The organism is Pimelobacter sp. 30-1 (assembly GCF_018831735.1).
Lineage (GTDB): Bacteria > Actinomycetota > Actinomycetes > Propionibacteriales > Nocardioidaceae > Nocardioides.
In genome coordinates, this window is sequence record NZ_NHTS01000003.1 from 225726 (window position 1) to 280285 (window position 54560).

Annotated in this window: 59 protein-coding genes and 1 pseudogene (2 of these 60 cut by a window edge); 17 read left to right on the forward strand and 43 right to left on the reverse strand. The window is 72.9% G+C overall.

The features are described 5' to 3' along the window. The 4 genes in view from CCO04_RS06365 to hflX are tightly spaced (at most 60 nt apart) and all read right to left on the reverse strand, a layout consistent with a single transcriptional unit that may run on beyond the window. A protein-coding gene (locus CCO04_RS06365; protein ID WP_374196972.1) for an ATP-dependent DNA helicase crosses the window boundary here: on the reverse strand, window positions 1-650 show its 5' end (the start). 1363 nt of this gene lie to the left of the window's left edge; only the first 650 of its 2013 coding nucleotides appear in the window; its start codon is at window positions 648-650; the stop codon falls past the left edge of the window. Window positions 651-710: 60 nt separating this feature from the next. Continuing rightward, the gene (locus CCO04_RS06370; protein WP_215813280.1) at window positions 711-1523 is read right to left on the reverse strand and encodes an LLM class flavin-dependent oxidoreductase; all 813 of its coding nucleotides are present in this window, start codon (window positions 1521-1523) and stop codon (window positions 711-713) included. 9 nt (window positions 1524-1532) lie between these two features. Next, window positions 1533-2222 (reverse strand): SGNH/GDSL hydrolase family protein, encoded by a 690-nt coding sequence (locus CCO04_RS06375; protein ID WP_215813281.1) that lies wholly within the window; start codon window positions 2220-2222, stop codon window positions 1533-1535. A 4-nt stretch (window positions 2223-2226) separates the two neighbouring features. Continuing rightward, a complete protein-coding gene (gene hflX, locus CCO04_RS06380) occupies window positions 2227-3765 on the reverse strand; it encodes a GTPase HflX (protein WP_215813282.1) in 1539 nt (512 codons plus the stop codon). Window positions 3766-3896: 131 nt separating this feature from the next. On the opposite strand from hflX, the gene CCO04_RS06385 reads away from it, so the two are divergent. Beyond that, on the forward strand, window positions 3897-4328 hold the full coding sequence (locus CCO04_RS06385) for a hypothetical protein (RefSeq protein ID WP_215813283.1): 432 nt from the start codon (window positions 3897-3899) through the stop codon (window positions 4326-4328). Here the strand turns inward: CCO04_RS06385 and CCO04_RS06390 are convergent. Next, a complete protein-coding gene (locus CCO04_RS06390) occupies window positions 4303-5940 on the reverse strand; it encodes an alkaline phosphatase (protein ID WP_215813284.1) in 1638 nt (545 codons plus the stop codon). The genes CCO04_RS06385 and CCO04_RS06390 overlap by 26 nt on opposite strands. Before the next feature lie 155 nt (window positions 5941-6095). Here CCO04_RS06390 and CCO04_RS06395 point away from each other — a divergent pair, with 155 nt between their 5' ends. Beyond that, window positions 6096-6644 (forward strand): hypothetical protein, encoded by a 549-nt coding sequence (locus tag CCO04_RS06395; protein ID WP_215813285.1) that lies wholly within the window; start codon window positions 6096-6098, stop codon window positions 6642-6644. A 142-nt stretch (window positions 6645-6786) separates the two neighbouring features. Here the strand turns inward: CCO04_RS06395 and CCO04_RS06400 are convergent, their stop codons facing one another. The 3 genes from CCO04_RS06400 to CCO04_RS06410 all read right to left on the reverse strand — a co-directional run bounded on the left by CCO04_RS06400 (window position 6787) and on the right by CCO04_RS06410 (window position 9885). Beyond that, entirely contained in the window at window positions 6787-7563 is a 777-nt protein-coding gene (locus CCO04_RS06400; protein WP_215813286.1) for an SDR family NAD(P)-dependent oxidoreductase, read from the reverse strand. Window positions 7564-7634: 71 nt separating this feature from the next. Further along, the gene (gene dapF, locus CCO04_RS06405; protein ID WP_215813287.1) at window positions 7635-8465 is read right to left on the reverse strand and encodes a diaminopimelate epimerase; all 831 of its coding nucleotides are present in this window, start codon (window positions 8463-8465) and stop codon (window positions 7635-7637) included. A gap of 31 nt (window positions 8466-8496) precedes the next feature. Beyond that, a complete protein-coding gene (locus CCO04_RS06410; protein WP_215813288.1) occupies window positions 8497-9885 on the reverse strand; it encodes a phospholipase D-like domain-containing protein in 1389 nt (462 codons plus the stop codon). A gap of 197 nt (window positions 9886-10082) precedes the next feature. On the opposite strand from CCO04_RS06410, the gene CCO04_RS06415 reads away from it, so the two are divergent. Beyond that, the gene (locus tag CCO04_RS06415; protein ID WP_215813289.1) at window positions 10083-10772 is read left to right on the forward strand and encodes a hypothetical protein; all 690 of its coding nucleotides are present in this window, start codon (window positions 10083-10085) and stop codon (window positions 10770-10772) included. Window positions 10773-10787: 15 nt separating this feature from the next. Here CCO04_RS06415 and CCO04_RS06420 read toward each other — a convergent pair whose 3' ends face one another. The 4 genes from CCO04_RS06420 to CCO04_RS06435 all read right to left on the reverse strand — a co-directional run bounded on the left by CCO04_RS06420 (window position 10788) and on the right by CCO04_RS06435 (window position 14228). Continuing rightward, window positions 10788-11435 carry an MSMEG_1061 family FMN-dependent PPOX-type flavoprotein gene (locus CCO04_RS06420; RefSeq protein ID WP_215813290.1) on the reverse strand — a complete coding sequence of 216 codons (648 nt, stop codon included), beginning with the start codon at window positions 11433-11435 and terminating at the stop codon, window positions 10788-10790. Beyond that, window positions 11432-12001, reverse strand: a complete 570-nt coding sequence (locus CCO04_RS06425) for a dihydrofolate reductase family protein (protein WP_215813291.1) — start codon at window positions 11999-12001, stop codon at window positions 11432-11434. Before CCO04_RS06425 ends, CCO04_RS06420 begins: the two co-directional genes overlap by 4 nt. Next, the gene (locus CCO04_RS06430) at window positions 11998-12738 is read right to left on the reverse strand and encodes a DinB family protein (RefSeq protein WP_215813292.1); all 741 of its coding nucleotides are present in this window, start codon (window positions 12736-12738) and stop codon (window positions 11998-12000) included. Before CCO04_RS06430 ends, CCO04_RS06425 begins: the two co-directional genes overlap by 4 nt. A 245-nt stretch (window positions 12739-12983) precedes the next feature. Then, window positions 12984-14228, reverse strand: coding sequence for a CdaR family transcriptional regulator (locus CCO04_RS06435; protein WP_215813293.1), 1245 nt, complete (start codon window positions 14226-14228; stop codon window positions 12984-12986). 168 nt (window positions 14229-14396) lie between these two features. On the opposite strand from CCO04_RS06435, the gene CCO04_RS06440 reads away from it, so the two are divergent. From CCO04_RS06440 to CCO04_RS06450, 3 genes are read left to right on the forward strand one after another with little or no spacing between them, the layout of a single operon-like run. After that, entirely contained in the window at window positions 14397-15836 is a 1440-nt protein-coding gene (locus tag CCO04_RS06440; protein ID WP_215813294.1) for a class I adenylate-forming enzyme family protein, read from the forward strand. Between the two features lies 1 nt (window position 15837). Continuing rightward, window positions 15838-17694: a DUF3556 domain-containing protein gene (locus CCO04_RS06445; protein WP_215813295.1), complete on the forward strand. Its 1857-nt coding sequence runs from the start codon at window positions 15838-15840 to the stop codon at window positions 17692-17694. Further along, window positions 17691-19124 (forward strand): NAD(P)/FAD-dependent oxidoreductase, encoded by a 1434-nt coding sequence (locus CCO04_RS06450; protein WP_215813296.1) that lies wholly within the window; start codon window positions 17691-17693, stop codon window positions 19122-19124. Before CCO04_RS06445 ends, CCO04_RS06450 begins: the two co-directional genes overlap by 4 nt. Window positions 19125-19130: 6 nt before the next feature. Here the strand turns inward: CCO04_RS06450 and miaA are convergent, their stop codons facing one another. After that, entirely contained in the window at window positions 19131-20054 is a 924-nt protein-coding gene (gene miaA, locus CCO04_RS06455) for a tRNA (adenosine(37)-N6)-dimethylallyltransferase MiaA (RefSeq protein WP_215813878.1), read from the reverse strand. 68 nt (window positions 20055-20122) lie between these two features. Between miaA and CCO04_RS06460 the strand changes: the two genes are divergently transcribed. From CCO04_RS06460 to CCO04_RS06475, 4 genes are all read left to right on the forward strand, one after another. Next, complete coding sequence (locus CCO04_RS06460) at window positions 20123-20344, forward strand: antitoxin (RefSeq protein ID WP_215813297.1); 222 nt, start codon at window positions 20123-20125, stop codon at window positions 20342-20344. A gap of 69 nt (window positions 20345-20413) precedes the next feature. Further along, window positions 20414-20617, forward strand: a complete 204-nt coding sequence (locus CCO04_RS06465) for an antitoxin (RefSeq protein WP_215813298.1) — start codon at window positions 20414-20416, stop codon at window positions 20615-20617. A 34-nt stretch (window positions 20618-20651) separates the two neighbouring features. Continuing rightward, window positions 20652-21149 (forward strand): NUDIX domain-containing protein, encoded by a 498-nt coding sequence (locus CCO04_RS06470; RefSeq protein WP_215813299.1) that lies wholly within the window; start codon window positions 20652-20654, stop codon window positions 21147-21149. A gap of 69 nt (window positions 21150-21218) precedes the next feature. Then, window positions 21219-21470: a hypothetical protein gene (locus CCO04_RS06475; RefSeq protein ID WP_215813300.1), complete on the forward strand. Its 252-nt coding sequence runs from the start codon at window positions 21219-21221 to the stop codon at window positions 21468-21470. Here CCO04_RS06475 and CCO04_RS06480 read toward each other — a convergent pair. After that, window positions 21459-22193 (reverse strand): peptidase E, encoded by a 735-nt coding sequence (locus CCO04_RS06480; RefSeq protein WP_215813301.1) that lies wholly within the window; start codon window positions 22191-22193, stop codon window positions 21459-21461. The two genes, CCO04_RS06475 and CCO04_RS06480, sit on opposite strands and share 12 nt — an antisense overlap. 11 nt (window positions 22194-22204) lie before the next feature. After that, window positions 22205-23701 carry a tRNA (N6-isopentenyl adenosine(37)-C2)-methylthiotransferase MiaB gene (miaB, locus tag CCO04_RS06485; RefSeq protein WP_215813302.1) on the reverse strand — a complete coding sequence of 499 codons (1497 nt, stop codon included), beginning with the start codon at window positions 23699-23701 and terminating at the stop codon, window positions 22205-22207. An 86-nt stretch (window positions 23702-23787) separates the two neighbouring features. Here miaB and CCO04_RS06490 point away from each other — a divergent pair, with 86 nt between their 5' ends. Then, window positions 23788-24183 (forward strand): hypothetical protein, encoded by a 396-nt coding sequence (locus CCO04_RS06490; RefSeq protein WP_215813303.1) that lies wholly within the window; start codon window positions 23788-23790, stop codon window positions 24181-24183. Window positions 24184-24249: 66 nt separating this feature from the next. After that, window positions 24250-24636 carry a hypothetical protein gene (locus CCO04_RS06495; protein ID WP_215813304.1) on the forward strand — a complete coding sequence of 129 codons (387 nt, stop codon included), beginning with the start codon at window positions 24250-24252 and terminating at the stop codon, window positions 24634-24636. Between the two features lie 33 nt (window positions 24637-24669). Here the strand turns inward: CCO04_RS06495 and CCO04_RS06500 are convergent, their stop codons facing one another. The 4 genes from CCO04_RS06500 to CCO04_RS06515 are packed head-to-tail and all read right to left on the reverse strand — an operon-like array spanning window position 24670 to window position 27306. After that, window positions 24670-25149, reverse strand: coding sequence for a hotdog fold domain-containing protein (locus CCO04_RS06500; RefSeq protein ID WP_215813305.1), 480 nt, complete (start codon window positions 25147-25149; stop codon window positions 24670-24672). A 56-nt stretch (window positions 25150-25205) separates the two neighbouring features. After that, entirely contained in the window at window positions 25206-25604 is a 399-nt protein-coding gene (locus CCO04_RS06505; RefSeq protein ID WP_215813306.1) for a VOC family protein, read from the reverse strand. After that, entirely contained in the window at window positions 25601-26398 is a 798-nt protein-coding gene (locus CCO04_RS06510) for a methyltransferase domain-containing protein (protein WP_215813307.1), read from the reverse strand. Before CCO04_RS06510 ends, CCO04_RS06505 begins: the two co-directional genes overlap by 4 nt. Then, window positions 26395-27306, reverse strand: a complete 912-nt coding sequence (locus CCO04_RS06515; RefSeq protein WP_215813308.1) for an alpha/beta fold hydrolase — start codon at window positions 27304-27306, stop codon at window positions 26395-26397. The genes CCO04_RS06510 and CCO04_RS06515 overlap by 4 nt, the downstream gene beginning before the upstream one ends. Window positions 27307-27371: 65 nt before the next feature. Between CCO04_RS06515 and CCO04_RS06520 the strand changes: the two genes are divergently transcribed. Beyond that, window positions 27372-27866: a MarR family winged helix-turn-helix transcriptional regulator gene (locus CCO04_RS06520; RefSeq protein WP_215813309.1), complete on the forward strand. Its 495-nt coding sequence runs from the start codon at window positions 27372-27374 to the stop codon at window positions 27864-27866. A 4-nt stretch (window positions 27867-27870) separates the two neighbouring features. Next, window positions 27871-28776, forward strand: a complete 906-nt coding sequence (locus CCO04_RS06525; RefSeq protein WP_215813310.1) for an endonuclease/exonuclease/phosphatase family protein — start codon at window positions 27871-27873, stop codon at window positions 28774-28776. Between the two features lie 23 nt (window positions 28777-28799). Here CCO04_RS06525 and CCO04_RS06530 read toward each other — a convergent pair whose 3' ends face one another. The 7 genes from CCO04_RS06530 to rsmI all read right to left on the reverse strand — a co-directional run bounded on the left by CCO04_RS06530 (window position 28800) and on the right by rsmI (window position 36500). Next, window positions 28800-30641 (reverse strand): ABC-F family ATP-binding cassette domain-containing protein, encoded by a 1842-nt coding sequence (locus CCO04_RS06530; protein ID WP_215813311.1) that lies wholly within the window; start codon window positions 30639-30641, stop codon window positions 28800-28802. After that, window positions 30634-31533, reverse strand: a complete 900-nt coding sequence (locus CCO04_RS06535; protein WP_215813312.1) for a 4-(cytidine 5'-diphospho)-2-C-methyl-D-erythritol kinase — start codon at window positions 31531-31533, stop codon at window positions 30634-30636. The genes CCO04_RS06530 and CCO04_RS06535 overlap by 8 nt, the downstream gene beginning before the upstream one ends. After that, window positions 31530-32408 (reverse strand): 16S rRNA (adenine(1518)-N(6)/adenine(1519)-N(6))-dimethyltransferase RsmA, encoded by an 879-nt coding sequence (rsmA, locus tag CCO04_RS06540; protein WP_215813313.1) that lies wholly within the window; start codon window positions 32406-32408, stop codon window positions 31530-31532. Before rsmA ends, CCO04_RS06535 begins: the two co-directional genes overlap by 4 nt. A 127-nt stretch (window positions 32409-32535) precedes the next feature. Next, window positions 32536-33699 carry a resuscitation-promoting factor gene (locus CCO04_RS28350; RefSeq protein ID WP_215813314.1) on the reverse strand — a complete coding sequence of 388 codons (1164 nt, stop codon included), beginning with the start codon at window positions 33697-33699 and terminating at the stop codon, window positions 32536-32538. Between the two features lie 227 nt (window positions 33700-33926). Beyond that, complete coding sequence (locus CCO04_RS06550) at window positions 33927-34775, reverse strand: TatD family hydrolase (protein WP_215813315.1); 849 nt, start codon at window positions 34773-34775, stop codon at window positions 33927-33929. Beyond that, window positions 34772-35632 (reverse strand): alpha/beta fold hydrolase, encoded by an 861-nt coding sequence (locus CCO04_RS06555; RefSeq protein WP_215813316.1) that lies wholly within the window; start codon window positions 35630-35632, stop codon window positions 34772-34774. Before CCO04_RS06555 ends, CCO04_RS06550 begins: the two co-directional genes overlap by 4 nt. Next, a complete protein-coding gene (gene rsmI, locus CCO04_RS06560; protein WP_215813317.1) occupies window positions 35625-36500 on the reverse strand; it encodes a 16S rRNA (cytidine(1402)-2'-O)-methyltransferase in 876 nt (291 codons plus the stop codon). The genes CCO04_RS06555 and rsmI overlap by 8 nt, the downstream gene beginning before the upstream one ends. Window position 36501: 1 nt before the next feature. On the opposite strand from rsmI, the gene CCO04_RS06565 reads away from it, so the two are divergent. After that, window positions 36502-38238, forward strand: coding sequence for a dolichyl-phosphate-mannose--protein mannosyltransferase (locus CCO04_RS06565; RefSeq protein WP_257753855.1), 1737 nt, complete (start codon window positions 36502-36504; stop codon window positions 38236-38238). 35 nt (window positions 38239-38273) lie between these two features. On the opposite strand, the gene CCO04_RS06570 is transcribed toward CCO04_RS06565, so the two are convergent. From CCO04_RS06570 to CCO04_RS06585, 4 genes are all read right to left on the reverse strand, one after another. Next, window positions 38274-38543, reverse strand: a complete 270-nt coding sequence (locus tag CCO04_RS06570; protein WP_215813318.1) for a Rho termination factor N-terminal domain-containing protein — start codon at window positions 38541-38543, stop codon at window positions 38274-38276. A 77-nt stretch (window positions 38544-38620) separates the two neighbouring features. Continuing rightward, window positions 38621-39079 carry a DUF6328 family protein gene (locus CCO04_RS06575; RefSeq protein ID WP_215813319.1) on the reverse strand — a complete coding sequence of 153 codons (459 nt, stop codon included), beginning with the start codon at window positions 39077-39079 and terminating at the stop codon, window positions 38621-38623. Window positions 39080-39133: 54 nt separating this feature from the next. Continuing rightward, window positions 39134-39775 (reverse strand): PAS and ANTAR domain-containing protein, encoded by a 642-nt coding sequence (locus tag CCO04_RS06580; RefSeq protein WP_215813320.1) that lies wholly within the window; start codon window positions 39773-39775, stop codon window positions 39134-39136. 194 nt (window positions 39776-39969) lie between these two features. Then, window positions 39970-40776, reverse strand: coding sequence for a sigma-70 family RNA polymerase sigma factor (locus CCO04_RS06585; protein WP_215813321.1), 807 nt, complete (start codon window positions 40774-40776; stop codon window positions 39970-39972). A 245-nt stretch (window positions 40777-41021) separates the two neighbouring features. Here CCO04_RS06585 and CCO04_RS06590 point away from each other — a divergent pair, with 245 nt between their 5' ends. Together CCO04_RS06590 and CCO04_RS06595 are read left to right on the forward strand one after the other, a co-directional pair. After that, window positions 41022-41381 carry a hypothetical protein gene (locus CCO04_RS06590; protein WP_215813322.1) on the forward strand — a complete coding sequence of 120 codons (360 nt, stop codon included), beginning with the start codon at window positions 41022-41024 and terminating at the stop codon, window positions 41379-41381. A gap of 149 nt (window positions 41382-41530) precedes the next feature. Continuing rightward, window positions 41531-42247, forward strand: coding sequence for a response regulator transcription factor (locus CCO04_RS06595; protein ID WP_257753852.1), 717 nt, complete (start codon window positions 41531-41533; stop codon window positions 42245-42247). A 74-nt stretch (window positions 42248-42321) separates the two neighbouring features. Here CCO04_RS06595 and CCO04_RS06600 read toward each other — a convergent pair whose 3' ends face one another. From CCO04_RS06600 to flgN, 13 genes and pseudogenes are all read right to left on the reverse strand, one after another. Next, window positions 42322-44604, reverse strand: coding sequence for a methyl-accepting chemotaxis protein (locus CCO04_RS06600; RefSeq protein ID WP_215813324.1), 2283 nt, complete (start codon window positions 44602-44604; stop codon window positions 42322-42324). After that, window positions 44601-45056, reverse strand: coding sequence for a chemotaxis protein CheW (locus CCO04_RS06605; RefSeq protein ID WP_215813325.1), 456 nt, complete (start codon window positions 45054-45056; stop codon window positions 44601-44603). Before CCO04_RS06605 ends, CCO04_RS06600 begins: the two co-directional genes overlap by 4 nt. Continuing rightward, on the reverse strand, window positions 45053-47275 hold the full coding sequence (locus CCO04_RS06610; protein ID WP_215813326.1) for a chemotaxis protein CheA: 2223 nt from the start codon (window positions 47273-47275) through the stop codon (window positions 45053-45055). Before CCO04_RS06610 ends, CCO04_RS06605 begins: the two co-directional genes overlap by 4 nt. Before the next feature lie 77 nt (window positions 47276-47352). Further along, window positions 47353-47979, reverse strand: coding sequence for a hypothetical protein (locus tag CCO04_RS29665; protein ID WP_215813327.1), 627 nt, complete (start codon window positions 47977-47979; stop codon window positions 47353-47355). Then, a complete protein-coding gene (locus tag CCO04_RS06620) occupies window positions 47976-49220 on the reverse strand; it encodes a hypothetical protein (protein WP_215813328.1) in 1245 nt (414 codons plus the stop codon). The genes CCO04_RS29665 and CCO04_RS06620 overlap by 4 nt, the downstream gene beginning before the upstream one ends. Further along, window positions 49217-49957 carry an ATP-binding cassette domain-containing protein gene (locus tag CCO04_RS06625; RefSeq protein WP_215813329.1) on the reverse strand — a complete coding sequence of 247 codons (741 nt, stop codon included), beginning with the start codon at window positions 49955-49957 and terminating at the stop codon, window positions 49217-49219. The genes CCO04_RS06620 and CCO04_RS06625 overlap by 4 nt, the downstream gene beginning before the upstream one ends. Window positions 49958-49959: 2 nt before the next feature. Further along, a complete protein-coding gene (locus CCO04_RS06630) occupies window positions 49960-50505 on the reverse strand; it encodes a hypothetical protein (protein ID WP_215813330.1) in 546 nt (181 codons plus the stop codon). A gap of 198 nt (window positions 50506-50703) precedes the next feature. Next, a pseudogene (locus CCO04_RS28355) lies at window positions 50704-50868 on the reverse strand (carbon storage regulator); the annotation flags it as partial. Window positions 50869-50954: 86 nt separating this feature from the next. Further along, window positions 50955-51713 (reverse strand): SDR family NAD(P)-dependent oxidoreductase, encoded by a 759-nt coding sequence (locus CCO04_RS06640; protein ID WP_215813332.1) that lies wholly within the window; start codon window positions 51711-51713, stop codon window positions 50955-50957. Between the two features lie 120 nt (window positions 51714-51833). After that, complete coding sequence (fliW, locus tag CCO04_RS06645; RefSeq protein ID WP_252372833.1) at window positions 51834-52223, reverse strand: flagellar assembly protein FliW; 390 nt, start codon at window positions 52221-52223, stop codon at window positions 51834-51836. A gap of 8 nt (window positions 52224-52231) precedes the next feature. Further along, window positions 52232-53122: a flagellar hook-associated protein FlgL gene (gene flgL / locus CCO04_RS06650; RefSeq protein ID WP_215813334.1), complete on the reverse strand. Its 891-nt coding sequence runs from the start codon at window positions 53120-53122 to the stop codon at window positions 52232-52234. A gap of 13 nt (window positions 53123-53135) precedes the next feature. Continuing rightward, window positions 53136-54452 (reverse strand): flagellar hook-associated protein FlgK, encoded by a 1317-nt coding sequence (gene flgK, locus CCO04_RS06655; RefSeq protein ID WP_215813335.1) that lies wholly within the window; start codon window positions 54450-54452, stop codon window positions 53136-53138. Then, a protein-coding gene (flgN, locus tag CCO04_RS06660; RefSeq protein ID WP_215813336.1) for a flagellar export chaperone FlgN crosses the window boundary here: on the reverse strand, window positions 54452-54560 show its 3' end. 371 nt of this gene lie beyond the right edge of the window; 109 of the gene's 480 nt are visible here — the last part of the coding sequence; its start codon lies off the right edge, out of view; its stop codon occupies window positions 54452-54454. The genes flgK and flgN overlap by 1 nt, the downstream gene beginning before the upstream one ends.

A 54560-nucleotide genomic window follows, 5' to 3' on the forward strand; every position in this document is an offset into this window, starting at 1 on the left:
GTGACGATGAGGTGGGACTTGTGCGCCTTCTCCTTGGCCCGCTCGGCGAAGCACTCCTCGCCGAAGGCGCACTTGCTCGCGCCGACGCACTCGCGGGCGGTGACGCTGACCTGGCGCCACTCCTTGTCGGTGTGGCGCGGGGCGTCGTCCCGCTCGCCGGTGCGGCCCTTCTCGGAGGCCTGCTCGGCCCACTCGCGCAGCGCGAGGACCTTGCGCCCGAGGGCGCCGAGCGCGGCCTCGGCCTGGATCAGCTCGCCCTGCTCGTCGGGCGCGCCCTCGCGGACCCGGTGCAGGCAGGCGTAGTTGGAGCGCCCCTTGAGCACCGCGTACGACGCGTCGACGCCGGGTGTCGTCCCGACCGCCTTGACCAGGCGGGGCAGGTCGCGCTCGACGAGCTGGTGCTGGAGCGCCAGGGTGGCGGTGGCGATGACGACGCGCTGGTCGTGGAGGAGCGCGGGGACGAGGTAGCCGAGCGACTTTCCGGTACCGGTGCCGGCCTGGACGAGGAGGTGCTCCTTGTCTGCGAAGGACTCCGCGACCGCCTCGGCCATCGCCAGCTGACCATCGCGCTGCTGGCCGCCGAGGGCCGCCACCGCCGACGCGAGGAGCTCGCGGACGGGCGGGGTCTGCACGGCGGCGCGAGTGGTCACCGGAGAACCCTAGATGGTCCGGCGCCGCCGCTTGCGCGCCCCTCCACAGGGGCGCCCGGCTCAGCGGAACGGACCGTCCCGGATCACCCCGGCGAGCTCGTCGGCGGTGATCGTGTGCGGGTCGACGTCGGCCAGCCACCAGGTGGCACCGGCCTGGGCGAACGCCGCGAGGTCGGCCGTCCCGGGCAGCGGTACGGCGACCTCGTACGGCGTCGCAGCGGTCCCCGCCTCGGTCCGCAGCACGTCGATCCGGGCGAGGGCCGTGACGAGCTGGTCGGGCTGCTCGAGGTTGACGGGGACGAAGCCGTCGGCCCGTGCTGCCCGCTCGAGCGGGCGCCGGTAGCCGGGGAACCCGGCCGTCCAGATCGGGATCTCGCCCCGGACCGGGCGCGGGAGGAAGGTGACATCGTCGATGGTGCACCAGTCGGCGTCGTACCGGACCGGATCGCCGGACCACGCCGTGCGCAGGATCGTGATCGTGTCGTCGAGCATCGCGGCCCGGCGCCGGTCGTCGACCTCCTCGCCGAACCGGGAGAACTCCTCGCCGAACCGGTCGCTGCCGAGGCCCGCGCCGAGGACCAGGCGGCCGCCGCTGAGCAGGTCGAGCGTGACGCTCTGCCGGGCCAGGACCTGGGGCCGGCGGCGCGGCAGGGCGCTCACCATCGGGCCCAGCCGGACCGAGGTGGTCGCGGTGGCGACCGCGGCGAGGGTGGTCCACGGGTCGGCGACGGCCTGGACCGGAGTCCGCCAGCGCACGTGGTCCCAGACGAAGAAGCCGTCCCAGCCGTGCTCCTCGGCCGCTACGGCCAGCCGGACGACGACCGCAGGGTCGGCGAGCTCGTCGAACAACGGGACCCAGACGGCCGACTTCATGGACCGACGCTAGACGCCGGGGACGCCGAGCGCACGGACCCGGTCCGCGACGGCCTCGCCGAACACGCGCTGGCCCGCCGCGTCAGGGTGCAACCGGTCGCGTTGGTAGGTCAGCTCGACCCCCACCAGCGACAGGTACGGCGTCGCGTGGGCCGCCGCGAGCCGGGCCAGCTCGGCGTCGACCGCCCGCACCGTGCCGGCCGGCCGCTCGGGCGCCGGCGGTGGTCCGACGACGAGCACCGGGCGGTCCCCGAGGACCCCCATCAGCCGGTCGAAGCCGGCGGCGAGCGCGGCGATCGGCTGGTCGTAGTCGTTGAGCCCGCCCTCGACCACGACGAGCGCGGTGCCCGGGCGCAGCGCGGACCGGGCCCGCACGGCATAGGAGACGTCGCCGCAGCCGCTCGCAGCGGCGCTGAACCCGCTGCCCGAGAAGCCGTCGACCCGCACCCGGCCGGGCAGCCGTACCGGCCAGGACTGGTCGGGCCGCAGCCCGGCGCCGACCGCGTAGGAGTCGCCGATCACCAGCACCTCGGGTCCGCTGCCGGTGACGAGCGCGGCGCGGGCGTCGGCCCGCTCCCGGACCGCGCCGCAGTGGTCGCCGCGGGCACCCGCCCGGGCCCACACGGTCAGGCTGACCGCGGCGGTGAGGACCACGGCGAGCACACCGAGCGTGACCCGGCGCCGCCCCGGCCCCACCACGGCGTCAGACCGCGTAGGCGGCGAGCTCGCCGGCGAGCGCCTCGGTGGCGCGGCCGGTGACCCGGGTGCCCTCGGCGGTGTGCTCGAGCGTGCCGATCTCGCCGTCCTTGTGGATCCGGTCGATGAGGTCGCCGCGCGCGTAGGGCACGAGCGCGGTGAACTCGACCTGCGGGCGCGGGAGGTCGGCCTCGATCGCCGCGATGGCGGCGGCGATGCCCTCGCCCGTGCGCGCCGAGACGGCGACGGAGTGGGGCTCGCGGCGCAGCAGCCGGTCGACCACCAGCGGGTCGGCCGCGTCGGTCTTGTTGATGATGACGAGCTCGGGGACGTCGCCGGCCTCGATGTCGGCGAGCACCTCGCGCACCGCGGTCAGCTGGCCCTCGGGGTCGGGGTGCGAGCCGTCGACGACGTGCACGATGAGGTCGGCGTCGGCGACCTCCTCGAGCGTCGAGCGGAAGGCCTCGACGAGCTGGTGCGGCAGGTGCCGGACGAAGCCGACGGTGTCGCTCATCGTGTAGATGCGCCCGTCCCCCGTCGTCGTACGACGGGTGGTCGGGTCGAGCGTCGCGAACAGCGCGTCCTCGACGAGCACGCCCGCACCGGTGAGCCGGTTGAGCAGGGAGGACTTGCCGGCGTTGGTGTAGCCGGCGATCGCCACGGAGGGGATCTCGTTGCGACGGCGCTCCTGGCGCTTGGTGTCGCGGGTGCCCTTCATGACCTTGAGCTCGCGGCGCAGCTTGGCGATCTTGTCGTTGATCCGGCGCCGGTCGGTCTCGATCTTGGTCTCACCGGGACCACGGCCACCGATGCCGCCGCCGTCGGCGCCGACCCGGCCACCGGCCTGGCGGGACAGGTTGCCGCCCCAGCCGCGCAGCCGCTGCTTCATGTAGCTGAGCTGGGCGAGCTCGACCTGGGCCTGGCCCTCCTTGGACTTCGCGTGCTGGGCGAAGATGTCGAGGATCAGCGCAGTCCGGTCGACGACCTTGACCTTGACCTTGTCCTCGAGGTTGCGCAGCTGGCTCGGCGCGAGCTCGCCGTCGCAGATCACGGTGTCGGCGCCGGTCGCCTGCACGATCTCGCGCAGGCCCTCGACCTTGCCGCGGCCGATGTAGGTCGCCGGGTCGGGCGACTGGCGGCGCTGGTAGATCGCGTCGAGCACCTCGGAGCCGGCCGTCTCGGCGAGCAGCGCGAGCTCGGCCATGGCGTTCTCGACGTCGGCCACGGTGCCCTCGGTCCACACGCCGACGAGCACGACGCGCTCGAGGCGGAGCTGGCGGTACTCGACCTCGGTGATGTCCTCGAGCTCGGTGCGCAGGCCGGCCACGCGGCGCAGCTCGTGGCGCTCGACCAGGTCGAGGTCGCCGGTGGTCAGGTCCTCGGCCTCCTCGGGGTCGGCGTCGGCGTAGCCGGAGACCCAGCCGTCGTCGTCGCCGTCCGCCGCGTCGGCGTCGTCGATCGGGTCGGTCAGGTCGTCGGGGTCGTCCCAGCCCTCGGTGGCGCGCAGCGCGGCAGCGAGGGAGAAGTCTTCAGCATGGTTCGTCATAAGCGTCTCCAGGGTAACGACGCCGCCGAGCCGATGCTTCCCGTTTATCGGCGGTGGCCCCGGCGGCACGCGCATCATCTGCGGGGCCGCACGCTTTGCGGATCCGCACTTTGTGCGGCACCATCGGAGACATGACCGATCCGAGCGTCCCGCGCCGCGGCGACCGGCCCACCCGGGTGCCGGTGGTGCCCTCGGTCGGCGTGCTCGCCCAGATCCGGCAGGCGCTCGACGAGGCCGAGGGCAGGGACCCCGAGCTGGCCCTCCCCTACCTGCGCGAGGCGGCCGACCGGATCACCCAGCTCATCGACGAGGCGATGGCGACCGCCGTGCTCCACGGGCAGGCCTCGCTGCGCGCGGCGGGGGCCCAGGCCGGGCTCACCGAGAACGCCGTCGGCCCGCGGCTGGCGCGGACCCACTCGCTGGCGGCGTACGCCGACGAGCGCGGCCGGGTGACCGCGTCCGCGGTCGCGCGGGCCCGCTACGACCTCGAGAACGGCCAGCCCCGCCTGCCCGCCGAGCAGCTCGAGTCGCTGCGGTTCAAGTCCCGGCGCGCGCCGGGCTGACCAGGGGCTCCGGCTCGAGGGTGCGGCGCCACAGCGGCGTGGCCGCGCCGTCGTACAGCGTGACGGTGAGGGCGCCCGACGCGGCGACCTGGAGGCTGCCGATGTGCTGGTTGTCGGGGCGCGGCGCGATCTTGACGTTCAGGTCCTCCTCCTTGCCGTGCGAGAAGACCGCGCGCGGGCCGAAGGTCGCGTCGAGCTGGTCGTCCTTGGGGGTGAACGGCGAGCAGTGCAGCGGCCCCGAGACGAACTCCCAGAACGGGTCGAAGTCGGTGAACGACGCGCGCTCCGGGTGGTAGTGGTACGCCGCCGTGTAGTGCACGTCGGCCGTCACCCACACGACATTGCGGATCCGGTACCGCTTGATCGCCGCGAGCACCCGGCCGATCTCGTGCTCGCGGCCCAGCGGCGGGCCGCCGTCGCCGTTCGAGACGCCGTCGAGGTCGTAGGTCCGGCTGGCCGGCGCCGAGAGCGGCTGGTCGATCGAGACGACCTTCCAGGTGGCGGTGGAGCGGCGCAGCCCGTCGATCAGCCAGGCCTCCTGCTCGCGGCCGAGCAGACCCGCCGCCACCCGGTCCCGTACGACGGCCGGGTCGTGGTCCGGGTTCGGCCCCCGCCAGCTGCGCATGTCGAGCAGGAAGAGGTCGAGGTGCTGCCCGCGCGGGATCCGGCGGTAGAGGCGGGTCGCGACGAAGCCGTCGCCGTCGGCCGGCACCAGGCGCTTGACCGGCACCGGCTGGTACTCCTGCCAGGCCCGCCGCCCGCGCACGGCCAGCACGTCCGCGCGACGCTCGGTGTAGGCCTCGTCGTCGATGATCTCGCCGGGCCACCAGTTGTTGCACGTCTCGTGGTCGTCCCACTGCACCGCGGTCGGCACCGCGGCGTGGAACGCGCGGGCGTTGTCGTCGTGCAGGAGGTAGCGGTGCCGGCCGCGGAACTGGTCGAGCGTCTCGGCCACGCCCAGCACGTCCTCGGTGAGCTCGTTGCGCCAGGTGGTGCCGTTCTCGGGCAGCAGCACCGTGTCGGTCATCGGCTCGTCGGCGTAGATCGTGTCGCCCACGTGGATGAAGAGGTCCGGGCGCAGGTCGAGCATCGTCCGGTACGTCGTGACGCCGCCGCGCGCCAGGTCGATCCCCCAGCCCTGGCCGAAGGTGTCGCCGGACCAGAGGACCGTCTGCGCGGCCGCGTGGATCGGCGCGGTCGCGAAGGTCAGGTGCTCGGGGGCACTGCGCTCCCCCTCGGGCGTCTCGAACCAGACCTCGGCGGCGTACTCGCGGCCGGGCGCGAGCCCGGTCAGGTGCACGCGCGCGGTGAGGTCGGCGCGCGGGTCGGTCCACGGGCCGCGGACCAGGCGCCGGTGCCGGCCGTTGCTGTGCAGGCGGACCATCATCCGGCTGGGGCCGGGCGCGCGCGACCAGAGCACGGCGGACGTCGTACCGACCTCGCCGCTGCGGGCACCGGTGGTCAGGTCGACGCGGCGCTCGACGAAGGCCGGCGTACGGCCGAGCAGGCCGAGCGCCGGGACGGACACGCCGGAGAGCCCGGCGACGATGGTGGTGCGGCGGCCCACGCGGAGCTCACCGAGGCGGTTCCGGTCATCCCAGAGCAGCGTCACGCTCGTAGCGAACCGGCCGCCGACGACGCCGTCCTGAGCACTGCGCGGCGTGATGGTGAACACCCGAGGGACGCCACCCATAGCGAGTGCGCGGGTTGGCTCGTTGGCGTGGTGTGAGTGCTCTACGGCCGGGGGGCGAGAGCAGGACCTTCGCGTTGATCGCAGTCGCCTCCGTCATCGTCATCGTCGCCAGCTTCCTTTTTCTGCGGCCGGGACCGCCCGACCGCGCCATCGACTCGACACCGCGGGCGGACGACTCCTCCTCGGCGCCGACCAGCACCCCGTCACCGGCCACGCCGGTCAAGGGCACCACGGTCGACCCGTCGGCGACGGACGCCGGACCGGGCGACCTGTTCGGCGGTCACACGTCCGGGCTCGGCGTACCGCCGGGACTGCAGGGGGCAGGCGACTACTCGCAGCTGCCCAAGCACACCCTGACCGTGCGGATGTCGACCGCCGGCACGCTCGGCACGGTCGCCTGGATCATCCCGACCAGCGTGGAGAGCCACGAGGGCACCGCGGTCGTGCGCGGCAGCACCTGGTCGTTGACCACCACGGTCTACGGCAACCCGGACTACGCGGTGGTGTTCGCCCAGCAGGGGCGGGTGGACCAGCCGGTCAACTGCACGATCACGGTCGACGGCCGGGTCACGGAGCGGCGCTCGACCAAGGGCGCCTACAGCGCGATGTGGTGCGAGGGCTAGCTCTGATTTGCGCGAGCGCGTCTTCGGCGCCGGTAGGGGCAGCAAGCTGCCGGGGGGCGCCTCTCGACGCGCTGCCGCGCGCGGGCGGGGCGGGTCTCCCGCCGCGCTGCGCTGGCGCGCGGCGGGAGACGCCCGGTGCTGACTACTTCGGGGGCATCCGGATGCCGCCGTCGACGCGGATGACCTCGCCGTTCATGTACGCATTGGTCAGGCACTCGACGACCATGCTGGCCAGCTCGGCCGGCACGCCGAGGCGCTTGGGGAAGAGCACGCTCTCGCCGAGCTTGGCCTTGAATGCCTCGGCCGCCTCGCCCTCGCCGTAGATCGGGGTGTCGATCAGGCCGGGGGCGACGGTGTTGAGCCGGATGCCGGCCGCGGACAGGTCGCGGGCGACCGGGAGGGTCATGCCGACGACGCCGCCCTTGGACGCCGAGTACGACGCCTGGCCGATCTGGCCGTCGAAGGCGGCCACGCTGGCCAGGTTGACGATGGCGCCGCGGCAGCCGTCGGCGTCGGGCTCGTTCTGGCTCATCACGGTGGCGGCCTGGCGGACCATGTCGAAGGTGCCGATCAGGTTGATCGCGACGACCTTGGTGAACGCCTCGAGCGAGTGGGCCGACTCGAGCTGGCCGTCGCGGCCGATGGTGCGCTGGGCCCAGCCGATGCCGGCGGAGTTGACCACGGCGCGCAGCGGGGCGATCTCGGCGGCGGCCTTGACCGCGCCGGCGATCTGCTCGGTGTTGGTGACGTCGACCTGGGCGAAGACGCCGTTGATCTCGGCGGCGAGGGCCTCGCCCTTGTCGGCCTGGAGGTCGGCGACGACGACGGTCGCGCCCTGGGCGGCGAGCGCGCGGGCGACCGCGGCGCCGATGCCCGAGGAGGCGCCGGTGACGATGGCAGAGGATCCGGTGAGTTCCATGGTCGGGAGCATAGGGCGGAGCCCGGCACCGTGACACCGTCGGTGTCACTGTCAGAGACGTGGGCGGCTGCTCAGAGGGCGGTGGTGCCTGCGGCCACGACCACGGCGGGGCCGGTCATCAGGATCCGGTCGTCGGCGGTCCAGCTGATCCGCAGCGTGCCGCCGGGCAGGTCCACGCGGTAGTCGGTGTCGCGCGGGGCGTCGTCGGCCAGCGCCGTGGCGACCATGACCGCGCAGGCGCCGGTCCCGCACGAGCGGGTCTCGCCCGAGCCGCGCTCGTGGACCCGCATCGCGACGTGGCGCGCCCCGCGGCGGACGACGAACTCGACGTTGACACCCGCCGGGTAGACCGCCGGGTCGTGGGCCGGCGCGGCGAGCAGCGAGCCCGCGTCGGCGAGGTCGTCGACGAAGGCGACCGCGTGGGGATTGCCCATGTCGACGTGGAGCGCCGGCCAGGCGTGGTCGGCGACCGCGACCTTGGTCTCGCCCAGGACGGCGGGCGCGCCCATGTCGACGGTGATCTCACCGTCGGCCGCTCCCCCGGCGAAGGTGAGCACCTTGACCCCGGCCCGGGTGGCGACCGGGACGGGTCCAGCCGGGTCGGCCAGGCCCTGCTCGGCGAGGTAGCGGCCGAAGACCCGGACGCCGTTGCCGCACATCTCCGAGACCGAGCCGTCGGCGTTGCGGTAGTCCATGAACCACGCGGCGTCCTGGCCGGCACCGTCGGCACCGATCGCCGCCGTACGGATCACGCGGAGCACGCCGTCGCCGCCGATCCCCGCGCGCCGGTCGCACAGCGCGCGGACCCGCTCGGGGGTCAGCGCGCCGTGGACGGTGCCGTCGGGGTCGGGCAGCAGGACGAAGTCGTTCTCGGTCCCGTGGCCCTTGAGGAAGGGGTACACGCCTCCAGCGTAGGGGGTGCGACCCCGTCGCTCAGAGGCCCTGCTCCTTCATGAACGAGTACGGGTCGACCGGCATGATCCGGCCCTCGACCACCGAGGACTTGACCGGGGCGAGGTTGACCGGGCCCCAGCGCTTCGGGCGGTGCTTGAAGAGGAAGTCGGTCCAGTCGATGTAGGCCTTGGTCATCGAGATGTCGCGGAACTCGCCCACGACGTCGTCGCTGGCCAGCGGGACCGAGCTCCAGTTGGCGCTGCCGTTGTAGACCACGCGCGCGTTGGTCCGGCCCTCGTAGACGCCGCTGATCGCCATCGCCTTGGTGTGCAGGTAGATGTCGTAGACGCCGTTGCGGTCGCGGTCGTAGGCCAGCTGGAGCTTGGCGACCTTGCCGCGGGTCAGGATCTTGTGGACGTCGCCGCCCATGAGGGCGTAGACGATCCGGATGTCGCAGCCGGCCTTGCGGAGCTGGACCAGCTTGCGGGCGAGCTTCTTGCCGCGCTCGCCGTGGATCGCGGTCTGCTGGATCCGGATCTTGGTGCGGCCCTTGAAGCCCGCCCCGCCCGTCGCGCCGCGGCAGGTGATCCGGTTGAGCCGGTACATGTCGGGGTCGCCGACCTTGGTCGGGATCGCGCCCTTGTAGGGGTAGAAGTCGACCATCTGGGTCGGGCTGAACCGGGCCCGCACGAAGGCGCGGCTGCCCTGGTTCCGGTCGAGCTTCATCTGGTTGAAGATGTTCTGGAAGGTCGTGTAGATCTTCTTGTTGTTGACCCAGGTGTAGAGGTCGTTCCACTGGTCCTCGGCGGCGACGTTGGTGGCGTTGTTGGAGCCGAACATCGTCACGTAGCTGCGGTCGTTGACCCGGCTGAAGAGGTAGAACTTCGAGTGCGGGATGCCGCGCTTGCCCCGGCACGAGCTGGAGCACTTGCGCAGCCAGCTCTGGACCGGGCGGTTCTCCTTGCCCTTGAGCACCTTGGCGACCGCGGCGGCCTCGGGGTTCGGGTGACCCGGGCCCCAGTTGACCTTGTCCATGATGATCTGGACGGCGACGCCGCGCTTGTGGGCGCGGATCAGCGACTTCATCCACGAGCGGCCGCGGATGTTCCACGCCGCCATCTGGATCACGTCACCGCGCCGGGTGCTGTCGATGCTGCGCAGGATGTGGCGCCGGATCGTGTTGGCCTTCTTGCCACCCCGGTTGTAGGGCTCGTTGAAGCGCAGCCCCGGGTTGGGCCGGTAGCTGTCGGCCTTGTTGCGCGCCGCGGGCGTCAGGGGCGCCTCGGCGAGCGGTGGCGCCTCCGCCACCGACGCCGGTACGACGACCGGTGCGGGCGCCGCGGAGGCGTCGGAGAGAGCCACGCCGGGGAGCAGGCTCACGCCCAGCACCGTCGACAGAAGCGTGCAGGTCAGGAGGCCGAGTCTCATGGAAAGCACAATCTGGGTGACAACGAAGACCGTGTCACCTTACGTGACTCACCCCGCCGGATCATCGAGCCCGCGCCGTCAGCGCCCGGGAAGCGCCCCGGAAGTGCCCCGGGTGCGACCCCGGGTGGACGCCGGGAGGGCGCAGATCAGCCCGCGGTCCGACGCGGACGCAGGCCGCTCGCTCCTAGCGTCGGGGCATGACCTCCTCACGTCAGCTGACCGTGCTCGGCGCGGTCCTCGTCGCCGCCGTCGCGTTCGCCCCGAGCCTGCTCGCCACCCTCGTGGTCGGCGACTTCTCCAGCGTCGGCGCACTGCGCGACGGGCTGCCCAGCGCCTTCGCCGAGCACTGGCGCCTCGGGGACGGCACGCTGGGCCACGCGCTGAGCCGCTCGGCCGACTACTGGGCCACCTTCCACCTGGTGAAGGCGGTCGCGGCCGCGCTCCTGCTCGCCGTCGTGGTGAGCGTCCTGCGCCGCCGGCGCCGGCGTCCCCCCGTCGCGACGGCGGGCCTGGTGCTGGTGGCCGCGGCCGCGGTGGTGCTCGTGATCGCCAACGTGCAGGGCGCGATCGCTCCCGTCTCCTCGCTGCTCTCGATGCTGCCGGCCGACGCGGTGTCGGCCGCCGCCGATGCCCGGGGGACGACGGCGTTCGACGGGCTCGTGCACGACTTCGCGGTCTACCACGCCGTGGTCGCGGTCCTCGCCGGCGCGACAGCGGTCGTGCTGGCCGTCATGGGCGTGCGCTCCTGGCGCCGGCGCGGCCGGCCGACGGCCGTCGTCGCCCTGTCCGCGGCGGTGCTGCTGGGCGTCGTCGCGCTGGCCAACACCACCACGACGATGGACCCTGAGCCGGCGCTCGTCGGCTTCCTCGACGCCGGGAGCCGGTGAGGCTGTGGCTCCGGCTCAGGCCGGCGGCGCGCCGTAGAGCCCCTGCTCGTAGCGCGGGCCGTAATAGTCGTCGAGCTCCTCGAGCGGCGTGTCCGGCCGCTCCAGCCGGTGCGAGAGGACGGCGCGGCGCGGCACCCGCGACTCCGGCTCCCAGGTCTCGGGGCGCCACAGCTGGGAGCGCAGGAACGCCTTGGCGCAGTGGAAGAAGATCGTCTCGATCTCGACGACCACCGCCAGCAGGGGCCGGTGCCCCTTGACCACCATGTCGTCGAAGAACGGCGCCTCGCTCACCAGCCGGGCGCGGCCGTTGATCCGCAACGTGTCGCCGCGGCCGGGGATGAGGAAGTTCAGCCCGACCTGGGGGTTGACCAGGATGTTGCGGTAGCCGTCGGCCCGGCGGTTACCGGGCCGCTCGGCGATCGCAAGGGTCGTGTCGTCGATGACGTGGACGAGCCGCCCCGCCGGGTCGCCCTTGGGCGAGACGTCGCACCGGCCCTGGTCGTCGGCGGTGGCGACCATGCAGAACGGCGAGGAGGCGAGCCAGTCGCGGTCGACGTCGGTCAGCGCCGCGCGCTCCTTGTTGCGCACGGCGACCGTCGGCTCGCCGAGCAGGGCGGTGAGGGCGGCGTCGTCGGTGATCTCGGTCCAGGTCTCGGCGCTCACCCGTCCAGGTTAGGCCGGTCCTCCTTCAACGCGCCGAGCACCTCGTAGCGCGCGGTGACGAAGGCGCCGTTGGGGGCGGTCTCGACCAGGCGCAGGTCCATCCGGCGCGGCAACAACGGGCGTCCGGCACCGAGCACCACGGGCGCGACCGACACGATCACCTCGTCGAGCTGTCCGGCGTCCGCGACCTGGCCGGCCAGGTCGCCGCCCCCGACCACCCACACGTCCTTGCCGTCGGCGGCCGCGCGCAGCTCGTCGAGCACGGTGGTGATCTCGCCCTGGGCGAACCGCACGTCGGCGCCCTCGGGCGTCCCCAGCGTGCGGGAGGTCATCACCCAGGTGGGCTGGGGGTAGTACCAGGGCTCGCCGTTGCGCTTGATGTTCGCCAGCACCCACTCGTACGTCGTCGAGCCCATCACGAGCGCCCCGATGGTCGCGATGAACTCGCCGTAGTTCTGGGGTCCGTGCTCGTCGAGGTCCTGGCGCATCAACCAGTCGAGCGAGTCGTCCGGGTCGGCGAGGAAGCCGTCCAGGGTGGAGGCGGTGTAGTAGACGACGCGGGTCATGCGTGCTCTCCCCTCTCGGCGCGCAGCCAGGTGATCGGGTCGCCGTCGTCGGTCTCGACTCCTGCGCTGCGCAGCAGGTGACGGGCGAGCTGCCGCCGGTGGGCGGCGAAGGTCAGGACGTGGGCGACGACGCTGCCGAGCTGGAAGCTCTCCGGCGGCTCGCACAGCGCGTCGATGAGCCGGTCGTCCCACCCGGCGCGCGCCTCGACCCCGCGGACGAACGCCAGCCAGCGGGCCGCGACCTCGTCGTGGCGCTCGAGCAGGTCGGCGGCGCTCGCGTCCGCGGGCCGCTCGGGGAGGTCGTCGCCGTCGATCGCGGCGAGCCAGACCTCCTTGGTACCGACGTGGTGCTCCAGCACGACCGCGATCGACTCCTCGGGGCCCTCCCACGCGTTCACCTCGTGGCCGGGGATCCGCACTTGGCGGAAGACCTCGTCGGAGAGCCCCTTGGCGAGCTCGAGGAGCACCCGGGTGTCGTCGAGGTCGTGCCGGACGAGCTGGTCGGTCAGCGGGTTCATGGTCTGCTCCGTGCTGTGCACCCACAGGCTCGTGGGCGGGTGGAAGTGGATGCCGTTGCCGGCCGGCAGCCAGGTGCTGCCCTCGGCGCCGCCGACGCTGCTCGGCGGGTGCCCGTAGGCCCGGGTGAACGCCCGGCTGAAGCCCTCCACCGACGCGTAGCCCGCCTCCCAGGCGGCATCGGTGACCGTGCTCCCCTGGCCCCAGCCGCCAGGCCGCACGCTCGAGCATCACCCGGCGCCGCATCGCGACCGGCGCCTCGCCGGTGTCGCGCGAGAGCACCCGGCTGAAGTGGTACGGCGACGCGTACGCGCCGTCCGCCATCTGCTCCAGCGTCCGGTTGTCCTCGTCGAGCACCGCGTCGAGGAGCTCGCGGAGGCGATCACGGCCGGTCATGGGGACCAGTGTCGTCGCTCGGGCGGGTGGGCCGCTTGACCGTTCTTGCGCAGGTCCGCTCCGCACCCCGTCAGGACCGGCCGAGCACCTCGGGCCCGAGCCAGCGGCAGGCGATGAGCGCGAGCTCGAGGTCGAGACGGTCCTCGCCGAGCGGCTTGCCGCGGGCCTCGACGGCCCGGTCCACGCGGTACTTCACGGTGTTCTTGTGCAGGTGCACCCGGGCCGCGGTGGCGACATAGCTCTCCCGCTCCTCGACGAACGCCAGCAGCGTCTCGCGCAGCCGGGCCGCGCCCTCGGAGTCGTCGGCGAGGTCGCCGAGGGTCCCGCGCACCATCCGGCGGGTGCTGGGCAGGTCGCGGGCGAGGAGGGCGGCGGCGCGCACGGTCGGGTCGTCGTACCCGATGACGTGGCCGGCGGGGAGCTGCCCGAGCTGGGCGACCTCGTGGGCGGCGGCCGCGCCGACGTGGGTGATCCGGAAGCCGGGCTCACCGGCGCCGGGCTCGCCGACCGCGACCGACACCGGGGCGCCGCACTCGGCCACGACGGTGCCGACGACGCTGAGGTCGGCCTCGGCCGTGCGCCCGATCGGCACCCACGCCCAGGCGGTCTCGCGGTCGCGCGGGACGAAGAGCGGGTGCCCGGCCGCGCCGAGCCGCTCGGCGATCCGGCCGACGGTCCGCTCGACCACGGCGAGGTCGCCCGCGCCCGCCTCGGTCCACAGCACGAGGCCCAGGTGGTGCTGGCGCAGCCGGTAGCCGAGCGCGGCCTCGGTCGCGGCCAGGTCGAGCCGGTCGTCGCGCAGCAGCGCGTCGACGGTCTCGCGCTGGACGGCGCTGCGGTTGGTCAGCCACCGCTCGCGCTCGGACTGGTAGGCGCCGATGACCTCCTCGGAGACCGCGTCGACGTACACGAACGAGGTCTCGGTGAGCAGCCGGCTCGTCTCGAGCGCCAGCACCGGGTCCGGGACCCGGCGCTCGATCTCCTCGTAGGCCCAGCGCAGGATGAGCTGCTGGCCGAGCCGGTAGGCCCGCAGCAGCGCGCTGGGCAGGGTGCCGCGCTGGGCGAGCCGGCGGGCGTACTCGACCGCCGCGGACGGCGCCTGGATGTCGGTGACCGGGACGTGCCCGCGCAGCAGGTGCGAGAGCGTCTCGAGGTTGGACCCGGCGCTGCCGTTGAGCAGGTCGACGAGGACCGGGTCGCGCGGCAGCTCGGGGATCCGCTCCCCGAACTCGCGCACCAGGAAGGCGGTCAGCTCGACCCGGCGCTCGGCGAGGAGCGCAGCGACGCCCTGGAGCTCGCTCTCCGCGTCCGGCACGGTGCGCCCCCCTTGGTCGTTGGCCCCCGAGACCAACGGTGACGGCGGTCACGCCAGGATGCCAGACCGGGACGGCGACCCGCCTTGGCCCCGGCACGCCGATTCCGGCGACCGGGTTTGGTTCCGCGCACCAAGAACCGTGGATCGGTCGCGTCCTACGGTCCCAGCATGACGCTGACCTACCTCCCCTGGCGCCGCCCCACGGCGTACGACGAGCGCCCGTGTGTCCGCGACGAGCGGACCGCGCTCGACTACCGCGGGTTCGCCGCGCGTGTCGAGGCCGCGGCCGAGCACCTCGCCGCACAGGGCGTCCGCCGCGGGTCCGTGGTCGCGGTGATGCTGCCGAACCAGGTCGAGCTGCTCGTCGTGATCGTGGCCGCCTGGCGTCTCGGCGCGGCCGCGACGCCGGTCAACCCGACGTTCACCCCCACCGAGTCCGGGCACCAGATCAGCGACTCGGGCGCGGTGCTCGTGATCGACCGCGACAACGTCGCGGACCTGCCGACCGAGCCCGCCGACACGCTGCCGCCCGCCGAGACGGCGCCGGGCGACCTCGCGCTCCTCGTCTACACGAGCGGCTCGACCGGCCGGCCCAAGGGCGTGATGCTCGACCACGGCAACCTCGCCGCGATGATCTCCGGGATGGGCGAGGGCATCCGGGCCGGCGCGGACGACCACTGCCTGCTGGTGCTCCCCCTGTTCCACGTCAACGCGATCTGCGTGAGCTTCCTGACGCCGATGTCGGTCGGTGCCCAGCTGACCGTGCTGCAGCGCTTCCACCCGGTCGAGTTCCTCGGGTCGATCGAGCGCTACCGGCCGACGTACTTCTCGGCGGTGCCGACGATCTACAGCCACCTGGTCGCGCTGCCGGCCGAGTTCACCGCCGACGTGAGCTCCGTGCGCTTCGCGATCTGCGGCGCCGCCCCCGCGCCGCCGGAGCTCTTCGCGGCCGTCGAGAAGCGGTTCGGCTTCCCCCTGGTTGAGGGCTACGGCCTCTCCGAGGGCACCTGCGCGTCGACCTGCAATCCCGTCGACGGCGTCCGCAAGCCCGGCACGGTCGGTCCCGCGCTGCCGGGCCAGCTGGTCGCGATCATGGCCCCCGACGGCGCGCTGCTGCCCGCCGGCGAGCGCGGCGAGGTCGTCGTCAAGGGCGACAACGTGATGCGCGGCTACCTCAACCGGCCCGAGGCCACCGCCGAGGCGCTCGGCGACGGCTGGCTGCACACCGGCGACGTCGGGATCCTGGACGAGGACGGCTACCTGCGCATCGTGGACCGGATCAAGGACATGATCATCCGCGGGGGCGAGAACATCTATCCCAAGGAGATCGAGAACGTCCTGCACGGCGGGACCGGCGTCCTGGAGGCGTCGGTGGTCGGTGGCGCCGACTCCGTGTACGGCGAGGTACCGGTCGCGTTCGTCGCGCCGGAGCCCGGCGCGGTGATCGACGTCGACGTGCTCCTCGCCCGCTGCCGGGAGGAGCTGACCAAGATCAAGGTCCCGGTCGTGGTCCACGTCCTGGACGCGCTGCCCAAGAACCCCGTCGGCAAGATCGACAAGCCCGCCCTGCGGGCCCGTCTCGCCGCCACGACGAGCAAGGAGTCCTGAGATGGGATTCTTCAAGCCCGAGCCGGAGCCGATGCCGCCGGCCGACTTCCTCGTGCTCCCCCTGCGGGAGCGGATCCGGGTGCTGAGCACCAACTGGGTGACCGCGGGCTTCAACACCCCGCGGATGCTCCACGTGGTCTACATCCTCAAGATGCTGGGCCTCTACTTCGCCGTCGGCCTGGCCATCACCTCCGCGACGACCGACCACGTCCACTTCACCGACCCGAGCACGTGGTTCGACAATGTCGTCGTCTACCAGAAGCTCGCGATCTGGCTGATGCTCCTCGAGGTGATCGGCCTCGGCGGCGCGTTCGGCCCGCTGTGCGGCCACTTCGTGCCGATGCTCGGCAACATCCGCTACTGGCTGCGCCCCGGCACGATCCGGATGGCCCCGTGGGGCCGCCGCGTCCCGCTGACCGGCGGCGACGAGCGCACCGTCGTCGACGTTCTGCTGTACGTCGCCGTGCTGGCCAGCCTGGTCTACCCCCTGCTCGCGCACGCCGATCCCGTGCGGCTGCTGCCGTCCGGCACCGGCCCGCAGGAGCTCGTGCCCCCGCTCGCGTTCGTCCCGATCCTGGTGACGATGCCGCTGATGGGCCTGCGCGACAAGGTCGTCTTCCTGGCCGCCCGCTCCGAGCAGTACCTGCCGATCATGCTGTTCTCGGCCACCTTCGGGGCGATCGCGCTCAGCGACGGCGCCTCCGCGGCGGACTTCGTCAACCTCGTCGTCGCGTTCAAGATCATCATCTGCATCGTCTGGATCGGCGCCGGCGTCTCCAAGATCGGCGAGCACTTCATCAACGTCGTCCCGCCGATGGTGTCCAACAGCCCGGGCCAGCTCAACGTCGTCAAGCGCCTGCACTACCGCGGCGCCCCCGACGACCTCCGGCCCAGCCGGCTCGCCTGGTTCATGGCCCACGTGGGCGGCACGACCGTCGAGATCATCATCCCGGTCGTGCTGCTGCTCACCACGAACAACACGATCGCCCTGCTCGGCGCCGTCGCCATGCTGGTCTTCCACATCTACATCACCTCGACGTTCCCGCTCGCGGTGCCGCTGGAGTGGAACGTCTACTTCGGCTACATCGCCATCGTGCTGTGGGCCGGCTTCGGCGACGGCTTCGAGGCGTCGACGTACAACATCTGGAACTTCTCCGAGCCCCTGCTGCTGATCCCGGTCTTCGCGCTGCTGCTCTTCGGCCCGGTGCTCGGCAACCTGCGCCCCGACCTCGTGTCGTTCCTCCCCTCGATGCGCCAGTACGCCGGCAACTGGGCCTCCGCCGTGTGGACCATGCGCCCGGGCATCGAGGAGCGGCTCAACGAGCTACCGCTCGTGGAGAACCAGGTCGACCAGCTCCAGCGGATGCAGCCGATGCCCTACACCGCCGACGAGGCGGAGATGACCATCCAGAAGGCGCTCGCCTGGCGCTCGATGCACAGCCAGGGCCGCGGCCTGTTCTCGGTGCTCTACGAGCACCTCGACGACATCGAGACCCGTGCGGTCCGCGAGGGCGAGTTCGTCTGCAACATCATCGTCGGCTGGAACTTCGGCGACGGGCACCTGCACGACGAGCGCCTCGTCGCCGCGATCCAGAAGCGGCTCGGCCTCGCGCCGGGCGACCTCGTGGTGGCCTACTGCGAGTCCCAGGCGACGCCCTGGAAGACCTCGCGACCCCAGCAGTACCGCGTCATCGACGCCGCGCTCGGCGTCGTCGAGCGCGGCAGCTGGGACGTGCGTGACTGCGTCAAGGAGCAGCCGTGGCTGCCCAACGGCCCGGTGCCGCTCCAGGTGAGCTGGACCGCGGACGGCTACCGTCGGCAGAGCACCCTCACCGGCGGGAAGGATCCCGTGTCGTGACCACCGCCGTCGTGGTCGGCAGCGGACCCAACGGGCTGGCCGGAGCGATCCGGCTCGCCCAGGCGGGGCTGTCGGTGACCGTCCTCGAGGCGCACGAGCGCCCCGGGGGCGGGACCCGGACCAGCGAGCTCACGCTCCCCGGGCTGCTCCACGACGACTGCGCGGCCTTCCACCCGACGGGCGTCGCCTCCCCCTTCTTCCGCTCGCTCGGGCTGGAGGAGCACGGCCTGCGCTGGCGCTGGCCCGAGATCGACCTCGCCCATCCCCTGGACGACGGCCGCGCGGGCTACGCGACCCGCTCGCTCGCGGCGTCCGCCACGGCCTCGCTCGGCGTCGACGCGGCCCGCTGGCAGCGGATCTTCGGGCCGATGGTGCGCCACTTCGACGACCTCGTCGACGAGGTCTTCCAACCGGTCGCGCACCTCCCCCGCCACCCGGTCGCCCTCGGCCGGTTCGGTGTCAAGGCACTGCAGCCGGCCACCTGGACGACGGCCCGGTTCCGCGACGACCCCGCCCGGGCGCTGTTCTCGGGCGTCGCCGCCCATGTCTTCGGCCGTCTCGACACACCCCTGTCGGGCTCGGTCGGCCTGATGCTCACCGCCACCGCCCACGCGGTCGGCTGGCCGGTCGCCGAGGGCGGCACGGCCTCGATCACCCGCGCCCTGCTCTCGGTGCTCACCTCGCTCGGCGGCACCGTCCGCACGGGGGTCCGGGTGACCTCGCTCTGCCAGGTCCGCGAGCTGACCGGCGGCGCCGCACCGGACGTCGTACTGCTGGACACGGCGCCGGCCGGCGTCCTCGACATCGTCGGCGACCGCCTGCCCTCGCGCGTGCGCCGCGCGCTCACCCGCTACACCTACGGCCCCGCGGCCTTCAAGGTCGACCTCGCGATCGAGGGCGACATCCCCTGGACCAACGAGGCCTGCCGCCGGGCGGGCACCCTCCACCTCGGCGGCACCGCCGAGGAGGTCGCCGCGATCGAGGCCGCCACCGTGCGCGGCGAGATGCCCGAGCGGCCGTTCGTGCTGCTCGGCCAGCAGTACCTCGCCGATCCCTCCCGCTCCTCCGGCACCACCCACCCCGTCTACGCCTACGCGCACGTCCCCCACGGCTACGACGGCGACGCGACCGAGGCCGTCCTGCGCCAGGTCGAGCGGTTCGCGCCCGGCTTCCGCGAGCGCGTCCTCGCCGTGGCTCCCCGCGGTCCGGCCGCGCTGGAGGCCTACAACGCCAACTACGTCGGCGGCGACATCAGCGCCGGTGCCAACACCGCGCGCCAGGTCGCCTTCCGGCCGCGGATCGCGCTCTCCCCCTACGAGCTGGGCGTCCCGGGCGTCTACCTGTGCTCCGCGGCGACCCCGCCGGGCGCGGGCGTGCACGGGATGGGCGGCTTCCACGCGGCCGAGACCGCGCTGGCGCGGCTGCGCTGAGGCGGCTCAGACCGCCCGGACCACGCTCAGCGCCCGGGCGACGCGCTCCGGGTCGTCGTGCTCGAGCCAGGTGATGCGGGGGTCGTTGCGCCACCAGGCCATCTGTCTCCGGGCGAACTGGCGCGTCGCGATCACCGTCTTCTCGATGGCCTCGGCGACCGTCATCTCCCCCGCGAGCACCGCCGCCGCCTGCCGGTAGCCGATCGCGGCCGCCGCGGTCCGGCTCTCCGCCAGGCCCTCGGCCAGCAGGCGCTCGACCTCGTCGAGCAGCCCGTCGTCGAACATCGTCCGCACCCGCAGCACGATCCGCTCCTCCAGGACGTCGCGGTCGATCGCGACGCCGAGCTGGACGGTGCGCGGGTCGGCGTACTCCTGGACGGGGAGGTGGGCGCTGAACGGCTCCCCGGTGATCTCGATGACCTCCAACGCCCGGACGACCCGCCGCCCGTTCTCGACCTCGATCCGCTCCGCCGCCGGCGGGTCGAGTGTCCGCAGCCGCGCGTGCAGGGTCGCGCTGCCGACCTCGTCGAGCTCGGCCTCCAGCCGCGCCCGGACGGCCGGGTCGGTGCCGGGGAAGTCGAAGCGGTCGAGGATCGCCCGCGTGTAGAGCGCGGACCCGCCCACCAGGACGGGCGTCGCGCCCCGTGCGCGCAGCGCGGCGATCGCCGTCCGCGCCCATCTCTGGAACTCCGCGACCGTGGCCGGGTCGCGGACCTGGAGCGTGTCGAGCAGGTGGTGCGGGATGCCGCGCCGCTCGGCGGGCGGGAGCTTCGCCGTACCGATGTCCATGCCGCGGTAGACCTGCATGGCGTCGGTGTTGACGATCTCTCCCCCCAGCGCCTCAGCGAGGTCGAGCGAGAGCGCCGTCTTGCCGCTGGCCGTGGGGCCGACGATCGCCACGATGGGGGTCGCGGGCGGGGTCGGGCTCATCGGCATGGGATTAGTGTGGCAATGACCCACTCGGGAGCCACCCCGGGCCACGACGCGAGGAGACCGCCATGGGATTCATGGACAAGCTGAAGGGCGCGAAGGACACCGTCACCGACAAGGTCGGCGACGCGGTCGACAAGCACGGCGACAAGATCGAGTCCGGGCTCGACAAGGCCGCCGACTTCGTCGACGACAAGACCAAGGGCAAGTACCACGACAAGATCGAGTCGGCCACCGACAAGGCCAAGGACGCACTCGGCAAGCGGGGCGAGGACGACACCCCCGCGTGAGACCGATCCTCTAAGGTGACACCGGTGGCTCAGGTCGGGTCGCCGGACACTCACCTCTGGGGGTTTCTCGTGGGCTTTCTCGATGACGCCAAGGACAAGCTGAGCGACGCGGTCGACAGCCAGGGCGACAAGATCGGCGACGCGGTCGACAAGGCTGCCGACTTCGCCTCCGACAAGACCGGCGGCAAGTTCGACGACAAGATCGACCTCGGCGCCGACAAGGCCAAGGACGCGCTCGACAGCCTCGACGGCAAGAACGACGACATCAGCTGATCGTCCCCACCGACGACCGGCAGAGAGCACCTCGGTGACCGTTCAGGACCCCGCCACCGGCAAGACCCGATTCGTGGTGGTTCCCGCCTCCTACGTCTTCCTCCTCCGCGAGGACCCGGACGACACGGACGGCACGGGCACCGAGGTGCTCCTCCAATTGCGCCAGAACACCGGCTACATGGACGCCCACTGGGCCGCCGCCGCGGCCGGCCACGTCGAGCGCGGCGAGACCGCCGAGGCCGCCGCCCACCGCGAGGCCCTCGAAGAGGTGGGCGTCACCGGACTCGACCTCGTGTTCGCCACCGCGATGCAGCGCACGGCCCACGACCTGCCCATCGACGAGCGCATCGACTTCTTCTTCACCGCCCGCTCCTGGTCCGGCGAGCCGCGGATCGTCGAGCCGGCCAAGTGCGCGGACCTGCGCTGGTTCCCGCTCTCCGCGCTGCCCGACCCGCTCGTCCCGCACGAGGCGGTCGTGCTCGCCGGCCTGCGCCGCGGCGACCTGCCGGCGCTCTCGCACCACGGCTTCTGACGGCTCCTGCCCGACTGGGATCCGCGTGAGCGGATACCTCTCCTCCAGGTGCTCCCCAGAGAGGAAGTCATGGACGAGAAGCTGCCACCGCGCCCCGAACCCGCGACCGAGCCTCCCGAGCCTCCTCCCGGCGGGCCGAACCGGATCGAGGGCGTCGGCGGGGACGGCGCCTTCAGCACCGAGTCGCGCGACCTCGACCCCCGGAAGAACCCGGCGACCGACGGCGAGCTGCCCGCCGAGACGCTGACCGGCGAGGACACCGAGACCGAGGCCACCAAGGGCAACCCGGAGGTGCCCCCGGAGGAGGAGTCACCCGCGTAGGAGCCGGGTCTCCAGCCGGGTCTCGACCGCGCCGCCCGCCGCACCCCGCTCGACGAAGTACGCCGCCTTGCCGGCCTGCTCCGTCAGCGCCTCGACCAGCTCGGTCCCGCGGTAGTGCAGGCCGACGCCGTCGTCGGTCGCGTAGCCGGCCGGCAGCACGCCGTCGCCGATCAGCTGCTGGAACAGCGGGCGCCGCTGCTCCTCGGAGTCGTAGTGCACGCCGTTGGAGTAGGGCACCAGCCCGAGCCCGTTGGTGATCGGGCGCAGGTCGGGCCCGAACGAGTCGGTCGTGCCGCCGGTGTGCCAGCAGATCGATCCGGCCGAGACCCCGGTCAGCACCACGCCGGCCTCCCAGGCCTCGCGCATCGCGGCGCCGACACCGTGCAACTCCCACATCGCCAGCAGGCCCGCGACGCTGCCGCCCCACACCCAGATGACGTCCTGGGCGAGCAGGTGCGCCCGGACGTCGGCCACGTTGGGCATCGTGAACAGCGAGAGGTGGTTGCCGTGGAAGCCCGCCTCCTGGGCCATGTCGTAGAAGTCGCGCAGCACCGCGGGCTGGTCGCCGCACGCGGTCGCGAGGAAGCAGACCCGCGGCGCCCGGCCCTCGACGCCGGCCAGGTCGACGGCGTACCGGGTCAGGGGACCGACGGACCAGCGGTTGCGGGCGCTGGGGACCACGCCCCCGGAGGTCGCGAGGATGGTCGGCGCGTCGGCGGGCACGTCGTACCGCCTCAGCCGCAGACGGGGGCGTCCGGCAGCGGCGCGGGGACGCCGATCGACGGCATCCCCAGCCCGACCCCGGCGGTGGCGGGCGCGGGCGTCGTCGTACGGCGCTCCCACGCGTCGCCCGAGCGGGTACGACGCAGCGCGCGCACCGGACCGTCGGCGACCAGGTGGTGCGGCGCGGCATAGGTCACCTGGACCGTCACCATGTCGCCGGGCCGCGGCGCGCCGTCGACCTGCGAGAAGTCGGCCTCGAAGTGCACGAGCCGGTTGTCGGGCGCACGCCCGGACAGCCGGTGGGTGGCGGCGTCCTTGCGCCCCTCGCCCTCGGAGACCATGAGCTCGAGCTCGCGCCCGATGAGGCGCTTGTTCTCGTCCCAGGTGATCTCGTTGACCAGCTCGACGAGCCGGTTGTAGCGGTCGGTGACGTCGGCCTGGGCGACCTGGTCGGGCAGGGTCGCGGCCGGCGTACCGGGGCGCTTGGAGTACTGGAAGGTGAACGCCCCCGAGAACCGCGCCTCCCGGACGACCTTGAGGGTCTCCTGGAAGTCCTCCTCGGTCTCGCCCGGGAAGCCGACGATGATGTCGGTGGTGATCGCCGCGTCCGGCAGCGCCGCACGGACCCGGTCGATGATGCCGAGGAACTTCTCCTGGCGGTAGGACCGGCGCATGTCCTTGAGGACCTTGGACGAGCCGGACTGCAGCGGCATGTGCAGGCTCGGCATCACGTTGTGCGTCTCGGCCATCGCCTCGATGACGTCGTCGGTGAACTCGGCCGGGTGCGGGCTGGTGAACCGCACCCGCTCCAGCCCCTCGATCGCGCCGCAGGCCCGCAGCAGCTTGGAGAACGCCTGCCGGTCACCGAACTCCACGCCGTAGGCGTTGACGTTCTGGCCCAGCAGCGTGACCTCGGAGACCCCCTCGGCGACGAGCGCCTCGATCTCGGCCAGGATCTCGCCCGGCCGCCGGTCCTTCTCCTTGCCCCGCAGGCTCGGCACGATGCAGAACGTGCACGTGTTGTTGCACCCCACGCTCACCGACACCCACGCGGCGTACGCCGACTCGCGCTTGGTCGGCAGCGTCGACGGGAACACGTCGAGCGACTCGAGGATCTCGACCTGCGCCTCCTCCTGCACCCGCGCCCGGTCGAGCAGCGCCGGCAGGGAGCCGATGTTGTGGGTCCCGAAGACGACGTCGACCCACGGCGCCCGCTTGACCACGGTGTCGCGGTCCTTCTGCGCCATGCAGCCCCCGACCGCGATCTGCATCCCGGGCCGCTTCGCCTTGATCGGCGCCAGGTGCCCGAGGTTGCCGTAGAGGCGGTTGTCCGCGTTCTCCCGCACCGCGCAGGTGTTGAACACGACGACGTCCGCCTGCTCCCCCTCGGGGGCCGCGGCGTAGCCGGCGTCCTCGAGCAGGCCCGAGAGGCGCTCGGAGTCGTGCACGTTCATCTGGCACCCGTAGGTGCGGACCTCGTAGGTGCGGGGCTGGGCTGCAGTGCTCATGACCGCTCAAGCGTACGGCGCAGGAGGTCCATCGGAGAAAGCGCAGGAGCACACCGTGGAGCTCCCCGAGAAACGTCGCCGACCTGATGCGCGCGGACCGGCACCCGTGCTGGCTGACCCTGCTGGGACCGGACGAGGCCGCCACCTTCGACGACGTCGCGCGCGCAGCCGGCCTCGAACCCCTCGGCAAGCGCTGGCACGAGATGGACCGGGCCGGCGCCGCGTCGTTCCTCACCGCGCTGCTGCACCGCAGCCTCGCCTACCGCGCCGAGCTGATGCGGGAGCAGACCGCGGCCTGGCTGACCGCGCAGTTCCTGGATGCGGTCGGGAGCCACGGATCTCGCTTCGCCGCCAACAGCGCCGACCTCCCCGGCACGTCCCCCTTCGGCTGGGAGTCGGCCACCGAGTACACGATGGACGCAGGCCTCGTCGCCATCGGCGCCGAGGGGGCCGCCCTGTACTGGGTCGCCGACGAGGACTGAGCTCGCTGACCGTGACGCCAGGAGCGAGGCGTCACCCGCTCGGCCCCGCCCAGTAAGGTCGGGCCCATGCCCGACACCGCGTCCCCCGGCTTCGTCGCCCGCCACAACCAGGTGGTCGGCAGCATCCTCAGCATCGTGGCGCTGCTGGCGTCGGTCGGCATGGGCGCGGGCCTGATGTTCGGCACCGAGACCCGCGGCGTCTCCGCGATCCTCACCGTGCTCACCGTCGCGGGCGGCGCGTTCACGCTCCTGCTCCTCGGCATCGGCGCCACGCTGCGCGCGATCACCCCGGCTGAGCAGTGGGAGGGCGAGGAGGACGACTGGCGCCGGAGCATGGGCCTGCCGGCCCTCGCCGACGCCCCGCCCAGCTCGGGCAACCGCCGCGTCGCGCTGTACGCCGCCCTGGCGATCCTGGTCGGGCTGACGCTGAGCGTCGTCCCCGACATCCTCTGACGAGCGTCCCGAGCGCCCCGAGGGGCGGCCCGGCTACTTCCTCTTGCTGGTCACCCACAGGTTGATGACGCCCTCGATGACGACCGTGCCGTCGTCGCGCACGCCCTTGACCCGGACCGGCAGGTCGCCCTCGGCGGTGTCCCACTGCTCCTGGTCGGTCTCGGCCGTGCAGGTGATGTCGCTGGTCGCCTTGGCGGTGTAGGCGACTTCCATCCCCTTGGGGATCCACCGCTTGTCGCGCGGGATCGTCGCCTCCGCGAGCGCACCCATCGCCATCTCGAGGCCGTTGCACAGCGCGATCGCGTGCACCGTGCCGATGTGGTTCTGCACCCGGCGGCGCTTGGGGATGACGACCTCGGCGTAGTTGGGCCGCAGCTCGGTCACCCGCGGGTGAATGGTGGCGAAGTACGGCGCCTTCTGGCTGAACGCGAACGAGAACACCCGCTTGCCGAGGGTGCCGCCGACGACGGGCAGGCTCGTGGTGGTCTTCCAGAGGCTGTGGACCTGGGTCATGAACCCGAGGCTACTCGCCGGTAACAATGCCCGGCAAGGTGACCCCGGCTACGCCGCTAGGCGACACCGGCGGCCGGGGCCAGCAGCTCGACCCGGTTGCCCACTCCGTCGAAGGCGTGGCAGCGCTCGTGGCCCGCGAAGGTGTGCCGCTCGGTCCAGTCGACCGCGAAGCCGAGCCCGGCCAGCCGGGCGCCCGTCTCGTCGAGCGCCGCGACCGCGTCGAGGAGCAGCGCCGGGTGCGCCTTGCGGGCGGGCGCGAACGGCTCCTCGACGCCGATGTGGAGCTCGGCCGTGACCGCGCCCCGGTCGTCGTACGCCCGGAACCAGCAGCCGCCGCGTCCGGCGAGCGCGTCCGGCTTGGGCACCTCGACCAGGCCCAGACCCGTGCCGTAGAAGCGGCGGGCCTCGTCCTCTCCCCCGCGCGGGCACGCGACCTGGACGTGGTGCAGCCTCATCGCGGCCTCCGCGCCACGACGAAGATCCGCCGGAACGGCAGCACCACACCGCGCCCGTCGTCGGCGTACGCCGCCCGCAGGCGCCGCTTGAGCTCGTCCTCGAAGCCCGGGCGCAGGTCGTCGGGCAGCACCTGGAGGGTCGGGCGCGCGCCCGTCCCGGAGACCCAGGTGAAGACCGGGTCCGGGCCGTGCAGCACGTGGAGGTACGTCGTCTCCCACGCGTCGACCTCGCAGCCGAGGTCCTGCAGCGCCCGCAGGTACGTCGCCGGGTCGTGCGAGCTCGGGACCGCGACGCCGTGCAGGTGGGCGGCGTACGGCTCCTCGGCGGCGAGCTCGTCGCGCAGCGTGTGGCTCGGCTCGCCGAAGTTGCCGGGCACCTGGAAGGCCAGCCAGCCGCCCGGCGCGACCGCGCGCACCAGGCCCGGCACCAGGTCGAGGTGGCCGGGCACCCACTGGAGCATCGCGTTGGACACGAGGACGTCGACGCCGCCCTCCGGCGCGCTCGCCAGCCAGTCGCGCACGTCGCCCTGGACGAACGTGATCCGCTCGGCGGCCTTTGTGTCGGAGGCTGCGCGCACCATGGCGGCACTGGAATCGATGCCGGTGATCGCAGCGGCCGGCCAGCGGTCAGCGAGGAGGGAGGTGAGGTTGCCGGGACCACAACCGAGATCGACCACGACCCGAGGGTCGAGCGCGTCCAGGCGACCGACGAGATCGACGAACGGCCGGCCCCGTTCGCCGGCATAGGCGAGGTAGCGCTGCGGATCCCACACGGGACCGGTGGCGGCGCTCATCGGGCGACCTCCGCTCGCTCGGCGACGAACTCCAGCACGAGGGCGTTCACCGCGGCGGGCCGTTCGAGCTGGAGGAAGTGCCCGGCGTCGTCGACCACCGCGACCCGGCTGCCCGCGGGGAGCCGGTCGCCGATGCGGGCCGCCCAGCGGGCGTCGAGGCAGCCGTCGTCGGCGCCGTGGAGGTAGAGCAGCGGTACGCGCGGCGGGCCGACCCAGTCGCGGGCCAGCGGTCGGTAGCGCGCGGGCAGCCGCCGGACGCGGGGCTGCGCGCGGTAGTAGCCGAGCGCCGCCGCCTTGCGGGCGTCGTCGGGCAGCGCGGCGGCGAGGTGCGCCAGGTCGGTGGTCGCGTCGTAGCCGGGCGACCACCGCCGCCACAGGTGCGCGACGAGGCGGTCGAACGCGCGCTCGGGCAGGCGTGGGAGCTGGTTGAAGAGCGTGTACCAGCTCAGCGCGGCCTGTCGCGGCAGGATCCGCAGCCAGTGGATCGCGTCGTCGCGGCGCGGGTTCATCGCAGCGATCGGCGGGACCGACAACGCCACGACGGCGCCGAACGGGTTCGCCGTGGAGGCGGCGATGCCGTTGGCGGTGATCGCGCCCCAGTCGTGACCGACCAGCACCGCGCGGTGGTCGCCGCCGAGCGTGCGGTGCAGGCCGAGCGCGTCGTCCATGAGGGCCGGCACGTGGTAGCTGCCGTCGGCCGGGAGGTCGCTGGGCGCGTAGCCGCGGGTGAACGGCGCGACCACGCGGTAGCCCCCCTCGGCGAGCGCGGGGCCGAGGTGGCGCCAGGTGTGGGCGGTGTCCGGGAAGCCGTGCAGGAGCAGAGCCAGCGGCCGTCGTACGTCATCGGGGTCGCCCCAGGTCAGGCTGGCCAGGGTGACCGGTTCGAGGGCGGTGCGGTGCTCGGTCATGGGGCGAGCGTACGTCCAATTTATCTTGACATCAAGATTCTCGACCCACCCGCTACACTGCGGTCATGGCGGAGCGGGACGAGGTCGACTCCCTGATCGAGGCGTGGGCGCGCGAGCGCAGCGACCTCGATCTGGCGCCGGTCGCCGTCTTCAGCCGGATCGCGCGGGTCTCCCACCACGTCGACAAGGCGCGCCGGCACGCGTTCACCACCCACGACATCGAGCCCTGGGAGTTCGACGTGCTCGCGGCCCTGCGCCGCGCCGGGTCGCCGTACGAGCTCTCGCCGGGGCGACTGCTGCGCGAGACCCTGGTGACCAGCGGGACCATGACCAACCGGGTCGACCGGCTGACCACCCGCGGCCTGGTCGAACGCCATCCTGACCCCTCCGACCGCCGTGGCGTCCTCGTCCGGCTCACCCCCGAGGGCAAGGACGCCGTCGACGGCGCGTTCGCGGCCCTCCTCGACGCGGAGCGCGAGCTCCTCACCGGCCTGTCCGCGGACGACCAGGCCGAGCTCGCGGGCCTGCTGCGGCGGCTGCTGCTGCCCTTCGCGGGCTGACATCGTGCCGCGCCTGCGCAGCGACCTGGGGATCGTGCTGCTGTCCGTCGTGATCGCGGCGGTCGTCGTGCTCGCCCAGATCCCCGGCGTGGCCGGCACGATCGGCGCGGCGACGCTCCCCTGGGCCGGCTTCCTGCTGGTCCCCCTGGTCCTGCTCGCGCTCCTGCGCCGGTCCTGGTCGTCGCTGGCCGCGCCGGTCGCGCTGGTCCTCTGGGCAGTCGCGCTCGCGCCCGTGCTGCCCGCCGTCCTGTCCTCGCGGCCGGACGCCGACGGCACCCCGGTCACCTTCGCGAGCCAGAACGTCGAGGCTCGATCAGGCACCTCCGCCGAGTCGGCCCGTACCCTCGCCGGACTCGACAGCGACGTCATCGCCCTGACCGAGATGGACGCGTCCGCCCGCGCCGAGGCGGCCGAGGCCCTGGCGACGTCGCACCCCTACGCCTACACCGCCGGCACGGTCGGCCTGTGGAGCGTCTACCCCCTCAGCAACACCGAGGGCCTCACCCTCGGGCTGTCCTGGAAGCGCGCCCTGCGCGCGGACGTCGCCGCACCCGGCGGCAGGGTCCGGGTCTATGTCGTCCACGCCGCCTCGGTCCGTCCGGGCCAGCAGGCCGGGCGCGACGCCATGCTCAGCAACCTGGCCGACCTCATCGACGCCGACGACTCCCCGCGCCTGGTCGCGATGGGCGACTTCAACGCGGCGACGACGGACCCGGCGCTCAAGGGCGTCCGCCGCAACCTGTCCGAGCCGCGCTCGACCGGGCTGTCGTTCGGGTTCACCTGGCCGGCCCGGTTCCCGCTGGTGCGGATCGACCACATCTTCGAGCGCGGCCTGACCGTCCTCGAGACCCGGGTCGCCAAGGCCGGGTCCAGCGACCACCGCGCGGTGCTCGCCACGTTCGACGACTAGTCGGCCTGGTCGCGCTGGTCGAACTAGTCGAGCAGCTCCGCGGCCTCGAGCCACTCGAGCTCGGCCGCCTCCTTCTCCTCCTGGAGCGCGGCGAGCTCGGTACCGAGCGTGGTCAGCCGCTCCGGGTCCGTCGCGTGCGCGACGAGCGCGGCGGTCAGCTCGGCCTCCTGGGCGGAGAGCCGCTCGAGGACCTTGTCGAGGCGGGCGACGGCCTTCTTCGCCGCGCGCTCCTCGGCCGATCCGGCCCGCGCCTTGGGCGGGGCCGCCGCGGCCGCCACGGCCGGCGCTGCGGCCGCTGCAGCCGCCGCGGCCGGAGTCGGCGCCCGGACCGCGGCTGGCGCGGGAGCCGGGGCGGCGTCGTGCCGCAGAATCTGCCGGCGGCGCTCGAGGTACTCCTCGACCCCGCGCGGCAGCATCGAGACCTGCCCGTCGCCGAGCAGCGCCCAGACCGAGTCGGTGACGCGCTCGAGGAAGTACCGGTCGTGCGAGACCACCACGAGCGTCCCCGGCCAGCCGTCGAGGAAGTCCTCGAGGACGTTGAGGGTCTCGATGTCGAGGTCGTTGGTGGGCTCGTCGAGGAGCAGGACGTTGGGCTCGGTCAGCAGCAGCCGGAGCAGCTGGAACCGGCGGCGCTCGCCTCCGGAGAGGTCACCGAGGCGGGCGGTGAGCTTGTCGCCGGTGAACCCGAAGCGCTCCAGCATCGAGGTCGCGCTGATCTCGCCGTCGGCGGTCTTGGCGACCCGGCGGATGCCCTCGACGGTGTCGAGCACGCGGGCCTCGGGGTCGTCGAAGTCGACGTCCTGGGAGAGGTGCTGGAGCGCGACCGTACGGCCGTGGCGGACCTTGCCGACCGAGGGCGCGGCCGCGCCGGACAGCAGCGACAGGACGGAGGTCTTGCCGGCGCCGTTGACGCCGACGAGGCCGATCCGGTCGCCGGGGCCCAGGCGCCAGGTCGCGTGGGACAGCAGCTGGCGGGTCCCGCGGGAGAAGTCGACGTCCTCGAGGTCGATGACGTCCTTGCCGAGCCGCTGGGTGGCGAAGCGCTGGAGCTCGAGGCGGTCGCGCGGCGGCGGGACGTCCTCGATGAGGGCGTTGGCGGCGTCGATGCGGAACTTCGGCTTGGACGTGCGCGCGGGGGCTCCGCGGCGCAGCCAGGCGAGCTCCTTGCGGACGAGGTTCTGCCGGCGTACCTCCGAGGCGGCGGCCTGGCGCTGGCGCTCGGCCTTGGCCAGGACGAACGCGGCGTAGCCGCCCTCGTAGGTGTCGACGACGCCGTCGTGCACCTCCCAGGTCTGCTCGCACACCGCGTCGAGGAACCAGCGGTCGTGGGTGACGACGACGAGCGCGGACGACCGCGCGGCGAGGTGGGCCGCGAGCCACGCGACCGCCTCGACGTCGAGGTGGTTGGTGGGCTCGTCGAGGATCACGAGGTCGTGGTCGCCGAGGAGCAGCCCGGCCAGCGCGCAGCGGCGGCGCTCGCCGCCGGAGAGGCCGGCCACGGCACGGTCGAGCTCGACCCCCGCCAGCAGGACGTCGACGATCTCGCGCAGCCGGGAGTCCGCGGCCCACTCGTGGTCGGCCATGCCCTGGAGCACGACCTCGCGCACGGTGTGGGAGTCCTCGAAGTCGTCGTGCTGGGTCAGCACACCGATCAGGATGCCGCGCTGGCGCGAGACCCGGCCGGCGTCCGGCTCCTCGGTACCGGTGAGAATGCGCAGCAGCGTCGTCTTGCCGTCGCCGTTGCGGCCGACGATGCCGATCCGCTCTCCCTCGCCGATACCGAGCGAGACGTCGGTGAGCAGGGGGCGGACGCCGAAGGACTTCGAGATCCGCTCCAGGTTGATCAGGCTGCGGGGCTCAGGCATAGGTCACCACGTGGGCACCGGCGACGGGTCCCGGGGCGAGGGTGCACCGGTAGCCGCGCTCGGTCAGGTCGGCGGCCGCGGCCCGCGCCTCCTCGACGCCCTCGTGGAGCATCAGGAGGGTGGGGCCGGAGCCGGAGAGGAGGACGCCGTCCGGGCTGAGGCTGCGCAGGGCCACCTCGACGTCCACGAGGTCGGGGCGCAGGTCGCGCGCGGCGGGCCAGAGGTCGTTGGCGAGGAGATCGCCGATCTCGTCGGCGTACCCGCCGGCGAGGGCCTCGATCAGCGCCTCGGGGACCGGGGGGTCCGCCGGGGCGTCGGGCGAGAGCTCGTCGAAGTGGCGGTAGACCGCGGGCGTGGAGAGTCCCTCGTCGGAGAGGACGACGACCCACCACACCGAGCTGGTGTCCTCGACGGGCGTGACGAGCTGGCCGTGGCCGGTCCCGAGCGCCGTACCGCCGACGAGCGCGAACGGCACGTCGGAGCCGAGGGTGCCCGCGATGCGGAGCAGGTCGTCGTCCGAGGTCTGCAGGTCCCAGAGCCGGTCGAGCGCGAGCAGCGTCGCGGCGGCGTCGGCCGAGCCGCCGGCCATGCCGCCCATGACCGGGATCCCCTTGGCGATGGTGATCGCGGCCGCGCGGTCGATGCCGTGGTGGGCGGCGAGCGCCCGGCCCGCGCGGATGGCGATGTTGTCGTCGTCGAGGGGTACACCGGCGACCGGCTCGGCCAGCTCGACCGACCACGTCGCGGCGTCGGTCACCGAGACGTCGTCGTAGAGGCCGACGGCCTGGTAGACGGTCGCCAGGGGATGCAGCCCGTCGGGACGAGGACTGCCGACACCGAGGTGCAGGTTGATCTTGGCGGGAGCACGCACGGTCACGGCGTCCTGGGTCATCGAGCGGCCTCCGGGGTCTGCTGCAGGGCGACCGCGATCGCCACGAACTGGTCGATCCCGAGAGCCTCGCCGCGGGTGAGGGGGTCGATGCCGGCGGCCCGCAGCGCGGCCTCGGCCGCGTCGGCACTGCCGGCGAGGTCGCGCAGCGCGCCGCGCAGCGCCTTGCGGCGGTGTGCGAAGGCGGCGTCGATGACGGCGAACACGGTCTCGCGGGAGACCTGGTCGGTCGGCGGCTCGCGGTGGGTCCACGCGACCAGGCCGGAGTCGACGTTGGGGGCGGGCCAGAAGACGTTGCGGCCGATCGAGCCGGCCCGGCGTACGTCGGCGTACCAGGCGGCCTTGGCGGACGGGACGCCGTACGTCTTGGAGCCGGGGGGCGCGGCCAGCCGATCGGCGACCTCGGCCTGGACCATGACCAGGCCGTGCTTCAGCGACGGGAGCAGGGCCATCAGGTGCAGCAGCACCGGCACCGAGACGTTGTAGGGCAGGTTCGCGACGAGCGCCTGCGGCGGCGGGCCGGGGACGTCGGTGACCGACAGCGCGTCCGCGAGGACCACCCGGAACCGCTCGGCCTGGGCGGGCGCGTACGCCTGGATGGTCGTCGGCAGCTCACCGGCAAGCAGTGGATCGACCTCGACCGCGGTCACCTCGGCCCCCACCTCGAGCAGAGCGAGGGTCAGCGACCCGAGCCCCGGACCGACCTCCAGCACCACCTCGCCCTCACCCACCCCGGACTCCCGGACGATGCGGCGCACGGTGTTGGCGTCGATCACGAAGTTCTGCCCGCGCTGCTTGGTCGGGCGCAGGTCGAGGCGTGCCGCCAGCTCCCGAACCTCCGCCGGGCCCAGCAGCCGCGGTGCGGAGGTGTCAGCCATGCGCCCAGCCTAGTGATCCCCGCCGAAGGAGCACGTTCCGGCGGCCGAAGTGACACGTTCCGGCGGTCGAGGGTGCACCTTCGACCGCCGGAACGTGCTCCTTCGCGCGCCGGAACGCGCGACTTCGTCAGCGGGGGAGGCCGAGCTTGGCAGCGCAGCCGGGCCAGGCGCCGTAGCCGCCGGAGGCGTTGCGGACCTTGGTCGCGATGGCGATCTGGGTCTCGCGGGAGGCCTGGTGCGGGAGGCCGGTGCCGCCGTAGGCGCGCCAGGTGCCGGCGTTGAACTGGAGGCCGCCGTAGTAGCCGTTGCCGGTGTTGATGGCCCAGTTGCCGCCGGACTCGCACTGGGCGAGGCGGTCCCAGACGGTGTTGCCGCCGGCGTAGTTGGCGGTGACCTGCTCCTTGGTGCCGACCCGGACGACCTTGGTCGTGGGCTTGCGGGTCACGTCGGCGGTCAGGACGACGCGCCGGACGACCTCGCCGTTGCGGACGGTGACCTTGTAGGTGACGTCGCGACGACCGTCGGCGCCGGCCTCGACGACCTTGGTCTCGCCCTTGAACATGGCGTCGTCCTCGATCTCCTTGACCGGGGCACCGACGACCTCGCCGGCGACCTTGCGCTGGCGGACCTCGATGTCGGTGAAGACGATCCGGTCGCCGTCGGCGATCGCGGCGTCGCGGGCCGGGCGGGTGCGGTCCTGGGCGTCGAGCTCGACGCCGACCGCGGTCAGCGCCTCCTCGACGGTGAGCGCGGGGACCTCGCGGGTGATCGGCTTCTTGCCGGCCAGCGCGAAGGTGAGCTTCTTGGGGGTGACGACGTCGATCTCGGCGCCGCCACGGTCGATCGTCATGCCGCGGCTGGTGGAGAGCCGGCTGTCGGCGTACACCGTGCCGATCTGGGCGAGCGCGCCGTCGACATCGGTGGCGGTGACCCAGTGGGTGCTGGTCTCGCCGTCGACGGTGAGCTCGATCGGGCGGCTGTAGAGCACCGCGATCTTGTCGCCGGAGCGGATCTCCTCGTCCAGACCCGGCTGGACGACGTCGCGGTCGGACACCTCGATGCCCTCGTCCCGGAGCACGTCGCCGACGGTGTCACCCATCGTGGACACGGCGCGCGGCTTGCCGTCGACCGAGAGGGTGACCTCCGTGGTCATCGCCGAGTAGCCCCAGGTGACCGCCGAGACGGCCACGAGAACGGTGGCGACGGTGGCGGTGAGGGCGACCCTGCTGTGGGCCAGCTTCAGAACGGTTCCCTTGAGGGACTGGGCAAGGTCGTGGCGTGCAAGTCGCACGATTCTCCGAACGTCGTACTCCCCGGGCCTCGGCCCGACCAGCTCGTTCCCGAGTGAGCTGGACGGTCGAAACTGCCTCCGATCCCGGCCTTCAGTCGTCCACCACAACGTGAGTCAGGGGCGGATTGCAACTTGGCGAGGGGTCTTCCGGCGGGTCGCGGTGAGCGGAGTCACGCCGAGAACGCCCCATCCGTCACACCTGTCACAGCCCCCGGAATTTCCAGGAACTACCAGGAACCACCGAACGCAGCCTCGGTCGCAGCGTCGATCGCGGCGCACAGCTCGCCCAGGTCCTCGCCCCGCTCGGCCGCCATCGCGCGCACCGTCACCGGCACCAGGTACGACGCATTGGTGCGCCCGCGGTAGGGCATCGGCGTCAGGTACGGCGCGTCGGTCTCGACGAGCAGCCGGTCGCGCGGCACGATCCGCAGCGCCTCGCGCAGCGGCGCCGCGTTCTTGAAGGTCACCGTCCCCGCGAACGAGAGATAGGCACCGCGGTCCAGGCAGGCCCGCGCGAACGCCGCGTCGCCGGAGAAGCAGTGCATCACCCAGCGGTCCGGCACACCCTCGCTGTCGAGCACCTCGAGGACCTCGTCGTGGGTCTCGCGGTCGTGGATGACGAGCGTCTTGTCGAGCCGCTTGGCCAGGTCGACGTGGCGGCGGAACGACTCCACCTGCACCGCGCGGCCGTCGTCCCCGGTGCGGAACGAGTCGAGACCGGTCTCCCCCACCGCGCGCACCTTGGGGTGGGCGCCGGCGAGCCGCTCGATCTCGTCCCACGCGGCCTCCAGGGCGGCACGGCCGTCGTGCTCGAGGATCCGCGGCGCCTCGTTGGGGTGCAGCGCGACACCGGCGACGAGCTCGGGGTGCTCCTCGGCCGCGGCGACCGCCCAGCGGGCGCCGGGCAGGTCGCAGCCGATCTGCACGATCCGGCGTACGCCGACCGCGGCCGCGGCGTCGATCGCCTCGCGCGCGTCCCAGGGCACATCGCCCCGGCCGATGTCGAGGTGGCAGTGGTTGTCGACGACGGGGTGCGGCAGCGGCTCCGGGACGGGCGGGCGCTCGTCGGTGCTCACGACGCCGTGGAGCGGACGCGGTCGAGGATCGCCTCGGCCAGCGCCTCGGGCGCCTGGGTGGGGATCCAGTGCGAGATCCCGTTGAGCTCGACGAACCGGTACGGCGCGTCCACCAGGCCCGCGGTGCGCTCGACGCCCCAGCGGCCCAGCGCGATGTCGTCGTCGCTCCACACCATCGTGGTCGGCACGGTGACCTTGCGCCGGGTCAGCCGCGGGTCGGCCAGCGGCAGCGCGCGATACCAGTGGAGCGCGGTGGTCAGCGCCCCGTCGTCGACGATCTCGGCGCGGAAGCGGGCGATGTCGTCGGCGGTCATGCCGGCGGTCCGCAGCTGCTTGTCGAGGAAGCCGCCGGGCGTGCGGGCCAGCCGCTCGGGCAGGAAGGGCACCTGGAACGCCAGCATGTACCAGGACTTCAGGCCCTGGGTGGAGCGCACCATCGAGGTCAGGAACGCCTGCGGGTGCGGCACCGACACGGCCGTGAGGCTCGCGACGAGCTCGGGGTGGTGCATCGCGATGAGCCAGGCGGGGATGGCTCCCCAGTCGTGGCCCACGGCGTGCACCCGGCCGCCGGCCTGCTCGGCGAGCGCGCGGACGTCGCCGAGCAGCTCGGTCATCCGGTAGTCGCGGCGCCGCTTCGGACGGGCGCCTCGGGAGTAGCCGCGCTGGTCCATCGCGAGCGTGCGGTAGCCCGCCTCGTGGAGGATCGGCGCCACCAGGCGCCAGCAGTCGGCACGCTCGGGGAAGCCGTGGAGCAGCACCACGACCTCACCGTCGATCGGGCCCTCGTCGAGGACGTCGAGCACGAGGCCGTCGCGCTGGACGGTCGTGATCCGGGCCGGGGTCGTGAGCTCAACCATCGATGTGCACCACCTGGTAGACGTCGCGCTTGGGGAGTCCAGCCTGCACGGCGACCGCGGCGATCGCCTCCTTGCGCCGCATGCCGGACTCCTCGAGCGCGGCCACGGCCGCACGCAGGCTGTCCGGGTCGGAGGCGACGGCGGTGCCGGGGGTCGCGCCGGTGACGACGATGGTCACCTCGCCGCGGATCCCCTCGGCCGCCCAGTCGACGAGCGCGGCGAGCCCGTCGCGGCGTACCTCCTCGTGGGTCTTGGTCAGCTCCCGGCAGACGACGGCGGCCCGGTCGGGGCCGAAGGCGTCGCGCATCGCGGCCAGCGCGGCCTCGGTGCGGTGCGGCGCCTCGAAGAACACCATCGTGCGCTGCTCGCCGGCGAGGTCCGCGAGCCGCCGGGACCGCTCCCCCGCCTTGCGCGGCAGGAAGCCCTCGAAGCAGAACCGGTCGACCGGCAGCCCCGACACGGCCAGCGCCGTGAGGACGGCGGACGGCCCGGGCACCGCGGTCACCCGTACGCCGGCCTCGACCGCCGCCGCGACCAGGCGGTAGCCCGGGTCGGAGACACTCGGCATCCCGGCGTCGGTCACCAGCACCACGCGCTCGCCGGCGACCAGCGCCTCGACGAGCGACGGCGTCCGCGCGGCCTCGTTGCCCTCGAAGTACGACACCACGCGTCCGGTGAGCTCGATGCCGAGGTCGGTGACCAGGCGGCGCAGGCGGCGGGTGTCCTCGGCAGCGACCACATCGGCGCCCGCGAGCTCGGCGGCGAGCCGGGGCGGGGCGTCGCCCACCTGACCGATCGGCGTGCCCGCCAGCACCAGGACTCCACTCACGTCCCGATCCTTGCAGACCGGTTGCGTAGGCTTCCGCATCGTGACCGTGACCGGCCTCTCCCGCACCGCGCTCGGGCAGCGCGTGCCGCTGGCCGTCGAACGCGCGGTGAACCCGCTGCGCCGGCTCGGGCGCCGCGAGAAGCTCGTCGGCTGGCTCGCCCCGATCGCGCTCACCCTGCTGGCGTTCGCGCTGCGGGTGGTCGGGCTCGGCAACCCCCACCGGTTCGCCTTCGACGAGACGTACTACGCCAAGGACGCGTGGTCGCTGCTCAACAACGGCTACATCCAGACCTACGTCGCCGACGCCGACGGCAACACCAAGACCGACATCAACGCCGACATCCTCTCCGGGCACACCCAGGGGATCTGGACCGGCGACCCGTCGCTCGCGGTGCACCCGGACGTCGGCAAGTGGCTGATCGCGCTCGGCGAGAAGGCCTTCGGCATGGACCCGTTCGGCTGGCGGATCGCCTCCGCCGTCGCGGGCGCGCTGATGGTGCTGGTGATCTGCCGCCTGGTCCGCCGGATGACCGGGTCCACCATGCTCGGCTGCGTCGCCGGCACGCTGCTCATGCTCGACGGCCTGCACTTCGTGCTGTCGCGGCTGGCGTTGCTCGACATCTTCCTCGCGCTGTTCCTGCTCTGCGCGGTGTCCTGCCTCGTCGCGGACCGCGACTGGCACCGGGCACGACTGGCCAGGCTCGCCCGTCGTACGGACGACGGGGTGGCGCTGAGCGGGTGGGGCCCCCGGATCCTGTTCCGGCCGTGGCTACTCGCCGCCGGCGTCTGCTTCGGCCTCGCGATCGGGACCAAGTGGACGGCGGCCTACCCCCTCGCCGCGCTGGGCGTGATGTGCTGGCTGTGGAGCGCCAACGCGCGCCGCTCGCTCGGCATCCGCTGGGCCGTCGCCAAGGGCGCGCTCGTCGACGGCATCCCGGCGTTCCTGCAGCTGGTGATCGTCGCGATCCTCGTCTACATCGCCACCTGGGGCGGCTGGCTCGCGCACGCCGACCAGTACGAGGAGCACCTCAGCTCGACGCAGTACCGCCAGTACACGGGGCAGGGCCACTGCGCCAAGGACGACGACTCCTACGTCGCCACGAACCTCGACACCTCCAAGAAGTGGCCGACCGCGACCGAGAAGGACGCGAGCGGCCTGGGCGAGGTGTGGCAGTCGCTGCGCTCGCTCTGGTACTACCACCAGGACGTCTACACGTTCCACACGCACTTCCTGAACTGCTCGACGCACTTCTACGAGTCGAAACCGTCGGGGTGGCTGCTCATCAACCGGCCGGTCGGCGTGGCCGTCACCAACGACATCCCGCCGAGCACGCCGGGCTGCGACGCCCCCGCCGGCAGCGACTGCATCAAGCAGGTCCTGCTCATCCCCACGCCCGTGCTGTGGTGGGGCGGCGTCGTCGCACTGCTGTTCTCGGTCGTGATGTGGATCGGCGCGCGCGACTGGCGCTACGGACTCGCGGTGGTCGGGGCGTTGTCGACCTGGCTGCCCTGGCTCATGTACGACGAACGCCCGATCTTCCTGTTCTACGCGATCGCCGTGCTGCCCTTCACCGTCATCGCGATCACGCTCAGCATCGGGACCCTGATCGGGCCCTCGCGCGCGCCCTCGGCACGTCGTACGGCGGGGGTGATCGTGGGTGGGGCGTTCGTGATCCTGACGCTGGTGAACTTCGCGTGGTTCTACCCGATCTGGACCAACCAGATGCTCACGCACCGGGAGTGGCTGGACCGGATCTGGTTCTCCCGCTGGATCTAGCCGCACGGGCTAGCTGCGCGGGATAGCCGCGCGGGCTAGTGCTCGCGCAGCGCCCTGACCAGGCGCGCCTTCCTCATGTACGAGCGGCCCTCGATGCCGAGCTCGCTGGCGCGCTTGCGCAGCTCGGCGACGGTCCACTCCTCGTAGGGCTCGGCCTTGCCGCCGCGGCGGCCGACCGTCGAGGCACCCTCGGCGGCCATGGCGTTGGAGATCCGGGCGGCCTTCTCCTTGCTGGCGCCGTCGTCGCGCAGCGCCTCGTAGGCGTCGGGGTTCTTGACACTGGGTCCGGGGGTCTTGCGGGGCATGGCCCCTCGTTACCCGCGCTCCCGCAAGGAAGACGGGGCCGAGGGACACCGCGACGGCGGTCGTACGCCGAGCACGCTCACCGTGGGCGGTCCCGCCCGGAGAGCGGGACCACCGCCCACATCACGATGAACGCCAGCGCGACCGCCGCCGCGGCGGTCAGGGCCTCGGTCCGGCCGAGGACGACGTCGAAGACCAGCAGCACCACCGCCGTGGAGACGAGCGCCAGGCCGGCCAGCCCGGCCAGTCCGCACAGGTGCGCGGCGCGCACGATCCAGTCCCGCTCCCCCTGCCGGAACAGGAGGCGGTGGTAGCAGACGGGCGCGACGATCACGAGGGTCGTGAGCACCGCCGCGACGAGGATGCCGAGGTACACCCGCTGCTGGAATCCGGTCAGCGACGTGAACCGCTCGGTGAAGGGCACCGTGAGCAGGAAGCCGGTGAGGATCTGCACGCCCGTCTGCATGACGCGCAGCTCCTGCAGCAGCTCGTTGAGGTTGCGGGTGATCTGCTGCGGCGGCCGGTCCCGGCGGTCCATGCGCGTCCGGTACCCGGATACCGTCCGCCGACCCGGGTACGGCCGACGGAGCCGTCAGTGCGTTCGGCTGGCGGTGAGGTCGTCGAGCAGCGCGTCCAGCAGACGGCGCAGACCCGGGTGGCTGACATGCCCCTCCCGAGCCACTTGGATCAGCCGCTCGGCGACCTCCCGCACCTTGACGTTGCGGTTGCGTGACCACCACTTGAGCATGGCGAAGGCCGCGTCGGCGTCGAGGCCGTAGCCGAGCATCAGGATGCCCTTGGCCTGCTCGATCGTGTCGCGCGCCTTGGCCGAGGCGGCCACGGCGGCGTCGGCGGCGGCGCTGGTCTCGGCCTCCAGCTCGGGGGTGAGGTCGAGGTAGTAGCCGACCAGGCGGTCGGCGCGGCCGCCGGAGCGGTCGCCGTCGTACTGACCCTCGCCGGCAAGCACGACGTAGCGGACCTGGTCGTGGACCAGGATCCGGTAGTAGACGTTGAACGGCTCGCCGTCGGCGATGGCCTGGCTCAGCGTGGCCTGGAAGAGCGGGCGGTCCTGCTCGTGCTTGTGCTGCATGATCAGCTCGGTCGTCGGCTCGGCCTCGCCCGGCGCGTAGCCGTGGATCGCCGAGACGTCGTCGTCCCACTCCCAGGCCTCCGTGGCGACGTGGTACACGAATCGCCCGGTCTGGCGGGGCGCTTCCGCCCGTTGCGTCGTCATCGTTCCTCCGCGGTCGGTGCGGACGGCGACGACGCCGTCTGCGAGCACCACTATCCCGAATCGGGATCGTGATCGCACAACGGCGCACGGGCGGGACGGCGGCGAACCGCCGTCCCGTCCGGCTGTGCGGACCCTGCGGCCTCTGCGGCCTCTGCGGCCTCTGCGGCCTCTGCGGCCTCTGCGGCCTCTGCGACCTAGGCGGCGGAGGGCGCGCGGTCGTCGTGGCCGAGCGAGCGCCGCAGGTCGGTGAAGATCCGCTGGAGGAGACGCGAGACCTGGACCTGGGTGACACCGAGCTCGTCGGCGATCTCCTGCTGGGTGAGCTGCTCGTAGAACCGCATCCGCAGGATCCACCGGTCGCGCGGCTTGAGCCGGCGGCAGGCCGGGCCGAGCATCACCACGGCCTCGCTGCGCTCGAACCCGGGGTCGTCGTCCGGCAGCAGGTCACCGAGCGGGCTTCCGGTCGCGGCGATCGGCTCGTCCAGCGAGGCGGCGTGGGCCAGGTCCCCGCAGGACCGGGCCTCCTCGACCTCGGTGACCGGGCAGGCGAGCTCGGCGGCGAGCTCGTCGGCGTGGGGCGACCGGCCGAGCTGCTGGGTGAGCTCGTCCTCGGCGGCGACCAGGCGCGGCCGGATCTCCTGGATCCGGCGCGGGGGCCGGACCGCCCAGGAGACCGAGCGGAAGTGTCTCTTCAGCTCGCCCAGGATGCTCGGCACGGCGAAGACCAGGAGGTCGTCACCGCGCTCGGGGTCGAAGCCCTGGACCGCGCGGGTCAGGGCGAGGCAGGCCACCTGCTCGAGCTCGTCGAGGCCCTGACCGCGGTTGCGGTAGCGCGACGCGAGAGAACGGGCGACCGGGATGTTGAGCACGATGACCTCCTCGAGGAGGCGGTCGCGCTCGGCGCCCGTGAGATCACGGGCGGCGGCGAGAAGTCGGGCGGTGCGGGCCTTGCGCTCGGCCGGACCGACATCGAGAGGTTTGAAGGCAGTAACGGTGGACACGGTCTACTCCCGGAATCGGAAGTGATGTGGCGGTGGGCTTGGCCACGTGCTGCGTGCAGCGTTCTTCTCGAACATAGCCTCTTTCAGGGAGGGACACCACCCGGAATGACTAGTCACCATGGTTCCGAAGAATCACCAAGGAGAGGACGACGATTCCCATAACGGACGGGTCGTTCGAGGGTTTTACTAGAGGAAGGGCGCAACCGGCGCCCGCATCATCCGGAGTCTCTCCGGCGGAGGTCGTGGTGGAGCAGATCGTCGTGGCTTTGAGCCCGTTCACGCGTCGCAGCCGCTCATTTGCGGTCAGCCACGTCGAACAGGGACTCATCCGCGGCCTCGAGCCGGGCGAGCACGTCGTCGTCCACGACCCCGAGGCCGACGAGCACTTCACCGCCGTCGTGGCCGACATCGCGTTCGAGCCGGCCGACACGTCGTACCGGCTCGAGATCGGGACCCGGATCACGGCCGCCGAGGCCGAGGAGTGGCTGGCGCCCCCGCAGGGCGACGACCGGCTCACGACCCAGGACATCGTGGCGCTGCTCGAGGCGCTGCGCCGCAGCGAGCGCGACGTCTCCGCGGCCCTCGCCGATCTCCGCGTCCGCTGAGCGCACGCGCGCCCCGGCCGATCGATCCCCGGTGACTAGTTCCAACTGACCATCCGCCTGGGCCCACCGGCCGGACCTTGGTGACAGGTCTCGATGTTCTCGGCGCGGTGCCCCAGAATCGTTCCGTGGCAGCTCAGAATCCGATTCGCGTGTACATCGTCGACGACCACGAGGTCGTCCGCCGGGGCGTCGCCAGCCTCCTGTCCACGGACCCGGAGCTGGAGGTGGTCGGGCAGACCGGCAGCGCCAGCGTCGCGCTGCGCGAGATCCTCGAGCTGCGGCCGGACGTCGCCGTGCTGGACGCCAACCTCGCCGACGGCACCGGCGTCGACGTGTGCCGCGAGATGCGCGCCGTCGACCCCGAGATCAAGGGCCTCATCCTCACGACGTACGACGACCCGGACGCCATCTCGGCGGCCATCCTCGCCGGCGCCTCGGGCTACGTGCTCAAGAAGATCGAGGGCAACTCGCTGCTCAACGGCATCAAGCTCGTCGCCGGCGGCCACTCGCTCATCGACCCCGCGGTCGCGAGCCGGGTGGTGGAGCAGATGGAGATGCAGCGCCGCTCGCTCGACGTCGTGTGCGAGCTGACCCCGCAGCAGCGCAAGATCTTCTTCCTCATCGCCGAGGGGATGACCAACCGCCAGATCGCCGAGCAGCTCTACCTCGCCGAGAAGACGGTCAAGAACCACGTCACCGGGCTGCTCAGCCGGCTCGGCCTCCAGCACCGCACCCAGGCCGCGCTCCTCGCGGTCCGGCTGCGGGGCGCGGAGAGCGCGACCACGTCGAGCCCGGTCAGCACGCCGGCCGCCGCCCCGGCGCCGGTCGTGCCGGGCGGCTACACCGCCGAGCGCCGCGTGGGCTGAGCGCAGCCCCCGCCGTACCGAACGCGAAAGAACCCCCAGGAGCCTGGCTCCTGGGGGTTCTTCCTGCGCTGCCCTCAGAGGGTGAAGCGGCCGACCATCTCGCGCAGCTCGCCGGCCATGCCGGTCAGCTCGGTGGCGGAGGTCAGCGTCTGCTCCGCACCCTCGCGGGTGTGGGCGGCGGCGGTGGCGACCTGGGTGACGTCCTCGGCGATGCCGTTGGCGCCGGCCGCGGCCTCGGTCACCGAGCGCGCGATCTCGTTGGTGGTGGCGGTCTGCTCCTCCACCGCGGAGGCGATCGTCGACTGGATGTCATTGATCCGCGCGATCACGTCGGCGATCCGGCTGATCGCCGAGACGGCGCCCTGGGTGTCGCTCTGGATGGCCTCGATCTTCTGGCCGATCTCCTCGGTGGCGCGGGCCGTCTCCTTGGCCAGCTCCTTGACCTCGTTGGCGACGACCGCGAAGCCCTTGCCGGCGTCGCCGGCCCGGGCCGCCTCGATGGTCGCGTTGAGGGCGAGGAGGTTGGTCTGCTGGGCGATCGAGGTGATCACCTTGATGACCTGGCCGATCTCGGCGCTCGACTCCCCCAGCGAGGCGACGGTGCCCTGCGCCTCGGAGGCCACGGTCACCGCGTCGGTGGCGACGGTGGCCGCCTCCGTGGCGTTCTTGGCGATCTCGCGGATCGAGGCGGTCATCTCCTCGGCCGCGGTGGCCACGGTCTGGATGGACGCCGAGACCTGGACCGACGCGCTCGACGCGGACGCCGCCCGGTCGGAGGTCGTGGTCGCGCCCTCGCCCATGCCCTCGGAGAGCGACGTGAGCTGGTCGGCCGCGGCGGCCAGGGACTCCGCCGTACCGCCGATATTGCCCATGCTGGTGCGCAGCGTGCCGAGCAGCGTGCGCAGGCCCTCGGCGACCCGGCCGACCGCGTCGTCGCCCTCGATGTCGAGGGTGCGGGTCAGGTCGCCGCCGGCCGCGGCCGAGACGACGTCGAGCATCTGCTCGACCTTGCCCGCCAGCACGGCCGCCTCGGCCCGCTCCCGGGTCTCGCGCTCGATCCGGCTGACCGCCTGGGACACGAGGCGCCCGACGTTGCGCAGCGACTCGAGGCGCTGCGGGCTGGGGTCGAGGGTCTCGGTGGCGAAGAAGTCCATCGTGCCGACGACCTCGCCGGCGACCATGATCGGGAAGCAGACGCCCGACTTCACGCCGACCTGCTGGGCGACGGGAGCCCGCACGCAGTCGGTCATCTCGCCGATGTCGCGGGTGAAGTAGAGGTCGCGCTGCGCCCAGGCCCGGCCGGAGAGGCCCGTGCCCTCGGCGAACGAGGCCTGCAGCGTGACCCTGCGGAACTCCGGGCCCGCGTCGCCGGACTCGCGGTCGAACTTGAGCAGCCGGTCGGCCGGGTCGACCTTCCAGTACGAGCCGTAGGCCCAGCCGAACTCGCCACGGACCGTGTCGAGGGTGCTCTGCACGGCGGCCTCGACGTCCTGCGCGGAGCCCAGCGTGGCGAGGATCTTGTTGACCGCCGAGGTGTCGGCCGCCGACTCCGCGCGCTCGCGCTCGGTGCGCAGCCGGTCGGTGATCACGTCCCAGGTGGCCATCGCGCCGACGTACTCGCCGGAGGTGTCGCGGATCGCGGAGACCAGCAGGTCCAGGGTCTCGGGGCCGACCTTGATGTCCGCACGCCGCGGCAGGTGGTCGGCGGTCGCGAGCAGACCGCGCTGGTAGGCGGGGTTCTTGTGGAAGACGTCGAGGCTGGAGCCCACGATCTCGTCCGCACGCACCGGCAGGTGCTCCTCGAGCCCGCGCAGGGTCTCCAGGGAGGCCGGGTTCATGTAGCGGATGACGAAGTCGCGGTCGGCGAACATCATGTTCGTCGGCGAGTTCTCCATCATCGAGGTGGCGACCGCCATCTCGCGCTCGGCCTGGACCTTCTCGGTCACGTTCTCGAACGTGATGAGCGCGCCGAGGTACGTGCCGGACGCGTCGTGGATCGCGCTGAGCAGCACGTCGTGGATCGAGTTCTCCCCCGTGACCCGGTCGCTCAGCGGCAAGCGGGCCGCGGTCGCGGTCACCGCGGCGCCCAGCTCCTCGTGGGTGTAGATCGCCTCGAACGACATGCCGACCAGGGTGTCCGGGTCGACCTGCGGGATGTCCGGGCCGCCCGCGGCGAGCTCGCGCCGCGCGGTGCTGTTGACGAACCGGATCCGGTAGTCGGGGTCGACGACGAACGCGCCGGCCTCCATGGCGTCGTACAGCGTGTAGTCGGCGGACGCCGCAGCCGGAGCCGCGGCCTTGGTCGTCCTCTTGGCGGGACCGGTGCCGTTCACCGGCGCGTCCAGGATCTCGGTCACGGGTTTCCTCCGGGGTTGTCGGGCGCGGCGTTCACGTCGACCGCGCGGTCTGCGTCGAGGACGAGCAGGATGGAGTCGGGCAGGGGGCGCACCCCGCGCACGACGTCCTGCACCTCTCGCGGCAGGTTCGAGGGCGCCGGCTGGGGATCCACGCCGGCGGTGTCGATGACGTCGCCGATGTCGTCGACGAGGAGGCTGACCACCTCGCCGCGACTGCGGACGATCACGTTCATCGGTAGGCGCTCGGCATCCCTTGGGGGGAGACCGAGCCGGACGCGCAGGTCGACCGCCGTGACGATCTGGCCGCGCAGGTTGATCAGCCCGCGGACGGCCTCGTCCGCGCGCGGCACAGGCGTCATCGGCTGGTGCCGGATGACCTCCTGCACCTCTTCGACCGCCACCCCGAAGAGCAGGTCGGAGACCCAGAACGTGCAGAGCTGCTCGGTGCTCATGCCGACACCCCCGAACGGGCGACGACGGCCGCGAGGTCGACCAGGTCGGTGACCCGGTCCTGGACGACGGCGCTGCCGCTGACGCCGCTGCGCCGGCCGACCTGGCTGGCGGTGACCGCCACCTCGACGACGTCGAGGACCCGGTCGATGACGATGCCGACCGCACCGGCGGCCGCACCGGCCGTCTCGTGGACCACCACGCTGATCTGCTCGCCGCGGTCGCTGGTGTCGGGCAGGCCGATCGCCGCGGCGAGCCGGACCAGCGGCAGGATGCCGTCGCGGTACTGCACCACCTCGGCCGTCCCGCTCCGCTCCACGCGGTCGCGGGCGAACTCCTCGAGCCGGGCCACGGCCGCCAGCGGCAGCGCGGCACGCCGGCCGTCGGCGACCTCCAGCACCAGCAGCGCCTGGCGGTCGTCGGTCACGCCGGCCCGGGTGTCGGCGGCCTCGTCCTGGACGGCGGTCACGCCCGCGGTGCCGGCGATCCCGGCGACATCGAGGATGAGCGCCACCCGGCCGTCGCCCATGATCGTCGCTCCGGCGTACGTCGACAGCCCCTTGAGCTGGCGGCCGATCGGCTTGACCACGATCTCCTGGGTGTCGTGCACCTCCGAGACGCACAGGCCGAAGCGCAGGTCGTCGGACTGCAGGACCACCACGGTCAGCGCCTCGTCGGGCGCGGGCTGCGCACCGCCCAGCGTCTCGGCCAACGACACCAGCGGGAGCAGCTTGCCGCGCAGCCGCAGCACGGCGGCTCCGGCGATCCGCTCCACCTGGCGGCGTACGTCGTCGCCCTCGATGCGGACCAGCTCGACCAGGTTGGCCTGCGGGATCGCGTAGCGCTCGCCGCCCTCCCCCACCACCAGGGCCGGGATGATCGCCAGCGTGAGCGGGATCCGGACGCGCGTCGTCGTACCGGTGCCGGGCTCGGAGGACACGTCGACACTGCCACCGATGCGCTCGATGTTGGTGCGCACGACGTCCATGCCGACGCCGCGACCGGAGATGTTGGAGACCGCCGCGGCCGTCGAGAAGCCGGGGCGGAAGATCAGGCCCAGCACGTCGCGCTGGTCCATCCGGGCGAGCTGGTCGCGCGTGATGATCCCGCGCTCGACGGCGATCGCCCCGATCTTGGCGGGATCGATGCCCTTGCCGTCGTCCGCGATCTCGACGACGACCTGGCCGGACTCATGGTAGGCGCGCAGGCTCAGCGTGCCCTTGGCCGGCTTGCCGGCGGCCCGTCGTACGTCGGGGGGCTCGATGCCGTGGTCGAGCGAGTTGCGCACCAGGTGGGTGAGCGGGTCCTTGACCGCCTCCAGGAGGCTGCGGTCGAGCTCGGTCTCGTGGCCGTCCATGACCAGCTCGACCTCGCGGCCGAGCTGGTGGGACAGGTCCCGCACGACGCGCGGGAGCTTGGACCAGACCTGGCCGATGGGCTGCATCCGGGTCTTCATCACCGACTCCTGCAGCTCGCTCGCGACGAGGTCGAGGCGCTGGCTGGCACGCACGAGCTCGACGTCGGCGGAGCCGAGGCTGCGCTGGAGGAGCTGGTTGCGGGTCAGGACGAGCTCGCCGACCAGGTCGACGAGGTCGTCGAGGAGGTCGACGTCCACGCGGACGGAGGCGTCGACGACGGCGCGGCGCTCCGGCTCGGGCTCGGTGGGCTCGGTCGGCTCGGTGGGCTCGGTGGGCTCAGCGGGCTCGGGGGCGGCAGCGACAGGCTCCGGCTCCGGCGCAGGCACGGGCTCGACCGGCGCGGGCTCGGGCTCGACGGCGACCGGCGCGGGCTCGGGCGCGGGCGCGGGCTCGGGCGCGGGCTGGGCCTCGGGCTCGGCGAGCAGCCCCTCCAGCACCGCGACGACCGGGTCGACGGCGACGGTGGGGTCGACGTCCGTACCGCTCTGCTCGATGGCGCCGAGCAGCGCGCGGACCGTGTCCACCATGCTCAGGAGTGCCTCGGCGATGGGCGGGGTCATCACGGTCTCGCCGTCGCGCAGCCGCGAGAGCAGGGTCTCGCCGACGTGGGTCAGCGCCTCCAGGCGGTTGAACGCCAGGAAGCCGCTCGTCCCCTTGATCGTGTGGATCGTGCGGAAGATGCTCGAGAGCCGCTCGCGCGAGTCGGGCTGGCGCTCGAGCTCGACGAGATCACGGTCCAGCTGGTCGAGGTTCTCGTGGGACTCCACGAGGAACTCGGCGATGATCTCGGCGTCGTCGTCCACGACCGTCCTTTCGGCGCGGCGAGTGGACGGATGAGACGCGTAAAGGGAGTCGGGACTTTCGGCCTGTACGGAAGGGGTCAGGTCCCGCGGGGACGGACCACGCCGGCCAGCACGATCCCGGCGGCGAGCACCGCGAGCTCGGCGCCGACCGGAACGTCCGGGGCGACCAGCCACGCCCACGGTCGCACGCTGACCGTGCCCTGCGTGAGGCTGGCGGGATAGCCGAACGCCAGCCCCGACACGACGTAGAGCCACGGCACCACGAGCCCCCAGAAGGACCCAGCGACCCCAGCGGCCAACCCGATCCCCATCAGCGCCCCGGCGAGGGTGAGCGCGCGCAGCGCGACGGCCGGCGCGGGGAGCAACCAGGAGGCGGCCGCGGCGACGCCGAGGACGCCGCCCACGACCACGGCGAGCAGGACCAGCCGGGCCCACCGCAGGTCGCGGGCGGCCGTGTGCTCGGCGCCGTCCAGGATCGGCCGGACCAGCAGCACGAGCAGGGACGCCGCGGCGCAACCGACCGGGAGGCTGGCGCGCGGTCGCGGGATCCGTACGTCGTCGAGCAGGCTCGGCACGGTCTGGCCCGCACTGACCAGCAGGGTGGCGATGCAGACGACGAGACCGAGGGCCGTCAGGGGGCGCAGCCGCAGGTGGAAGCCGACCACACGCAATGTCTCGGGCACCGGCGGCCGGCGGGCGCTCACGTGTTGGTGCACGCGCGGGTCTCGGCCAGGGCGGCGCGCACGTCGGCGGCCACCTGGGCAGGACTGCGGCCCCGCTGGTCCGGGTGGAGCTCGAGGAACTGCTCCGGCGGCAGCACACCCTCGATCCCGAGCGCCCAGTCGTGCACCAGGCCGCTACGTCCGAGCAGCCCCAGCGGCGGGCTGTCGGCGAACATCTCGGCGCACCAGAGCGGTGCTGCGACCGACTGCGCGACGGCGTCGGCGTCGAGTGCGCGCTCGCGCAGCGAGCGGGCACCGACGAACAGCTCGCCCACCCCCGGCGGCGTGCGCTGGTTGCCACCCTGCTCGTAGCGCGTGGGGAACGCCGACCGCGGAACACCGCGCTCCTCGGCGTGCGCCAGGAAGCGTTCGAGCTCGTTTCCGGCCGGCTCGAGCAACCGGTCGTAACCCGGGTAGACGCACACCGTGACCGACGTGGTCAGGCAGCGCCCGGGTCGTTCGCCGGACGCGGCGTAGAGCTCGGGCGACACCGCGAGCGAGGACGCCCCCAGCGCCCCGAGCGCCGCGGCCAGGCTCGCCAGTACGACGGCGCGGCCGGCCGTGCGCGAGAGCGCCGGAAGCGCGAGGAGCACCGCAGCCAGGACGAGCCCCAGGGCGGCGACGCCGTAGCGGCTGAACGGCGCCACCTGCTCGGCGACCGGTCCGCTCGTCCCGGGGAAGGCGAACAGCGATCCCCCACCCGGGAGCGTCCAGAACAGCAGCGCGGCCACACCGGCGGTGGCGGTGACGGCCGCGTAGGGCGAGGTCAGCAACCACCCGGCGCCGACGCCCGCCGAGGCGGCCAGGGCGAGCATCGCGAGGTGGGCGAGGACCACGAGCCCGGCCGACGGCGCGACAACGCCGTCCGCGGTCGCGGTCGCCACGACGAGCGTGCCGAGGCCGAGCAAGTAGGGCACCGTCGCGGCGGCCATCGGCAACGCCAGCAAGGTCAGGTGGACTCGCCACCCGGCCGCGGGCACGCGATCGCGCAGTGCTCGGGCACCGCTGCTCGGCGCTCCCGCGTCCCATCCCGCGACGAACGCGGTGAGGACGACGGCGACGGGCACCGCCTGGGACAGGTGGTTCAGGCCCCACCACCCGTCACCGCGCCAGGTCGCCAGGCTCGGCAGCGTGGCGTAGCCGAAGGCGACGAGCATCGGTACGACGGCCAGCGTCGCCTTGGACGTCCCGAGCAGGTAGCGCAGTCGCGATCCCCCGCTCACGCGCCGGCTCCCAGCAACCGCCACAGCCCGCGCTCGAGGTCGCTGCCGCCACTGTCGCCGGGGCGCGCCCCGGCCGCGACGGCGGCGGCCGTGCCGGTGAAGGTGAGCGTGCCGGCGTCGAGGACGACAACCGTGTCGTCGTCGGCGTCGATGTCGGCCACGACGTGCGTGCTCACCACGACCGCGCGGGTCTCACCCAGCCGGTCGACGAGCCCGCGCAGCGCCACCCGCTGGACGGGGTCGAGGCCGACGCTCGGCTCGTCGAGGACGAGCAGCACCGGCCGGTGGACCAGCGACATGGCGATCGACACCCGCTGCCGCTCGCCGCCGGACAGGGTGCGGGCACGCCGCGTGGCGAGGTGGGCGACGTCGAGCTCGTCGAGCGCGTCGGCGACCCGCGCGGCGGTCTCGGCGCGCGGGACGGCCTTGAGCCAGGCGGCGTAGCGGAGCAGGTCGACGACCCGCGCCCCGCCGGGCGCCTCGGCACCCTGCGGGACGTACCCGATCCGGCGGGCCAGCTCGGCCCGACGGCGCCGGTCGCCGTGGGCGACGCCCGCCACCTCGACCCGACCGGCGACAGCCGGGACCAGCCCGACCAGCGCCTGCAGCAGGGTGGTCTTGCCGGCGCCGTTGCGGCCGACCAGAACGGTCACCCCGCGGCCGATGGTCAGGTTGATCGGCCCCAGCCGGAACCCACCGCGCACGACCTCGACGCCGTCGCAACGGACCTCGTCCATGCTCAGTAGGGGTTGCCCTTGGTGAGCTTGTTCTTGGAGTGCGAGTCAGGGCCCTTGTTGGACTCGCCGATCCGCATCCGGGCGCGGGCGTAGCTGCCCGACGGGTTGACCGCGGTCGAGGCGTAGAAGCGCGGCGACCACGAGCTCTTGCCCCAGGTCTCCTTGTCGAAGTCGGAGAACTGGCGCGCGCCGTCGTAGAACTCCGCCGTGCAGGAGGTGTACTCCGGCGAGAGGCAGATGCCGGAGTTGCTCTGCGTGATCAGCTCGAAGTAGACCTTGTAGCCGTTGCCGGGGTCGCTGTCCCGCAGGTAGCCGTATGCCTGCGATCGGGTGCCGTTGACGGTGGTGCCGATCTGCCAGGTGCCGTAGCCGGCGCCCTTGGCCTTGCCGCCGTCGAAGACCGTCAACGGCGTCGTGGCGTTGTTCCACGAACGGACCTTGGCCTCGGCCGGTGTGCCGAGGACGGCGACGATCGCCAGCGAGCAGAGCAGTGGGAGGAGCAGCGCGCCGGCCCGGAACCGGGCTGGCGCGGACGTGAGGTGGTGCATGTCGGAGCCTCCGAGAACGAGATGGTCATCTATAGATGCCCATCCTGGCATGAGTGGACAGCAACTCGATCGACGATTCGCGATCGAGCTAGGAGCGGCCGTCGATCAGTCGCGTTCGGCGTCGGCCCCGCGCAGGGCCTCGCTCAGCGACGCCACGGCGCTCTCGGAGGGCGAGGCCGCGTCGGCGTTGGCGTCCGCGAGCTGGGCCAGCAGCTCGGCGCGGTGGACGGCGACCGAGCGGGGGGCGTCGATGCCGATCCGTACGACGTCGCCGCGCACCTCGAGGACGGTGATCGTCACGGCCTCGGGCGATCCGTCGCCGATGACGACGCTTTCGCCGACACGGCGCGAGAGAACCAGCACGGAACGAGGCTAGCGGGCTGAGAACCCCCTTGTCCCAACGACAGGCACGACGCCGTCCCGCGAGGCGTCCGTTCGGCCGTCGGCGGTCACCACAGGGTGCCGCGGTCGACGACGAGGTTCGCGCCGGTGACGGACGCGGCCGCGTCCGAGGCCAGGTAGAGCACCGCCGCCGCGATGTCGTCGGGAGCCATCAACCCCGGCACGGCCGGGGACATCCGGCTGATCAGCGCAGGGTCGGCGTCCGGAGGCAGGCTCGCCAGGGCCGTCTCGATCAAGGGGGTGTCCACGCCGCCCGGTGACACGCAGTTGACCCGGACCTCGCGGGTGCCGAGGTCGATCGCGAGGGACCGCATGCCGAGCAGCAGGGCGGCCTTCGAGGCGCAGTACGCCGCGTTGTAGGGCTGTCCCGTCACGGCGGCGATCGAGGCGACCGCCACCACGTTGCCCCCGCTCTCGGCCAGGGCGTCGGCGCAGCCCTGGGTGATCATGATCGGGGCGAGCGCGTTGACGTCGAGCTGCAGGCGCAGCAGCTCCGGCGTCAGGGTGCCGATCGGCGCGAAGCGCTGGACGCCGGCGACGTGGCACAGCACGTCGAGCCCGCCCAGCTCGGCGAGCGCAGCGGCGACGAACTCATCGCGTGCCGCGTCGTCGGTCAGGTCGCAGGGGACGACGTCATCCGGGCCGCTGCGGCCGGCGGCGGGGGCGAGGTCGGTCCCCACCACGCGGGCACCCTCGGCACGGAACAGGTCGGCCACCGCGCGGCCGATCCCTCCCGCCGCCCCGGTGACGATCACCCGGCGCCCGGCGAACCTGGGGTGCGGGGGCGTGGTGCTCTGGTCGGACATCCGAGATCCTCCTGCGTCGGCGCACGAAGCGCGATGGGAGGACCACCGCACCACGAACGCCGTACGCCGGACAGCGACGACCCCGCTGCCCTGCGCAAAACGACGATCCGTCAGGCGGCGTCAGGCGACGAGCGGTGCCGCCAGGGGCAGCTCCGCGTCGTCCAGGATCACCTGGCTGGCGCGCCGGGTGGCCGGGTTGACCACGAGCGGAGCCCGGAGGTTGACCGTCGTGTCCGCGAGGGTGGCGCCCGCGCGGACGACGAGGAGCACGAGGACCTCGTCGGCCGAGTCGGACGAGATGCCGAGCTCGTCGGCGACCTCGTCGGCGATCTCCGGCGCGTAGTCCGGGAAGAACGGCGCCGGCGGGACGACGACGAACTGCAGGTCGTCGCTGTCGAGCGAGCGGAACCCGTGGAGGACACCGGTGTCGTCGAGCCGGACCAGCGCGAAGCGCTCGTCGGCTGGGAAGCCGGGCATCGGGTGAGCGAGCTCGATGACGGGGATGTCCATGGTCGCGATCATCGCAGGAAGTCGATGAGGCTGGGCTGCAGCACGCGCGAGGTCGCCCCGAGGGCGGCCTGGTAGGCGACCTCCTGGAGCTTGAGCGCGACGGTGGTCTCGGCCAGGTCGGCGTTCTCGACCATGCTGAGCTGCTTGTCGAGCGAGATCTTGGCGTCGCCCGCGGCCTGGTCGGCCTGCTCGAGCCGCTGGTAGCGGGTGCCGGCCGCGGTCCGGCCGGCGGTGATGGTCTCGATCCGCGTGTTGAGCGTCGTGATGGCGTTGCTGATGCCCGTCTTGTCGCCGGTGCGCAGCGCCGTGGCGAGGGCGTCGAGCTCGGCGAAGACCGAGGTGGCGCCGTCGCCGAAGACCGCGGGGCCGTCGAGGTCGACCTTGACGACGACTCCCTCGGCGACCCGGCGGTTGACGTCGCCGACGGTCCCGACGTAGTTGCCGCTCGCGTCGTACGCCGTGCGCCCGGCGGTGACGCCGCCGAACACCGGGCTGTCCAGGTACGTCGTGTTGGCGCGCGAGAGCAGCTCCTTGCGGAGCCCCTCGACCTCGGTGGCGAGCGCGTCGCGCGCGACCTGGCCGGACGCCGAGGCGTTGGCGCCCTGGAGGGCGAGGTCGCGGGCCCGGCGCACCGTGGAGGTCACCGAGTCGAGCGCGCTGTCGATCTGGGTCAGCCAGCCGAGGCCGTCCTGCGCGTTGCGGGAGTACTGCGTCTGGTCCGCCATCGAGCCGCGCATCCGCATCGCGGCGGTGGTCCCGGTGGGGTTGTCGGAGGGCCGGTTGATGACCTTGCCGGTGGACAGCTGCTCCTGCAGCCGGGCCAGCCGGCCGAGGCCCTGCTGGAGGTGGCTCAGCGATCCCTCGGTCAGCATCCGCTGGGTGACGCGCCCGATGCTCATCGTTCTCCCTGTCCTAGCGACCGACGATGCCGGTGCGGTTGATCAGCGTGTCCAGGACCTCGTCGAGCGTGGTCAGCAGCCGTGCGGCGGCCTCGTAGGCACGCTGCGCGGTCAGCATGGTGACCGTCTCCTCGTCGAGGTTGACGCCGGCCTGCTGCTCCCACGCGTCGTCGAGGGAGCCGGTCAGGGCGGCCTGGTTGGCGGTCTGCCGGCCGACGGCGGCGACCTGGGTACCGAAGCCGTTGACGAGCTTCTGGTAGGCGTCGGCGTAGGTGCCCACGCGGCTGAGCGCGTCGGCGTTGTCGCCGTTGCGGGCGGTGCCGCCGAGCGAGGACGCGGCGACCAGGTCGGGGTCGGTGATCGCGACCTGGAGGCTGGAGGCACCGACAGCCGGGTCGAACGTGAAGAACGCCCCGCCCGGGTTGCCGCTGGCGTCGAAACCCAGTGCGTGCTGGGCGTTCACGGCGTTGGCGAGGTCGGCGGCGACCGCGTCCAGCCCGGCCCGGTACGCCGGGAGGGTGGTCGTGAGCAGGTTGCGCACGGCGCCGACCGCGCCGCCGTACGTCGCGGCGGGGTCGATCGCGAACGTGCTGGCCGTGTCACCGCTGACGAGGGGCGAGCCGGCCACCGAGACGTCGAACTGCCCGTCGGGGCGCACGGTCGTGGTCGCGCCGGTCAGCTCGGACAGGCGCAGCGCGAGCACGTCGCGCCGGTCGCGCAGGGTGCCCGCGTCGGTCCCGTTGGCCTCGGTGACGAGGATGCTGCGGTTGAGCGCGGCGAGGTCGGTCGCGGCGGTGTTGACCTCGCTGACCAGGCTGGTCAGGTGGACCTGCTGGTCGGCCTCCTCGCCGGCAATGTTGGAGACCTGGACCCGCAGCGCCTGGGCGAGCGTCTCGGCCCGGCCGAGCACCTGCTGGCGCGCGGCGGCGCCACCGGGGTTGGTGGCCAGGTCCTGCCAGGCGTTGCGGAAGTCGAGCATCGCGGCGTGCACGCCGTTGGCACCGGGCTCGCCGATGCCCTCCTCGACCCGCGACAGCACCGTGCTGGTGGTCTGCAGGTAGGACAGCATGCCGTGCTCGCGCCGGACCCGGGCGTCGAGGAGCGGGTCGACCATGCGGCGGACCTCGCCGACGGTGACGCCCTCGCCGTGGCCGTCGTACCGCGACCACAGGGCGGGGACCGCGCTGCTGACGGACGAGCCGACCACCCGACGCCGGACGTAGCCCTCGGTGTCGGCGTTGGAGATGTTGTTGCCCGCGACGTCGAGCAGGACCTGGTTGTAGCGAAGGCCCGACAGCGCGGTGCCGATGGAGCCGAACGAGCCGGCCATCAGAGGCTCCGGTCCAGCAGGTGCGAGCGGGGCGCGTCGGCGACCGCGGCACCGGCCGCGGAGTAGCTCGCGGTCGACGTACCGCCGATGGCCAGGAGCGTCTCGCGG

What these genes read in the sequence shown, in the direction of transcription:
- rsmA (WP_215813313.1), bottom strand. Translation starts at nt 32,408, where the DNA reads ATGGCTGACACCTCCGCACCGCGGCTGCTGGGCCCGGCGGAGGTTCGG.
- CCO04_RS06415 (WP_215813289.1), top strand. Translation starts at nt 10,083, where the DNA reads ATGACCTCCTCACGTCAGCTGACCGTGCTCGGCGCGGTCCTCGTCGCC.
- CCO04_RS06625 (WP_215813329.1), bottom strand. Translation starts at nt 49,957, where the DNA reads ATGGACGAGGTCCGTTGCGACGGCGTCGAGGTCGTGCGCGGTGGGTTC.
- CCO04_RS06410 (WP_215813288.1), bottom strand. Translation starts at nt 9,885, where the DNA reads ATGAGACTCGGCCTCCTGACCTGCACGCTTCTGTCGACGGTGCTGGGC.
- CCO04_RS06575 (WP_215813319.1), bottom strand. Translation starts at nt 39,079, where the DNA reads ATGGACCGCCGGGACCGGCCGCCGCAGCAGATCACCCGCAACCTCAAC.
- CCO04_RS06535 (WP_215813312.1), bottom strand. Translation starts at nt 31,533, where the DNA reads ATGACCCAGGACGCCGTGACCGTGCGTGCTCCCGCCAAGATCAACCTG.
- CCO04_RS06505 (WP_215813306.1), bottom strand. Translation starts at nt 25,604, where the DNA reads ATGAGGCTGCACCACGTCCAGGTCGCGTGCCCGCGCGGGGGAGAGGAC.
- CCO04_RS06580 (WP_215813320.1), bottom strand. Translation starts at nt 39,775, where the DNA reads ATGACGACGCAACGGGCGGAAGCGCCCCGCCAGACCGGGCGATTCGTG.
- CCO04_RS06495 (WP_215813304.1), top strand. Translation starts at nt 24,250, where the DNA reads ATGCCCGACACCGCGTCCCCCGGCTTCGTCGCCCGCCACAACCAGGTG.
- miaB (WP_215813302.1), bottom strand. Translation starts at nt 23,701, where the DNA reads ATGAGCACTGCAGCCCAGCCCCGCACCTACGAGGTCCGCACCTACGGG.
- CCO04_RS06510 (WP_215813307.1), bottom strand. Translation starts at nt 26,398, where the DNA reads ATGAGCGCCGCCACCGGTCCCGTGTGGGATCCGCAGCGCTACCTCGCC.
- CCO04_RS06400 (WP_215813286.1), bottom strand. Translation starts at nt 7,563, where the DNA reads ATGGAACTCACCGGATCCTCTGCCATCGTCACCGGCGCCTCCTCGGGC.
- CCO04_RS06445 (WP_215813295.1), top strand. Translation starts at nt 15,838, where the DNA reads ATGGGATTCTTCAAGCCCGAGCCGGAGCCGATGCCGCCGGCCGACTTC.
- CCO04_RS06555 (WP_215813316.1), bottom strand. Translation starts at nt 35,632, where the DNA reads ATGGTTGAGCTCACGACCCCGGCCCGGATCACGACCGTCCAGCGCGAC.
- CCO04_RS06425 (WP_215813291.1), bottom strand. Translation starts at nt 12,001, where the DNA reads ATGACCCGCGTCGTCTACTACACCGCCTCCACCCTGGACGGCTTCCTC.
- flgL (WP_215813334.1), bottom strand. Translation starts at nt 53,122, where the DNA reads ATGAGCATCGGGCGCGTCACCCAGCGGATGCTGACCGAGGGATCGCTG.
- CCO04_RS06385 (WP_215813283.1), top strand. Translation starts at nt 3,897, where the DNA reads ATGACCGATCCGAGCGTCCCGCGCCGCGGCGACCGGCCCACCCGGGTG.
- CCO04_RS06500 (WP_215813305.1), bottom strand. Translation starts at nt 25,149, where the DNA reads ATGACCCAGGTCCACAGCCTCTGGAAGACCACCACGAGCCTGCCCGTC.
- hflX (WP_215813282.1), bottom strand. Translation starts at nt 3,765, where the DNA reads ATGACGAACCATGCTGAAGACTTCTCCCTCGCTGCCGCGCTGCGCGCC.
- CCO04_RS06475 (WP_215813300.1), top strand. Translation starts at nt 21,219, where the DNA reads ATGGACGAGAAGCTGCCACCGCGCCCCGAACCCGCGACCGAGCCTCCC.
- CCO04_RS06605 (WP_215813325.1), bottom strand. Translation starts at nt 45,056, where the DNA reads ATGAGCACCGAGCAGCTCTGCACGTTCTGGGTCTCCGACCTGCTCTTC.
- CCO04_RS06460 (WP_215813297.1), top strand. Translation starts at nt 20,123, where the DNA reads ATGGGATTCATGGACAAGCTGAAGGGCGCGAAGGACACCGTCACCGAC.
- fliW (WP_252372833.1), bottom strand. Translation starts at nt 52,223, where the DNA reads ATGGACATCCCCGTCATCGAGCTCGCTCACCCGATGCCCGGCTTCCCA.
- rsmI (WP_215813317.1), bottom strand. Translation starts at nt 36,500, where the DNA reads ATGCGGAAGCCTACGCAACCGGTCTGCAAGGATCGGGACGTGAGTGGA.
- CCO04_RS06515 (WP_215813308.1), bottom strand. Translation starts at nt 27,306, where the DNA reads ATGACCGAGCACCGCACCGCCCTCGAACCGGTCACCCTGGCCAGCCTG.
- CCO04_RS06440 (WP_215813294.1), top strand. Translation starts at nt 14,397, where the DNA reads ATGACGCTGACCTACCTCCCCTGGCGCCGCCCCACGGCGTACGACGAG.
- CCO04_RS06520 (WP_215813309.1), top strand. Translation starts at nt 27,372, where the DNA reads ATGGCGGAGCGGGACGAGGTCGACTCCCTGATCGAGGCGTGGGCGCGC.
- CCO04_RS06570 (WP_215813318.1), bottom strand. Translation starts at nt 38,543, where the DNA reads ATGCCCCGCAAGACCCCCGGACCCAGTGTCAAGAACCCCGACGCCTAC.
- CCO04_RS06640 (WP_215813332.1), bottom strand. Translation starts at nt 51,713, where the DNA reads ATGTCCGACCAGAGCACCACGCCCCCGCACCCCAGGTTCGCCGGGCGC.
- flgK (WP_215813335.1), bottom strand. Translation starts at nt 54,452, where the DNA reads ATGGCCGGCTCGTTCGGCTCCATCGGCACCGCGCTGTCGGGCCTTCGC.
- miaA (WP_215813878.1), bottom strand. Translation starts at nt 20,054, where the DNA reads ATGAGCCCGACCCCGCCCGCGACCCCCATCGTGGCGATCGTCGGCCCC.
- CCO04_RS06630 (WP_215813330.1), bottom strand. Translation starts at nt 50,505, where the DNA reads ATGCACCACCTCACGTCCGCGCCAGCCCGGTTCCGGGCCGGCGCGCTG.
- CCO04_RS06530 (WP_215813311.1), bottom strand. Translation starts at nt 30,641, where the DNA reads ATGCCTGAGCCCCGCAGCCTGATCAACCTGGAGCGGATCTCGAAGTCC.
- CCO04_RS06490 (WP_215813303.1), top strand. Translation starts at nt 23,788, where the DNA reads ATGCGCGCGGACCGGCACCCGTGCTGGCTGACCCTGCTGGGACCGGAC.
- CCO04_RS06370 (WP_215813280.1), bottom strand. Translation starts at nt 1,523, where the DNA reads ATGAAGTCGGCCGTCTGGGTCCCGTTGTTCGACGAGCTCGCCGACCCT.